Here is a 56,475-nt window from a genome sequence, read left to right as displayed (position 1 = left end):
AGTCCCGGTGCAGGTAAAACGACGCTGCTAGTCCGCGGGGTGTCTGAGCTCAAGCGTAGCCGGCCGGTCGGGGTCATCGAAGGCGACCAGCAAACCTCGAACGATGCCGAACGCATTCGGGCCGCCGGCGTGCCAGCCATTCAAGTCAACACCGGCAAGGGTTGCCATCTCGACGCTGCGATGATTGGCGAGGCTTATCGTCGCTTGCCGCTGCTCACGGGGGGTATTCTCTTCATCGAGAACGTCGGTAATCTGATCTGTCCCGCAGCCTTCGACCTTGGCGAGGCTTGCAAGATTGTAGTGCTGTCGATTACCGAAGGTGAAGACAAGCCGCTCAAATATCCTGATGTGTTTGCCGCTTCTTCGCTCATGGTGATTAACAAGATTGATCTGGCCCCGCTGCTTGATTTCGATTTGGGAAAGGCGATCGAATACGCGAGACGAGTCAATCCCAAGATCGACGTGCTTGTAGTGTCGGCGCGTACGGGCGAGGGTTTTGGCGCGCTGTACGCCTGGATCGATAGACAGGCGGGGCAGCAGAGGCGCGCCCTAGAGGACACGAGGCGATGAGAGCCCTAACCACCTGCGACCGAACGCGGCTGCGCGTGCGCGTGAGTGGGGCCGTGCAAGGGGTTGGCTTTCGTCCTTACGTCTATGGACTCGCCACGCGCTACGGATTGGCGGGGTTCGTCATCAATGGCCCCGAGGGCGTTACGATCGAAGTCGAGGGCCACCGCACGTCGGAGTTTGTCGTCACGTTGCCGCTCGAGGCGCCTCCATTGGCACGCATCGACCACATCTGCGTTCGGGAAACTGCGGGGCTCGGGGCGAAAGGCTTTTTGATCGGCACGAGCGAAGGCGGCAAATTGTCAACGCAGATCGTTGCTGATGCTGCTGTCTGCCGGCAATGCCTCAGCGAGCTGTTCGATCCACAAAATCGGCACTACCATTACCCCTTCATCAGTTGCTGCCATTGCGGCCCACGCTACACCATCGCCGAACGGCTTCCGTACGACCGCCGCAACACCGTGATGGGGGCTTTTAAGCTGTGCGCCGCCTGCGCGGCCGAATATGCCGATCCGGCGAGCCGCAGGTTTCATGCGGAGGCGATCGCGTGTCCGACATGCGGGCCTCGGCTCAGCCATGGGATCAGCGCCATTGTCGCGGCTATCGCGGGGGGCCAAATAGTGGCGATAAAGGGGCTGGGGGGATACCAGCTTCTTTGCGATGCGCGTAACCAGGACGCCGTGCAGCGTTTGCGCAGGAGAAAGCAGCGCCTTCAGAAGCCGTTCGCGGTTATGGTAGATTCCATAGAGCGCGTCAGCGCGATCGCGGAGGCTAACGCGCCCGAGCTTGCGCTGCTCGAATCCGTAGCACGTCCCATCGTCCTTCTTCCTTCGCGCAACAATTTGGCGCCCGCCATAGCTCCTGGCTTATCGCGAGTGGGTGTCATGCTGCCTGTAGCGCCGCTGCATCACCTCATCCTTCATGCGCTTCGCTCGGCAGAAGCATATGCGGGCACCGGCCCGGTCATCGTCGCCACCAGTGCCAATCTTTGCGGCGAACCGCTCCTGATCGACAACGCGCAGGCGCTGCGGCGGCTCGAGAGGATCTCCGATCTTATCGTGACCCATGATCGCGATATAGTGACGCATGCTGATGATTCCGTGGTGTCGGTGGTGGCTGGCCGGCCGCAATTCATTCGTCGTGCCCGCGGCTATGTTCCCGAACCGATCAGGCTTGCGAAGTCGGTGCCGTCCGTGCTCGCCGTCGGCGGCGCACTGAAATCGACCGTCACCATCACGCGGGACAACGAAGCGTTCGTCTCCCAGCATATTGGCGATCTGGATACGGCCGAAGGCATCCGCGCGTTCGAGGAGACGATCCGACACCTTACATCGAGCCTTGATGTAGAGCCTGTCGCCATCGCCCATGATCTGCATCCTGATATGGCTTCTACCCGGTTTGCGGAAGCAAATGGCCGCGCGCTGGTCGCTGTCCAGCATCACCACGCACACGCCGCCGCAGTGATTGCCGAGCATGGCCATGCGGGACCTGCGCTTGCCCTGGTGCTCGATGGCCATGGCCTTGGCTCCGGGGGAGGAAACTGGGGTGGCGAGCTATTGTTGTGCGAAGGGACGGGGTGCCGACGCATCGGGCACTTAGCGCCCCTGCAAATGCCTGGTGGAGATCGTGCAGCCCGCGAGCCGTGGCGCATGGCCAGCGCAGTATTACACGCGCTCGGCCGGGGTAACGAAATCGGGCCGCGCTTTGCGTCGCAACGGCAGGCTGGATGTGTGTCGGCCTTGCTCGAACAGCCGGGCGGGGCCACCACGACCAGTGCGGGCCGGTTGTTCGACGCCGCAGCGGCGCTGCTGGGGATTGCGAGTTTGCAGAGCTATGAGGGCGAAGCGGCGATGAAGCTCGAGGCGCTTGTGCGGCGGACTGCGATTCTCGAAGCCGGCTGGACGATCGATGGCGGCGTGCTGTCGCTTCGTCCGCTGTTTGCGCGGTTGATTGCAGATGACATTGACCCGGTGGGCGGAGCCGGGCTGTTTCATGGCACCTTCGCCGCTGCCTGCGTTGACTGGGTCACGCGGTCTTCGCGGACAACGGGCGTTAATACCGTCGTTCTGAGCGGCGGCTGCTTTCTGAACGCGGCGCTGGCGGATGAAATCCCGCGCGGTTGCAGCGCGGCCGGCCTTACCCCGCTCGTGCCACGGCGGGTGCCGCCCAATGATGGCGGTTTGAGCCTTGGCCAGGCCTGGATTGCTGCTCTGCAGATATCTCAACAGTCGTCCGTCAGGGGAGTATCAGCCTGAGATGTGTCTTTCGGTTCCGGCAAAGATTGCGAAGATTCTTCCCAACGACATGGCCATAGTGTCCATCGATGGCATCAGCCTGGAGATATCGATTGCTCTCGTCGACGAGCTCGAGGTCGGCGATTGCGTCCTTGTCCATGTTGGCTATGCGCTGGCCAAGATCGATCCGACGGAAGCCGAGCGCACGCTGGAGCTGCTGCAGGAGCTAGGCAGCGCAGGGGAACGCCGATCATGAAATATGCCGACGAATTTCGCGACAAGGCCATCGCGCAGGGAATTGCGCGTGCGATTGGCGCCGAGGTTAGTTCGCAAAGAGCCTATCGGTTCATGGAATTCTGCGGCGGGCACACTCATGCGATCTCCCGATATGGCCTGGAGGATCTGCTGCCCGCGAACGTCCGCATGATCCACGGGCCCGGTTGTCCGGTCTGCGTTCTGCCCGCCAGTCGAATCGATATGGCGATCCGGCTTGTCGACCGACCAGAGGTCACTCTGTGCGTCTACGGCGACCTGATGCGCGCGCCTGGGTCGCAAGGACAGTCCCTGTTGCGAGCTAAAGCGCTCGGCGCCGACATTCGGATGGTCTACTCGACGCTCGACGCTATCCGGCTCGCCGAACAGGCACCGAGCCGCGAGGTGGTCTTCTTTGCCATCGGATTTGAGACCACGACGCCCCCGACGGCGGTGATGATCCGAATTGCCGAGAAGAAGCGGCTGAAGGGCCTCAGCGTGTTCTGCAACCACGTGCTTACACCCTCTGCGATGCACAGCATTCTCGAGAACCCCAAAATCCGCGACACCGGCGGGGTTCCAATTGACGGCTTCATCGGGCCTGCACATGTCAGCACCATTATCGGTACGCAGCCTTACGAGCCCCTGGCGGAACAATTTGGCAAGCCGATCGTGATCGCGGGATTTGAACCGCTCGATGTGATGCAGGCGATTCTGATGCTGGTGCGGCAGGTGAACGAAGATCGCTACCAGGTGGAGAACCAATACAGTCGTGCGGTGACACGTGAAGGAAATCGGCGCGCCAAGGACGAGGTATCGCAGATATTCGAACTGCGCGAGCAGTTTGAATGGCGTGGGCTCGGACTCGTACCCAACAGCGGAATGAAGCTGAAACCGGCTTACGCGCAATTCGACGCGGAGGCGCGTTTTGCGATCCACGACCTGCGTGTCGCAGACAATCCGGCGTGCGAGTGCTGCGCGATCCTGCGTGGCGCCAAGCGGCCGGTCGAGTGTAAGCTGTTTGGAACCGTCTGCACGCCGGAAACTCCCATAGGGTCCTGCATGGTATCATCGGAAGGCGCTTGTGCGGCGTATTGGACCTATGGCCGAGTTCGCGATGAACAGTTGAGGCGGACGTCATGAGCGTAAAGAGCTATCAACGCAAGCTCGACCTCGAGAACGGACGAGTTGATCTTTCCCACGGATCCGGGGGCCGGGCCATGGCACAGCTGATCTCCGGCCTTTTCCACCAAGCCTTTGGTAATGAATGGCTCGCCCGCTGCAATGATCAGTCGGCGTTTGACGTTGCGGCAGGCAGGATGGTGATGACGACCGACGGCTATGTGGTCTCGCCGCTGTTCTTTCCGGGCGGCAATATCGGGTCACTGGCTGTGCACGGCACGATCAATGATGTCGCGATGTCCGGCGCTCGTCCCCTCTATCTGTCGGCCAGTTTTATCATCGAGGAGGGCCTCCCGTTTTCTGATCTGAAGGCGATCGCGGATTCCATGGGCGCGGCAGCGCGCAGTGCCGGCGTTTACATCATTGCCGGAGACACCAAGGTCGTCGAGCGCGGCAAGGCGGATGGTCTGTTCATCTCTACGACCGGGATCGGGATTGTGGCCGATGGGCTCGATCTCTCCGCCGACAAGGCAATGGTCGGGGACCGTGTGCTGGTCTCCGGTAGCCTCGGCGATCATGGAGTGGCGGTCATGTCAAAACGCCAGAATGTCGCTTTTCAAACCGAGGTCGTCTCGGATTCCGCAGCGTTGCATAAGCTCGTAGCGGTCATGGTTGCCGCCGGCGGTAGCGGCATCCGGGTAATGCGCGACCCCACGCGCGGTGGGCTTGCCGCAACCCTCAACGAGATTGCGCATCAATCCGAACTCGGGTTCCGTCTGCAGGAAGCATCCATTCCGGTGAAGCCGGCGGTTGCGGCTACCTGCGAACTCCTTGGACTCGATCCCATCCATGTCGCCAACGAAGGCAAGCTCGTTGCGATCGTCGCGCCTGATTTCGCCGATGCCGTGCTTGCAGCCATGAAGGCGCACCCGCTCGGGTCCGACGCAGCTGATATTGGCGAAGCGGTGGCTGACAATCGTAAATTCGTGCAGATGGCGACCAGCTTCGGCGGTCGACGAATCGTCGACTGGTTGTGGGGCGAACAATTGCCCCGGATCTGTTAACACGCCGCGCATCGTCCAGCTTTTGCAAACCAAGTTTATGATCAATGGTCGTGAGCCATCACCCATCACCTCCCATTACTCATTAGCTTTGAAACGATCTCTTAGATGGGCAATCTGTCCAACCGGCAGACTGCGACTTCGCTCTTTAGGCGTGCTGAATATCGGTTGTTAGCTTTTCCACGAGCCGAGAACGCAATTCGAAACGATTTATCGCCATCGCGCAGTTTCGATGGCTAAGCTCAGCGAGCATGGTCACACGATCCGCTCGGTACCCGTGGGTTTGAAATCCCGCGAATCTTGTCAAATATCGTTGAATTTCTGCGCCGTTTTGACGGCTGCGTCGCAATATCGCTGCGTGCTTCCGATTAGAAAGGCCCTCTAGGCAGGGAGTTTTCAAATGAAGGTCGGAGTCCCCAAGGAAATCAAGGCGCACGAATATCGCGTGGGCCTTACCCCGGGAGCTGTCCGCGAATACGTGGCAGCAGGCCACCGCGTGATGATCGAGACCAATGCCGGCGCTGGCATTGGTGCAACCGATGACGATTATCGCATTGTTGGCGGAACGATTCTACCTTCCGCGGCTGAGGTATTCGCATCGAGCGAGATGATCGTAAAGGTTAAGGAACCTCAGCCGTCCGAGTGGTGTCAGCTGCGGGAAAATCAGATTCTGTTCACTTATCTGCATCTGGCCCCCGACCCGGATCAGGCCAAGGGCCTCCTGAAATCTGGATGCACTGCGATCGCCTACGAAACCGTAACTGATCCGCATGGTGGTCTTCCGCTGCTGGCGCCCATGAGCGAGGTCGCGGGTAGGCTTGCGATCGAAGCGGCGGGCAGCGCCCTGAAGCGGAGTGCAGGAGGACGAGGGCTGTTGATCGGTGGGGTGCCCGGTGTTCAGCCTGCCCGAATCGTGGTGATCGGAGGTGGCGTCGTTGGTACACACGCGGCACGCATGGCGGTTGGTCTAGGCGCAGAGGTGACCATCATCGACCGTTCGATACTCCGGCTCCGCGAGTTGGACGAGCTATTCGAAGGACGCGCTCGCACCAGATTTTCGACTATCGACTCTGTGGAGGAAGAGGTATTTGCGGCGGATGTGGTGATTGGTGCGGTGCTCGTTCCAGGTGCGAGCGCGCCGAAGCTGGTCCGCCGGAGCATGCTGAGCTCGATGCGCAAGAGGGCGGTGCTCGTGGACGTCGCTATCGATCAGGGCGGCTGCTTTGAGACATCGCACCCAACCACGCACGCTGATCCTACTTACGATGTGGATGGCATCATTCATTATTGCGTGGCCAATATGCCCGGGGCCGTGCCGCTGACCTCGAGCCAGGCCTTGAACAACGCGACGCTGCCGTTTGGTTTGGCTCTGGCCAACAAGGGCTTTTCCGCCGTCCTCGAAAATCCGCATTTGCGCGCAGGCCTCAACGTCCATCGGGGCCGGCTAACTTACGAAGCGGTGGCCGAAAGCCTCGGGCTCCCCTTCTCACCGATCGATCAGGCTGCAGCCTGATCCCAGAGGCCCTATGGGCGTTTCCTCCCTGACTTAGGCCACCCTTCGGGGTGGCTTTTTTTCGGCTCCATCGATCTGCTGACCGGCGCCGGCATGCGTTTCGAACTTGTAGCGAAGCGGAGGATCACCAGACGGACGCCTGGCTTCGTCCCCGCACGACGACAGGCAATGTACTTTCGGTCCATACAGCGCATATGAATGCAGGTTTTGCCAGGTAATCCAAGGCAATTGAGAATGCGTCCTGCGGTCCGCTGCGGGGCCCGCGATCACCGAACCGACTTTGTCTGGCCCGATCGCCGCGTTTCTGATTGTCTGGGGAGAGGCCAACTGGGCCGGTGATGACTGCACAGGTGACCGTGGTGCTGTCGCCAAGCCGCCGCTGCCCGGTGAGTGAAACCATCAAGATGCGGCTCGGGGTCGACCTGACACGCCGGCGGAGAACTTTTTGAAGTCGCGCGGCGCATCCATCATCGCCGCGGCACAGGGGCCTTAGAAAGGATCGCAGATCGTTCCCGAGGCTGGCGAACGCGGTTCACCTGATCGCTGACTGCCGTGAGAGCGACCCTGCGCCAACCACGGATCGAGCTCAAGCTACTGTCATGCGCGGTGTAGGATTTGCGACACCGTGTCGAGACGGCGACTTGCGTTCTCGAAGATAGCCCAGACAAAATCAAGTTCAACTGTCTGGCACAAGACTTGAACGCCAGAGACCGTCCCGCAACTTTGGCTCATGGAATCGCAGTGATGGCCTACAAGATAATCGCATCCCAGTGCACCGTCTGCGGTGCATGTGAGTTCGAATGTCCCAATGCCGCGATCAACCTGAAGAACGACATATATGTGATCAATCCGACCCAGTGTACTCAATGTGAGGGGCACTTTGACGCGCCGCAATGCGCCGTCGTTTGCCCGGTGCCCGATACGTGCGTGCCGGCATAGGTGGAGTAGCCGATGAGAGAAGCTCGGGCGCGAAACATGATGAAAACGCGATCGACAGCCGCCTTTTGGATCCGTCTTCTGTTTCTCTCACGCGCTGCCCCCGAGTCGGCGGCAACTTGCGCGATCGGGTCAGATAGATTGCGGCGGAATCCTCGCCAGCGGGAGTTGTCGTTGCGCGAGTGGAGTGGGCAATGATAGCCGTACAAGAGACGGTCGATCGCGTGAAACGCATCAACGTCGACCAGTATCGTTATGGGTTTGAGACCCTGATCGACTCCGAGAAGGCCCCGAAGGGGCTGTCGGAAGAGATCGTTAAATTCATCTCGCAGAAGAAGGACGAACCCGCCTGGATGCTCCAGTGGCGGCTTGAGGCCTATCGGCGTTGGCTGACCATGACCGAGCCGACATGGGCCCGCGTTGACTATCCCAAGATCGACTTCCAGGACCTCTATTACTACGCGGCGCCGAAGCCGAAGAAGACGGTCTCGTTCCTGGACGAGATCGACCCGGAGATCCTGAAGACCTACGAGAAGCTCGGCATTCCCTTGCGGGAAGTCGCCATGCTCGAAGGCGTCGAGCCGATGCCAGGCGAGGTGGATCCGGCCCGCCGCAAGATCGCGGTCGATGCCGTGTTCGATTCGGTCTCGGTTGCGACCACGTTCAAGGCCGAGCTGAAGAAAGCCGGCGTGATCTTCATGCCGATCTCGGAGGCGATCCGCGAGCACCCTGAGCTGGTGCAGAAATATCTAGGCTCGGTGGTTCCGACCTCGGACAATTTCTATGCGACGCTGAACTCGGCGGTGTTCTCCGACGGCTCGTTCGTCTACGTGCCGCCGGGCGTGCGCTGCCCGATGGAGCTGTCGACCTATTTCCGCATCAACGAGCGCAACACCGGCCAGTTCGAGCGCACGCTGATCATCGCCGACAAGGGCTCCTACGTCTCCTATCTCGAAGGCTGCACCGCGCCGCAGCGCGACGAGAACCAGCTGCACGCCGCCGTGGTCGAGCTCGTCGCGCTCGACGATGCCGAGATCAAGTACTCGACAGTGCAGAACTGGTACCCCGGCAATTCGGAAGGCAAGGGCGGCATCTACAATTTCGTCACCAAGCGTGGCGACTGCCGTGGCGCCAACTCCAAGATCTCCTGGACCCAGGTCGAGACCGGTTCGGCGATCACCTGGAAATATCCGAGCTGCATCCTCCGCGGCGACAATTCGCGTGGCGAGTTCTACTCGATCGCGATCTCGAACGGCTTCCAGCAGGTCGATAGCGGCACCAAGATGATCCATCTCGGCAAGAACACGTCGAGCCGCATCATCTCCAAGGGCATCGCCGCCGGAAAGTCGCAGAACACCTATCGCGGTCTCGTCACCGCGCACCGGAAAGCGACCGGCGCGCGCAACTTCACGGCCTGCGACTCGCTGCTGATCGGCGACAAATGCGGCGCGCACACCGTGCCGTACATCGAGGCCAAGAACTCCTCGGCGACGTTCGAGCACGAAGCGACGACCTCGAAGATCTCCGAGGACGTGCTGTTCTACTGCATCCAGCGCGGCCTCAGCCAGGAAGAGGCTGTCGGCCTGGTCGTCAACGGCTTCGTCAAGCAAGTTCTGCAAAAACTGCCGATGGAGTTCGCAGTGGAGGCCCAGAAGCTAATCTCGATCTCGCTCGACGGATCTGTCGGATAACCAAACCTCCCGCGAGCCGCCCTCGAAGGCGGCTCGCCAGACGACATTTCAGGGATCAGACCAGAATGGCGCTACTCGAAATCCGAGATTTGCATGTTGGTGTCGAAGACCGCGAAGTTATTCGCGGCCTCGATCTTAACGTCAATTTGGGTGAGGTGCACGCGATCATGGGGCCGAACGGCTCCGGCAAGTCGACGCTCTCGCATGTTATCGCCGGCAAGCCCGGTTATGAGATCACCGGTGGACAAATCCTGTTCAGGGGCGAGAACCTGTTGCGGATGGAGCCAAATGAACGCGCCGCCAAGGGCGTGTTCCTGGCATTCCAGTATCCGGTCGAGATCCCTGGCGTGACCACCATGAACTTCCTGCGGGCGGCACTGAACGCCCAGCGCAAGGCGCGGGATCAACAGGAATTCTCCACCCCCGAATTTCTGAAAAGAACCCGCGAGGTGGCCGGTTCGCTCAACATTCCCCAGGACATGCTCAGGCGCGGCGTCAATGTCGGCTTCTCCGGCGGCGAGAAGAAGCGTAACGAAATTTTGCAGATGGCGTTGTTCGAGCCGGGTCTGTGCATCCTTGATGAGATCGATTCCGGCCTCGACATCGACGCGCTGCGTATCGTCGCCAGCGGCATCAACACCTTGCGTTCGCCGGAACGAGCGATGATCGTGATCACGCACTATCGGCGGCTTCTCGACCATATCATGCCGGACGTTGTGCACGTGATGTCGAAAGGGCGGATCATGAAGAGCGCCGGCAAGGAACTCGCGCTGGAGCTCGAGGCTTCTGGCTACGCCCAATTCGAAGACGCGGCCTGACGGCTCTAGGGACTCCGATGAAGCAGGTTTTGCCCAAAGCCGACCCCGAACGCGCAATTGGCAATGTTTTCGCTGCGGCGCGCGGACGGCTGCCTGGTGGAGGCCTTGTCCCCCAAATCCGGGCGAGCGCATTTGAGGTCTACGAGCGTACCGGCCTTCCGCATCGGGGCATGGAGGACTGGAAATACACAGATCTGCGCGCCCTGATCGGCGGGGTGCTGCCACTCGCTCCGCGACCGGATGCGGAGGCGCTGGTGCGCGCAAAGGTGTCGGCCGAGCGAGTATCTGTCGATCAGGCGGTCAAACTGGTTTTGGTGGATGGTATATTCGCGCCGGAGCTATCCGATCTCGGCAGGCTGAAAAATCAAGTTGTTGTGCGGTCGCTGCGAGAGGTTCTGGAGAATTCGGCCCCTGGCGACATGGCAGGTCTGCTGCTGTCGACGACGAGCGATTCCGCTATCTCGCTAAACGCCGCAATGGCGACAGATGGCCTGGTGATTACGGTCGTCGACGGCAACGCGGTGAAGCGTCCAATTCAAATCGTTCACGTCGCAACCGGAGTGTCGGTGTCCACCTTTACACGCTCGTATCTACAGCTTGGTAAAGGAGCGCATGCGGCCATCGTGGAAAGTTTCGTCTCGGCTGAACGCGCGAGCGGCTATCAAGCCAACGATGCGATAATCGCCCTGGTTGGTAACGAGGCGAGCCTTTCGCATATCCGCGTCGCAGCCGCTGCCTCTGACGCCGTGAATATCTCGTCTGCGATCATCGCAGTCGGCGCCGGGGCTAAGCTCGACCTCTTCAGCATGACCTGCGGCGGCTCCATCAGCCGCTATCAGGGATTCATCAAGCTGGCTGGCGAGGGAACCAAGGTCTCGGCGAATGGCGTTAATCTCATCAGGGACGAGCTTCACGCCGACACAACGATGGTGGTAGACCACGCCGTGCCACATTGCATCAGTCGGGAGAAGTTCCGCGCGGTCATCGACGATTGCGGCCGCTCGGTATTTCAGGGCCGAATTGTCGTTCGTCCCGCCGCCCAGAAGACAGATGCCAACCTGACGACGCGGGCGTTGCTCCTATCCGACCAGGCCGAGGCCGACAGCAAGCCGGAACTTGAAATCTTGGCTGACGACGTGACCTGCGGCCACGGAGCGACATCGGGTGCGCTGGACAACAGTCTTGTATTCTATCTGCGCGCTCGGGGGCTATCCGAGAAGGATGCGAAGATGTTGCTGATTAAAGCCTTCGTTGGCGAGTCGATTGAGGAGATCACTTCTGAGAATCTGCGCGATTTTGTGACAGCTCAAGCTGAACACTGGCTGCAGGCGGGGCGATGAGCGCACATCCCGCCGTGAGCAATGGCGGTTACGACGTCAACCGTCTACGTACGGACTTTCCTGCGCTCGCCATGACGGTGTACGGCAAGCCGCTTGTTTACCTTGATAACGCTGCATCCGCGCAAAAGCCCAACGCGGTGCTTGACCGTATGATGCAAGTGTACTCCAGCGAATACGCCAACGTTCATCGCGGCTTGCACTACCTCGCTAACGCGGCGACCGAGGCGTATGAAGGCGCCCGTACCAAGGTGGCGCAGTTTGTGAACGCGCGTTCAAACGAAGAGATCATCTTCACTCGGAGCGCCACGGAAGCAATCAATCTGGTCGCCCAAACTTTTGGGCGTGAACGCATTACCCCGGGTGATGAGATCGTTCTCTCGATTATGGAACACCACTCCAACATTGTGCCATGGCACCTTCTCAGGGAACGACTCGGTGCAGTGATCAAATGGGCGCCAGTGGATGATGAGGGCAACTTCTTGCTCGATGATTTTGAGCGGCTGCTGACCCCGCGCACCAAGATGGTTGCAATCACACAAATGTCGAACGTGCTCGGCACGGTATTGCCGGTGAAAGAGGTGGTGAGGATCGCGCATGCTCGTGGTATCCCGGTGCTGGTCGACGGCTCGCAAGCTTGCGTCCACCTGAGCGCCGACGTCTGCGACATGGATTGCGATTTCTACGTCATGACGGGCCACAAACTCTATGGTCCGACGGGGATCGGTGTGCTTTACGGCAAGTCTGAGCATTTGGCATCGATGCCCCCTTTCAATGGCGGCGGGGAGATGATCCGCGAGGTCTCGCGTTCCGGCGTCATTTATGGTGATCCACCACACCGGTTCGAAGCGGGTACGCCGCCGATCGTCGAAGCCATCGGTTTAGGGGCGGCTATCGATTACATCAATTCAATAGGCAAGGTGCAGATCCGCAGGCACGAGAGCGTACTGCTCGCGTACACCCAGGAGAGGCTGGCGGAGATCAATTTCATGCGCATGATCGGGACCCCGGCCGACAAGGGACCGATCATTTCCTTTGATATGAAGGGAGCGCATGCGCATGATGTTGCCACCATCATCGACCGCGCCGGTGTAGCGGTGCGGGCCGGAACCCATTGTGCGATGCCGCTGCTTGAGCGCTTCGGCGTGCTGGCAACGTGCCGTACGTCCCTCGGACTTTACAATACACGCGAAGAGATCGATGTGCTCGTGCGTGCGCTAATCAAGGCGCGGCAGCTGTTCTCGTGATTCGGCGAGCCAACGCTGGATGAGGTCATGCACCTCATCGCATCGCAGCAGGTAAGCACCTGTCGGTCGCGGCAAGCATAGATAGCATTGGCAGGCCTGTTTGGGCCAACCGCTCTTGCGGCCGGTCTTCCTGTGCAGGGCCTTCGGCGAGCGCGATCGCAGAGTACTGCGATCGCGGACACGCTCGAGAATTGGGCGGGGCAGGCGATTTCACGCATAGGCAGCCTTGTTTCATTTCGAACAGGGCCAAACCGAGAGTTTTCTCTGCCCAAAGCTAATGTCGGATTCGCAACAACACCCCCCGTCACCGCAGGAGGCTCGCTAAGCGATTTTGTTTGCTATGTTTTTTGGTGCTCAAGAGACGCTGGCATGCTCGTTGCTAAAGTCTTGCTCAAGAAGTCGCCCTCGCAACAGCTAACCTTTGAAGGACATCAGATGAGTCTCGCCACGACCCAGAGCATCGCAGAAATCAGGGCTCGCAACAAAGAGCTGATCGAGGAGGTGCTGAAGGTCTATCCGGAGAAAACCGCGAAACGGCGTGCCAAGCACCTCAACGTTCACCAAGCCGGCAAGTCAGATTGCGGGGTGAAGTCCAACATCAAATCCATACCTGGCGTGATGACGATCAGAGGCTGCGCCTATGCAGGGTCAAAGGGAGTGGTCTGGGGACCGATCAAGGACATGGTCCATATCAGCCACGGCCCGGTCGGCTGCGGTCAGTATTCGTGGGGCTCGCGACGCAATTATTACGTTGGCACGACGGGCATCGATAGCTTCGTGACCCTGCAGTTCACCTCGGACTTCCAGGAAAAGGATATCGTGTTCGGTGGCGACAAAAAGCTGGTCAAAATTCTTGATGAAATCCAGGAGCTGTTTCCGCTCAACAACGGCATCACGATCCAATCGGAATGCCCGATCGGATTGATCGGTGACGACATCGAGGCCGTGTCGAGAGCAAAATCCAAGGAATATGGCGGCAAGACCATCGTGCCGGTCCGTTGTGAGGGCTTTCGGGGCGTGTCGCAGTCACTAGGCCACCACATTGCCAACGACGCGGTGCGCGATTGGATTTTCGACAAGCTCGAGTCCGATGGCAAACCAACGTTTGAGCCGACGCCGTACGATGTTGCGATCATCGGAGACTACAATATCGGCGGCGACGCCTGGTCATCGCGAATTCTACTAGAGGAGATGGGCCTGCGGGTGATCGCGCAGTGGTCTGGCGACGGTTCGCTAGCTGAGCTCGAGGCAACGCCGAAGGCAAAGCTCAACATTCTGCATTGCTACCGTTCCATGAACTACATCTCACGCCACATGGAAGAGAAGTTCGGCATCCCCTGGTGCGAATACAACTTCTTCGGACCTTCAAAGATCGCAGAGTCGCTGCGCAAGATTGCGGGCTATTTCGACGACAAGATCAAGGAAGGCGCCGAGCGGGTGATTGAAAAGTACCAACCGCTGGTGAACGCCGTGATCGCAAAATATCGCCCGCGCCTGGAGGGCAAGACGGTGATGCTGTACGTCGGCGGGCTCCGTCCGCGTCATGTGATTGGCGCATACGAGGACCTCGGGATGGAAGTCATTGGTACCGGATACGAGTTCGGTCACAACGATGACTATCAGCGCACAGCTCAGCACTACGTAAAGGACAGCACGCTCATCTACGATGACGTCAATGGTTACGAGTTCGAGCACTTCGTCGAAAAGCTCCAGCCTGACCTCGTCGGCTCGGGCATCAAGGAAAAATACGTTTTTCAAAAGATGGGTGTGCCGTTCCGGCAGATGCACTCCTGGGACTATTCGGGCCCATATCACGGCTATGACGGTTTTGCCATCTTTGCGCGCGACATGGACATGGCCATCAACTCGCCGGTCTGGAAGAAAACGAAGGCCCCCTGGAAGGAAGCTTCGAGAGCCAAGCTCCTGGCTGCAGAATAAACCAACTCATCGCGCTCTGTGGGAAGCCGGGGCGACACGAATCTCGATAGTGAAGGACTTCAACAATGGCGCAGAGTGCCGAACACGTGCTCGATCATCTCGAGCTGTTCCGCGGTCCAGAATACCAGCAGATGCTGGTCAAGAAGAAGATATTCGAGAATCCTCGCGATCCCGCCGAGGTCGAACGCATCAAGGAATGGACGAAGACGGCCGAATATCGCGAAAAGAACTTTGCGCGGGAGGCGCTAGCGGTAAATCCGGCCAAGGCATGCCAGCCGCTTGGCGCCGTATTCGCCTCTGTTGGCTTTGAGGGCACGCTGCCCTTCGTCCACGGCTCGCAAGGCTGCGTGGCCTATTACCGCAGCCATCTGTCGCGGCACTTCAAGGAGCCTTCTTCCTGCGTCTCCTCGTCGATGACGGAAGACGCTGCCGTATTCGGCGGCCTGAACAACATGATCGACGGGCTCTCCAACAGCTACAACATGTACAAACCCAAGATGATTGCGGTCTCGACGACCTGCATGGCCGAGGTGATTGGCGATGACCTAAACGCCTTCATCAAGACGTCGAAAGAAAAAGGCTCGGTGCCGGCAGACTTCGACGTGCCATTCGCCCATACGCCGGCGTTCGTCGGCAGCCACGTCACCGGTTATGACAATGCGCTCAAGGGCATTCTGGAGCATTTTTGGGACGGTAAGGCCGGAACAGCGCCGAAGCTGGAGCGCAAGCAGAACGGGGCGATCAACATCATTGGTGGGTTCGATGGCTATACCGTCGGGAACCTTCGCGAGATCAAGCGCATCTTGGCGTTGATGGGCATCCAGCACACGATTCTCGCGGATAATTCCGAAGTCTTCGATACTCCGACAGACGGCGAATTCCGGATGTATGACGGAGGCACGACGCTGGAAGATGCGGCCAACGCGGTTCACGCCAAGGCGACGATTTCCATGCAGCAGTGGTGCACCGAAAAAACACTGCCATTCGTGGCTGAGCATGGCCAGGACGTCGTATCCTTCAACTACCCGGTGGGCTTATCCGCAACGGATGACTTTATCGTGGCGCTGTCACGCATCAGCGGCAAGGAGATTCCCGAGCAACTCGCGCGAGAACGTGGCCGCCTGGTCGACGCCATCGCTGACTCCAGCGCGCATATCCATGGCAAGAAGTTCGCGATTTATGGCGATCCGGATCTTTGCTATGGGTTGGCTGCGTTTCTGCTCGAACTCGGCGCCGAACCGACCCATGTGCTGTCCACGAATGGCAGCAAGGCATGGCACGAAAAAATGCAGGTGCTGCTTGCAAGCTCGCCATTTGGGCAGGGCTGCCAAGCCTATCCGGGCCGAGACCTCTGGCACATGCGCTCACTCCTGTTCACTGAGCCAGTCGATTTTCTGATTGGCAACACCTACGGCAAGTATCTGGAGCGCGATACTGGAACGCCACTGATCCGCATCGGCTTTCCGGTTTTTGATCGGCATCACCATCACCGCTCCCCCCTATGGGGCTATCAGGGCGGCCTGAATGTGCTGGTGAAGATCCTGGACAAGATCTTCGATGAGATGGACAAGAAGACAAACGTTCTTGGCAAAACTGACTACAGCTTCGACATCATTCGTTGATGAGCGACCGTGGCGCGTGCCATCGCCCAATAACTCGGCGATGGCACAAGCACACGACCGTTGACCATGCAATTAGTTTGCGCTGAGAGGAAAAGGGATGACTTCACTGGCGGCCACGGTCCAGAAGATTTTTGACGAGCCGGGCTGCGCCAAAAACGGCAGTAAGTCGGAGGCTGAACGCAAGAACGGCTGCACCAAACAACTGCTGCCGGGTAGCGCTGCTGGTGGCTGTGCTTTCGATGGCGCCAAGGTTGCGCTGCAGCCGTTCACCGATGTCGCTCACTTGGTGCATGGTCCGATCGCGTGCGAAGGGAATTCCTGGGACAATCGCGGCGCGGCGTCGTCAGGCTCGAATCTGTGGCGCACCTCGTTCACAACAGATTTGAGCGAAACCGATATTGTATTCGGAGGCGAGAAGCGGCTCTGTAAAGCGATCAAGGAGATCATCGACAAGTGCGACCCGCCCGCCATCTTCGTCTATCAAACCTGCATCCCGGCGATGATCGGCGACGACATCAACGCAGTTTGTAAGGCAGCATCTCAAAGGTTCGCAAAGCCGGTGATCCCGATCAATTCCCCGGGCTTCGTCGGCTCGAAGAACCTCGGTAACAAGCTCGCCGGCGAAGCATTGCTCGACCATGTGATCGGGACGCAAGAGCCGGACTACACCACCCCGTGCGATATCAACCTGATCGGGGAATACAACCTTTCGGGAGAGCTCTGGCAAGTGAAGCCATTGCTAGACGAACTTGGGATACGGATTCTCTCCTGCATCTCCGGCGATGGCAAGTATCGCGAAGTCGCTTCATCCCATCGCGCGCGGGCGGCGATGTTGGTGTGCTCAAAGTCCATGATCAACGTCGCACGCAAGATGGAGCAACGCTACGGGATTCCTTTCTTCGAGGGGTCGTTCTACGGTATTCAAGATTCGAGCGAATCGCTGCGTCAGCTTGCGCGCTTATTGGTTGAGCGCGGCGCGCCTGCAGATCTGCTCGGGCGAACTGAGGCGGTGATCGCGCGCGAGGAAGCGTGGGTCCGGGCTGCGATAGGGCCGTACAAGCCACGATTTGAAGGCAAGAGGGCGTTGTTGATTACCGGCGGCGTCAAGTCATGGTCGATCGTTGCGGCACTCCAGGAAGCTGGGCTTGAGTTAGTCGGGACCAGCGTCAAGAAATCAACCAGGAATGACAAGGAGCGCATCAAGGAGCTCATGGGGCGGGATGCCTACATGATTGAGGACATGACTCCGCGCGAAATGTATAAGATGTTGAAGGACGCAAAAGCGGACATCATGCTGTCGGGCGGCAAGTCGCAGTTCGTCGCGCTGAAAGCGGCGATGCCCTGGCTCGATATCAACCAGGAGCGTTGCCACGCCTATATGGGCTATGTCGGAATGGTCAAGCTGGTGGAGGAGATCGATAAGTCGCTCTCCAGTCCGATGTGGGAGCAGCTACGTCGACCGGCCCCATGGGAGGCATTGGCCAAGGCGATGGAGCAGATGCCATCGCCGGTGGCCGCGATCGCGTGCGATCCGGCGCTCGCCGAAACCGCGCGCCGCGCGAGGAAGATCTGCGTGTGCAACGCGGTCGATTTAGGCACGATTGAGGATGCAATCTACGCGCACGGCCTGAGCAGCGTCGCAGCGGTGAGAGAGCATACCAATGCGGTCGGAGGCTGCTGCCGGAGACGCATCGAAGGTATCTTGGTGTCCGACCCATCTGTCATGCGACAGGCCGCAGAATAGGGAGGCGTCATGGCCATCGTCACGGCGCCGACGAAAGCCTGCGCTGTCAACCCGCTGAAGATGAGTCAGCCGATCGGCGGCGCATTCGCCTTCATGGGGCTGCGCGGGGCGATGCCGCTTCTGCACGGTTCCCAGGGATGCACATCCTTCGGGCTCACGCTTTTCGTCCGGCATTTCAAAGAGGCAGTACCGCTGCAGACCACCGCGATGAGCGAGGTCGCGACCGTACTCGGCGGTTATGAGAATCTCGAGCAGGCGATACTGAACATCTACAACCGTACCAAGCCAAAAATCATCGGAATCTGCTCGACCGGTGTCACCGAGACCAACGGCGACGATGTGGATGCCTACCTCAAGCTAATCCGTTGCAAGCATCCCCAACTCGCAAAGTTGCCACTGGTGTATGTCTCGACGCCTGATTTCAAGGGCGCGTTCCAGGACGGCTGGGGGAAGGCTGTGGCACGCATTGTAGAGGTGCTGGTGGAAGGGCCCGGCGCCAATGGACTGCCTGACCCATTGAAAGTGAATGTTCTGCCGGGATGTCACCTCACGCCCGGCGATATTGATGAACTCCGTGTCATACTGGAAGATTTCGGGTTGTGCCCGTCCTTCCTCCCTGACGTAGCAGGATCGCTCGATGGACATATCCCCGATGAGTTTACGCCAACGACCATCGGCGGCATCGGCGTCGACGAAATTGAGAGCATGGGCCGCGCCGGATGGACGATTGCAATCGGGGCGCAGATGCAGCGTGCGGCAGAGGTCATGCAGGTCAAGACCGGCGTGCCTTTTCGTATCTTCGAGCGGCTGTGTGGTCTCTGTCCAAACGACGAATTCATGACGTTCTTGAGCGAGATCAGCGGCCGCCCCATACCCTTGAAATATCGGCGGCAGCGCGGTCAGCTCGCCGATGCAATGCTGGACGCGCACTTCCATATTGGCGGTCGCAAAGTTGCTATCGGCGCTGAGCCAGACCTTCTGTTCGATGTGTCCGGTATGCTGCACGACATGGGCGCGCAGGTGACAGCGGCCGTGACGACCACTCAGTCGGAGGTGATCGAGCGGATCAAGGCCAAGGAGGTACTCATTGGCGATCTCGAGGATCTGGAAGGGCTTGCCAAAACACACAATTGCGACCTGCTGATCACGCATTCGCATGGCAGACAAGCGGCGGCTCGGCTGAAATTGCCGTTCTATCGCACGGGTTTTCCGATGTTCGATCGACTTGGGGCGGGACACCAACTATCCGTGGGCTATCGTGGTACCCGCAATCTGATCTTTGAAATCGCCAACCTCGTGATCGCGCACCGCGAGGAAAACGATCAGCCTACACCCGATAGATGGCGGACTGCGGCCGGTCTGCCACGATGCTCGGGGTATCGCAGCTCCACCGGCGCGGCTGGGAGGTCGGTTGCATGAAGGTCGCGTTTGCCACTCAGGACATGAGTCGGGTCGATGCCCATTTTGGTTGGGCAAAGAATATCGCAATCTACGACGTCGCGCCTGGCGGGCACGTGTTTCTCAAAGCGATTGAGTTTGAGGGCGACCTTAAGGAAGACGGCAACGACGATAAGTTGGCGCCAAAGATCGAGGCGATCAAGGATTGCGCGATTCTTTACGTCGCCGCCATCGGCGGTGCCGGGGCTGCGCGCGTGGTGGCCAACAAGATTCATCCTATCAAGGTGAACAAACCAGAAAGCATTCTGGTGTTGCTCGAAAAGCTCGAGCGCGTATTGAACGGCACGCCACCCCCCTGGCTACGCAAGGCCATGGCAAAGGACCGACCGCGTACGTTCAAGTTCGACGAATGAGGTGATATGACCGCTAAAATAGAGCAGCAGGGCAGCGCCGTCGACGCGCCATTCCTCAAGGAGTTGATCAAGATTTGGCGTGCTCAGGATACCAACGGAGCCTGGGAGGCAAAGAGTGATCTTGACCTGCTCGAACCCTATATCTTGGACAAGCAGAAAAGGCGCGCATTGCCGATTATCGGTGATCCCGATCCCGATACACTGTGGCGGCTTAAGCTGTTCTTCGATGCGGTCGCGCTCTCGATCGAGAGGGAGACCGGCGGGATGATCCAGCCGATTCTGGATCTGCATCATGAAGGCTTCGGCCGCATGGTGCTTATCTCAGGCCGGCTGATCGCCGTGAACAAGCAGCTGCGCGATGTGCATCGCTTTGGATTTGATAGTTTCGTAAAGCTCGCGCAGGAGGGCGACAAATATGTCAGCGACGGAATCGACCTAATTCGGAAATTTCCGCAGGTGGCGAACTATTGGGGATACTCATGAGCGATCGTGAAACACTAAAGGCCGAACTAAGGAAAGTATCCGCCAAGGCAATACAGGCGAAGATGGATCTGCACGACCTTTCCGAAGAATTACCCATCAACTGGACTTCGATCATGTTGGTGGCGCAGAAGGCGTACGATGCCTATGCCGAACTTGAGCGCAAGGGCCTCGACTTGAAGGCGCTTGAAAAGACTTAAAGGGGCAATGCATGTCGTTTCAAACACGAGACGGACGCGACTGGACGCCACAATACCTGATCTCGATCGATCCAAAGAAGTGCATCGGCTGTGGCCGCTGTTTCAAGGTGTGCGGTCGAGATGTCATGACGTTGAAAGGAAGCAGCCAGGAGGGCGAACTTGTCGAGCTCGATGACGACGAGGACGATGAGATCGAAAAGAAGATTATGTTTCTGAATGATCAAGGCGCCTGCATTGGCTGCGGTGCATGCGCCAGGGTTTGCCCGGCCAACTGCCAGACTCACACTTCAGCCGTACCTGAAGCGGCGTGAGCGAACACACTCGTCGTGTTGCGGCAGGCGAGATATAGGTGAGGAAAGGTGGAATTTTGATCAGGTGAACTCGTGATGAGGACGGCGCGCCAGAAGGATCTCGATTAAACATCGAATAGCAAGATCGAGCGAGCATTGCCTGGTGATGGTTGTGCGCGGCTATGGTATGCCGGTACGGTAGCCGTTGCTCACAAATCACTCGTCTCCAAGGTCCGCCCTTTCGTTAGAAGGCGAGCCGCGCCTCCCGCAGCGCTAAGTAGATCGAAGTGCCTGTCATGATGGAGTCCGAAGAGCATAGTGCAAGGCAGGTAGCCACTGCGTCGGCCGATTTGGTCCGAGGGAATGCTGTGCATGTCTGCTTGCGATTAGCAGAAGCTTACTTGTCCGCCGCGCCGCCGATCGTGGACAATGATGCTGCCTAGATGGCGATTCTATTTAGAACGTGGTGTGCCGGGAACACAGTAGTTGGTCGTTTTGCGCACGCCCGGTGGCGAACGACATTTCGCTGCCCAGTACGCAGGCGTTGCAATAGAGCACGCAGACATCGGGAGCACATCGCAAATCAACACCGATCACTTCGCACGCAGGTCTCTAATTGTCGTTGCGCGGGTACCTCGTCGGGCCGGGTACCCATCTGCTGATAGGAACCTGCCAGTCATTATCATTAGTCGTCGGTCTCTTTGACGGCGTCTTGCAATGAATGGGTGATAAATGAAGCCAAATCCCATCTACGCGATCTGCAACTTTAAGGACATTCCGAGCCGCCAGGCCATGGGATTCCACCTTATGATCGTCGATGATGACGGCAATCACCAGCCGTGGTCCATCATTGTTGTGCGCTGGGGCAAAAAGGTGCTTGGCTACGCTAACAAATGCCCGCACAGCGGCGTCAATTTGGACTGGGAGCGGAACGAATTCCTCGATCCATACGGCATCCGGCTGATGTGCGGCAAGCATGGTTCGACCTTCGAACTCGGCACCGGCCGGTGCGTCGAAGGTCCATGTCTAGGCGGAGCCCTCACGCCGATCGCGTTGGCAGTTCTGGATGATGATATCTGCGTCGTTGGTGTGCATCTTGTCGAAGACGATGCATCGGCCAACAACTGAAGACCGCGCTCAGACCGGCCGGTTCTCGTTGCGGTTTTTCACGGGCTCCATCCTCTTTAGTCCGTCCTCGTACGAGATCTCCTCATAAGACAGGTCGAGATCCTTTGCGGCATCGAGGAGGTAATCAAGCTTGCCGCCCGGATCGAGCTTCTTGATTTCGTCCTTGTTGAGCCCGACCAGGTCCATCATCTCCTTCCAAACCGTGGATTCATCGCACGGTAGGACGTGGAAGCTAATGTCACCGAACCTCACTCGGTACTTCGCCAGTAAATCAATGTTGTTGCAGAAAATGAAGTAGCTGCCGGTTGGGCTCAAGGCGCCATCAAGGACGGTCGTGACGTCAGCGAGATACGCGAAGGAATGCAGGTAGCCGGCCAGCACCGGAATAGTGCATTCGCCGTCCTGCGCGATCGTCAACACCTGCTCAATCGAATAGTCGGGCGGCCGTTTTTCGTCCGCGACCTGAGTCTGGAATTTTAGCGCCACGTCGCCGCGAAAGCCGAACCGGCCCGGCTTGGTAGTCCCGCCTTTGAGTACGGCATTGAGCAAGCGGCCCTCCTTCTCAAGTCTGCCGAGTGCGGTGTTCTCGATTGCAGTCATTAAACTCTTCCTCGATCTAAGCTCTTCACCGACGGCTTGGCCGGTGCTAGATGCGATGCAAATTGCTTGCCGTTGCATGAGTAGGGGCCTTCGCCGTAGCTTAGAACGAAAACGCGTCAGTGGCTGCGCTCGCATCAAGGAGCCTTGTCGGGAACGCGACATCCGTTCCAAAGCCAACAGGCGCGATCCGAAAAAGGGAGCATCATCAAGCGTCTGCGCGCTGGCACGTGACTTGCCCTTAGCAGCGAGATCCAAGCTGATGAGGGAAAGCCGTGATTAACCTGACGGATAGCGCAGTGAATGCAATCAAGAGCGCGATTTCATCGTCGACGCACCCGACCGGCGGTCTGCGCGTCATGATCGAAGCAGGCGGCTGCAATGGATTCAAATATAAGATGGGTCTGGTCGAAGAACCGAAACCTGGCGACACCGTGATCGAGTGCGACGGGCTGAAGGTGTTCGTCGATAACAAGAGCTGTGAGCATCTGATCGGCACGACCATTGATTTCGTGATGGCAATGGAGAGTTCTGGCTTTACTTTTCACAACCCGAATGCCACCGCGAACTGCTCATGCGGAAAATCGTTCAGCTGATGAAACAAATCGTCCAGCTGCTGAGGAGAAAACATCGAAGCATACCGGCCGAACCGGGAAAACTAAGGCAATCGTCGTCCACTGCGACAAATCGAGAGCGTCGCCTTCGCGGCGCAGTCGAAGAGATCCGCCCCAATCTGCAACGCGTCGGTGGCGACTGTCACCTGATCGGGATCGATGGCAGCAGAGCCATGGTCAGGCTGACCGGTGCCTGCACGTTGTGTAAGCTTTCGAGCCTGACGCTGAAAAGCGTTCGCGCGCGGCTGGTGAGTAAACTCGGCGAATTAGTTCGCCTGATCCCCGTCGCTGCTGCAGGCGAGGTGGTGGATTGAGCGAAAATCGAGTGCCGATTTACCTCGATAACAATGCAACGACGCGGACCGACCCATCGGTCTTGCAAGCCATGTTGCCGTTCTTCACCGAGCAATTCGGCAATGCCTCGTCCACGCATGCCTTTGGCAGCGAGGTCGCAGTCGCTGTGAGGCAGGCCCGGCTGAGCTTGCGGGGCCTGCTAGGGAACGCATACGATCGTGAAATCGTTTTTACCTCGGGAGGGACCGAGGCCAATAATGCCGCGATCCTCTCTGCGCTTGCGACACAGGAAGACCGCGACGAGATCGTCACCACCTCAGTTGAGCACTCCGCTGTTCTTGCGCTAACCGAGCACTTGACGACAAGAGGAGTCAAGACACACATCGTACCCGTAGATGCGCGCGGCCGGCTCGATATTGAGGCGTTTCGCGGCGCACTCGGGCCACGCACAGCGATTGCCTCGGTTATGTGGGCCAACAACGAGACCGGAACGATGTTTCCCGTGCGGTTTCTTGCCGGGTTGACCCGTGAGGCGGGCGCGCTGTTTCACACTGATGCGGTCCAGGCCATCGGTAAGGTGCGCGTGAACCTAAAGGACAGTGCCATCGACATGCTCTCGCTATCCGGGCACAAACTGCACGGTCCCAAGGGGATCGGCGCGCTATATTTGCGCACAGGGACAAAATTCCGGCCGCTGATCTGCGGCGGATCACAGGAACGAGGGCGTCGCGGCGGGACTGAGAATATTCCCGGCATTGTCGGCCTGGGAAAGGCCGCCGAGCTTGCGGCGGAGCGGCTCGAATCGGAGCGCGTGCGCATTTGCGCGTTGCGCGACCGCCTTGAGCATGGAATTTTGCAAATTGGCGAGTGCGTTGCGCTCGGCGATCTCAGCAATCGATTAGGGAACACGGCCAATATTGCTTTCGATCGTCTCGAAGGCGAAGCCATCGTCCACCATCTCAATAGGGTGGGCATTGCCGTGTCGCTCGGATCAGCCTGCAACGCCGGCTCAATGCAGCCATCGCATGTTCTGCGTGCCATGCAGGTGCCGGCGTGGCGGATGCGTGGCGCGGTGCGCTTTTCTCTGTCGCGTGAAACCTCCGTCGCAGAGGTCGATGAGGTCGTGTGCGCAGTGTCCGACATCGTGGCTCGCCTGCGCGCCACCTCCGCCGTCGCAGTCAAGGAGTAGACTCGTGAAAATCATGATCCGCCGGTCTCCGGACGCGGGCCTGTCGATCTACGTGCCAAAAAAGGATCTCGAAGAGCCAATCGTTGAATCCGAGTACGAGACGCTATGGGGCGGCTGGATCAAAGTAGCTAATGGCTGGGTGCTCGATTTACCTGAGATGCCGAGCGGCACACGGTTACCGATCACAATCAACGCTAAAAAACGGGGCGAGAACGGGGACAATCCGTGAAGGCAACCCCCACAGATCGACTTTGTCGATGCTGCCGATGCAAAGGCGACGCTCGTGGACATCGCTGCCGGCCTGAGGGCCGCGAGCGTCATTCCCTATCTCGGTCCTGGCATCGCCGAAATTGTGCAGATCCGATATGCTGACCACGCCAGAGGCGTTGGCCAGCTTCTTCGCGAGCAAGGTTGCGCTGCCGCGGCGAGCAGGGCAATGCGTGGGCCTCGGCGCAGCATATCGAGATCAGCAAACACCGGTCCGCCGTGACGGCATTGGTGACGCAGGCCTTCGCTGAGCCAGTCGAGCCGACGCGGTTGCGCCATCATCTTGCGTCCCTATCCCTGCCCGTCATAGTCGACGCGTGGTATGATGCCGCCATGCGCGAGGCGGTGGGTAATCGCGATGGGGCGAAGTTCAGGTATCACCCGCATCGGCATTGGCGAGGATCGTGGTATCGTTTTTACGAGTCACTTGGCCAAGAGGTCGACAGTGCCGTCGCCGGCAGCTGGGTGACGGTGTTGTACCAGCCGCACGGCAGCGTGCAGCCGGCCAACAACTTCCTTATCTCCGACGCTGGCTATGTCGAGGCGTCGACCGAAATCGACATTCAGGCACCAAATTCCGGACATCGTCAAGGAAAGGCGAACCGGACAGACCTTTCTCTTCATCTGCTGTCGCTTCAACGACCAGCTCTTGCGTGGCTATGCCCGGAAGACCATCAAGCGAAGTCGGCCGACACCCACTATGCGATCGTTGATGCGGACGCGCTCTCTCGCAACGAGCTCCGCTTTCTACTCGAGCAGGGCCTTACACCGCTTGCGATTGGGCTCCCTTGCGCGGTTGAGATACTGATCACCCATTAGCGTCCTTGTGAAGCCCGAATCCCCCAGCTCGTATCGACTTATTTGCGAGAGCCGCAACGCGAAAAGACACGTTCAGATGGAGCCGGGTTAGGGCGAGCTCAGCGCGAGAATGAATGCGCAGGCCACGGCGCGCTGTGTGAGAATGACGACGTATCTGTCGCACTGACAACAAGTGCATCATTGCATGTTCTTACATGCGCCAGCGCCCATAGTTTCCGCTAACTCGTTGGCGTATGGCTGCAATTCCATCGTCGCCGCCATGGCATGCAAGTTGCTCCCCAGTTTCTTGAGGCTCGCTCACGGACGGTCCTGGGAGGCCGATGATGCCTGCAGGGAAAATGAAAATGAATGCGGTCGTCGGACGCGGAAAATATGTCAAAGCGGCAGTGGATGGCGGCAAGATGAAGCCCGCCGCGGAGTATAAGGGCTGCCGCGCTTCGGCCAACACCGGGCAGGCGAGCTGCGGATCGCAGGCGGGGCCAGGCGATCTACCGATCGAAATCTGGGAAAAGGTCAAGAACCATCCCTGCTATAGCGAAGAAGCGCATCATCATTACGCCCGCATGCATGTCGCGGTCGCGCCTGCCTGCAACATCCAGTGCAACTACTGCAACCGAAAATACGACTGCGCCAATGAATCGCGTCCGGGTGTGGTGAGCGAGAAGCTCACGCCCGAGCAGGCGTTAAGAAAAGTGCTCGCGGTCGCGACCACTATTCCGCAGATGACGGTCCTTGGCATCGCTGGTCCCGGCGACCCTCTGGCCAATCCAGCAAAGACGTTCAAGACCTTCGAGCTGGTCGCCAAGGCGGCTCCGGATATCAAGCTGTGTTTGTCAACCAACGGACTGGCTCTGCCGGATCATATTGATACCATCGCCGGGTCCAAAATTGACCACGTCACCATCACCATCAACATGGTCGATCCCGAAATCGGCGCCAAGATCTATCCGTGGATCTTCTTCAACCACAAGCGCTACACCGGCATCGACGCGGCAAGGATACTCACCGATCGCCAGCTGCAAGGCCTCGAGATGCTGAGCGAACGGGGTATCCTGTGCAAGGTCAACTCGGTGATGATTCCAAACATCAACGACGACCACTTGGTCGAGGTCAACAAGGCGGTGAAGTCGCGCGGTGCCTTCCTTCATAATATCATGCCACTGATCTCAGCGCCTGAACACGGCACGGTATTTGGCCTCAACGGTCAGCGCGGACCAACTGCGTGGGAATTGAAGGCGCTGCAAGATGCTTGTGAAGGGGAGATAAAAATGATGCGGCATTGCCGCCAGTGCCGCGCCGATGCGGTCGGTCTACTCGGGGAGGACCGCAGCGCAGAGTTCACCACCGATCAGCTCATGAAAATGGACGTCCAATATGACTTAGAGATGCGCAAGGGTTATCAGGACGGGGTAGAGGATGAGCGCGCCGCCAAAGTCGCGGCCGCCCAAAAGGAGCTTACGGAATTTGCCGGAGAGATGAGCGCGATCACTCTTCTAGTGGCCGTCGCAACCAAGGGCTCAGGGTTGATCAACGAGCACTTTGGGCATGCAAAGGAATTCCAGGTTTACGAACTTTCTACATCCGGCGCGAAATTCGTCGGCCACCGCCGCGTGGATGTTTACTGCCAAGGCGGTTATGGTGAGGAGGACAGGCTTTACGCCATCATGGGTGGCATCCATGACTGCCATGCGGTCTTCGTGTCAAAGATCGGCGGCTGCCCGAAAAGCAATCTGATCAAGGCGGGGATCGAGCCGGTCGATCAATACGCCCATGAGTTCATTGAGAAGTCGGCGATCGCCTGGTTCAAATCCTATCTGGACAAGGTGAAACGCGGGGAGATCCAGCACGAGCAGCGCGGCGACGCCGCGATCCGGCAGGGATCTCGGATCTCTGCAGCGTAAAGGGGGAATATGTGCCATTCAAGATCATCGCCTCGCAGTGTACGAGCTGCTCAGCCTGCGAACCCCTATGTCCGAACGATGCCATCTCGGAGAAGAGGGGGAGCTTTGTCATTGAAGCGGCGAAATGCACTGAATGTGTTGGCCATTTCGACGAGCCGCAATGTGTCGCCGCCTGTCCGGTCGACAATACCTGCGTGGTTGACACATCCCTGCCTCGCTACCAGGCGCCAGCCTAAAGCGTGAGGCCCATGAGTGGCATGCCAGCAGCTGGTTATGAAAGCGTCATAAGCTTCGTGCTGCGCTCTGGCGGCGGCGCAGTCGCCGACGTTCGGTCCTCCATGACGGACGAGGACTGCGCCGGATTGCCCTGCGATCGTGCTGTATCTGGTCGGCAGCACGGGCTTGGCGGGCATTTCATTCCGCGCGGTGGTCCAAAGGCGCTTCGCGATGCCGAGAGTGGCCTTCTCGGCAGCGCTGCTATCGTCGATGTGACTGACGATGCCGCGCGAGGATGAAGTGAATGCAGAATCTCGCCTGCGGGGGCCGAAGCGGCTCCGCGCACCCCTAAAGGAGCGATGCATGAGAGGCGATACATGAACAGCATCGTTCGCGACAGCGACGTCGTCGAGCTCAATCAGCCGCCTGTCTACAGCTTTGGCCAAAAAGTGCGAGCCAATCGCACCATCCGCAATGATGGCACCTATCGCGGCAAGGAGATTGGCGACGTTTTAGTCAAGAAGGGAGAGGTGGGTTACGTCGTATCGATCGGCACGTTCCTGCAGCAATTCTACATCTACGGCGTCGAGTATCTGGAAAGCGGCTACCGCGTTGGCATGAAGCGCAAGGAACTGGAGTCGGTGGACGCCTGCGAGGAGATCGATGATCTGCCATTGCCGGAGGAGTTATGACGCCAGCCGGCTTTCCGAAATATCGACGTGGCCAGCGGGTCAAGACCGCAGTCGACCTCATCAATGACCACTCATTTCCCGATAGGGAGCCCGAAGGAGTCTTGCTTGCCGCCGGAGCGACCGGTGAGATCATCAACGTCGCGATCCATACCGAAGCGAACGTGCCGATCTACATTGTCGATTTTGGTGAGCAGCTGCTCATCGGCTGCCTTGAAGAAGAAATCACAGTGCTTTGAATGGAGGCTTTCGCCATGAATGCTGCGCTGATGAGAAAGGTAAAGGCCGGGCTGGTGCCTCACCCCAACGAGCTCGATCGTAAACGGATCGAGCGCGGCTTGAGCTCGCGCAAGCGCTATCTCTACGTCTCGCCGAACGTGACGCCGGTGAGGGGCGGTTACCTCGTCGAGAGCCCCTGTTGCTCGCGCAACATCGACGAGGATGGCGCACTCATCGATGTCGCGCTGATTCATTATGATGCCGTGAGCGGGATCTGGAAGCTGTTTCGCAAGAACCACGCGCGCGGAATCTGGGAATTTTACAGCCTTTACCATCGGTTGACTTCTGCAATCGACGAATTGAATGCGGATCCGGAGCGTCTGTTTTGGCAATGATGCCCCGCCTTTCACGAGCCACAGAGGAGCCACGATGGCGCTCACCGCGGAGGAATTGATCGAAATCGAGCGGCTGCTTGCAGCCGATGGCGCCGAGAAGGGTTCGTTTGTCGAGCTGCAGCGCCGCTTTCCGCAGCTTGCTTGGGTGCGCTGTGATGCGTCGGATGTGGCGGACCAGCCGTTCCGGCAGTTTCCGCGTTTCGACCTTCATCTGATCGATGGATCGGATCACTGCGTGCAGATTACGGCCGATCCGACGCGGGCGACCGGCATAGTGTTGGCCAAAAGGAATGTTGGGCGGTGAGCACTGAACTGGCAGAGTATCGGCTTGATGGCGCGCACACTGTGGAGGAGAATGTATCATTCATTCCACTGTCCGATCCCGATATCACCTTTGCCGAGCTCTCTGCCGTGGAAACGCTGCTGTGTTCGCCGCAGATCTCCAACGGGCAGATTACTGCGGCGTTTGAGCACGCTTTCGCCGCCTATCTTGGTCGCAAATATGCTGTTGCGGTCTCGAGTGGTACCATAGGGCTCCTCCTTGCGCTGAGGGCGTTCGGCATTGGTCCCGGGCACGAGGTTATCGCCTCGCCCTACTCCTTTCGTGAGACCGCGCATGCCATCAGTCTCGCAGGCGCACGAGCGGTATTTGCAGAAATTGACTATTGGTCGGGAGCATTAGTCCCAGCGAGGGCCGAAGAGCGCATCACGGCCAATACGCGGGCGATTGTCGCCGGCAATCCCAACGGTCATCCAGCGCCATGGTCGGAGCTGCGCGCGGTCGCCCAGCGCCATCAGCTGCTGCTTTTGGAGGATTCCACCGAGGCGATCGGATCGAGCTACAAGGGTGAGCTCGTCGGCCGGTTTGGCGACATCGCGGTGTTCGACTTTGCTCAGCCGCTGGCCCTAACCTGTGGTGAAGGCGGAATGGTTGTGACCGACGATATCGACATCGCGCTCGGCTTGCGTCGGCATCGCGCCCATCGCCTGGACGAGCGCTCTTCCGTTGTTGTCGGTAGCACGGCGCCTTATCAGGCCGGCATGAGCGATCTCACGGCTACCTTGGGCCTAGCGCAGCTCAAGCGTCTCGATGAAATCCTGGAGCGGCGTCGGTTCGTCGAGCAGCTTTATAACGCGCATATGCAATCATTTGAGGGCATCAAGCCGCCTTATGTTGGCCCCGATGTGGTCGAGGTAAACTGGTTGCTTTATCTCGTTCATCTGGGGACGCGCTTCACGCGATCGGGGCGCGACGCCATTATCGATGATCTGCGCGGCGCGCAGGTTGAATCCACCGCCTATAGCCAACCGCTACACTTGCAACAACACTACTTTGACTTCGGCTATCGGCGTGGCGATTTCTTGGTTGCGGAAAGAATCGCAGATCGCGCTCTTGCCCTTCCGTTCCACACACATCTCACGAACAAGCAGATCGAGTTTATCGTGGAGACCATGAAAGATGCGTCGATAAACGTGGGAGCGGGTGCCGCGATTTACTAAGATGATCGTCATCCACGACACGGAAGAACGAGGGTTGAATGGCGGTGAGCGTGGTATTTCTCATCGCGAGAGATGAGCAACGGACCGAGGATACGTCCTTTGTGGCAGCGTTGTCGGATAGCATGGCGGGAGCGCGCCGGATGCCGCTGGAGGTATGCACTTGTCTTAGAGCAGCAAGAGAAATGCTCCAAGCGAGCGCGAAAAGCCCTTCTCGATAGCAGAGAAGGCGGCGCGTCCAAGGCTGGCGTGAGAGCCTACGCGCCAAGGTGCCCAAAACTAAGCAAATCACAGTCGAGATTCTCGGTGTCCGTTCAGGATCTTTAGAGTTATCAAAACAGGTTATCGGTATGAACTCGCAACAAGTCATCATTCACGTCCGCTTCGCTCCGAACGGAAGGGTGATCCAAATCAGCGAGCGTCCGGCGAAGCTCACGCCGAACCAGTGGTTTGACGTCCTCAACGCCCGTGCCAGCTCGACTTATCGGGCGCTCGCTCGTGGCCGTGGGATTTTTCAGCTGAGCCGGACTGCGATCGAAGCCTTCAAGCAGGAAACTGCGAGGCCGGGATGAGCGAACCTGTAATCGGCAACCTGATGAGCGGTCACATCGAGGTTTTTGTCGTCTGTCCGGCCGATGCCATCGAGCGGAGTGGGGCCATGAGCTTTAGCCTGTCGCGGATTGACGATAAGGGCGAGAGCCGGCCGTTTCCGATTATTGTGGTGCGCACCTTCGGCAATGACTATTTTGGTTACGTGAATCGTTGTCCGCATGAGAACGTCTGGCTGAATATCGGCTCCGGTACGTTTTTCTCGGCAGACCGCTCCTTTCTTAGATGCGGCCGGCACGGTGCAAGATTCGAGGTCGACACAGGGATGTGCATCGACGGCCCCTGCGATGGCCAATCGCTTGAGCCGGTAGCGCTCGCCGTAATCGAAGGTGACGTCTGCCTGTGCGGCGTCAAGCTGCTCGAGGACGACCGGTTTGGCGACCCCTTCGGGGACAGCGACGAATCCATGGATGTCACTATCCATCCGGACTAACGGGCCTATCGCTTTATTGTGCTCAAGCTGCCTTAGGGCGCTTTGCCCTCGCCGTTGTACGCGTGAGCGTTGGTAGATGCGTGTCACAGCTTTTGATGACGAGCACCTCGTCGGATTGCGGCCTTGCACTCCACGACCTGCGCAGCACCAGCAAGCTGCTCTTGCGCTGGCTCGTCAAATCGAGCCGGCAGCGGGACATGCCTCCTACCGCCGTGGATATGTTTGAGGGGAAATGCCCCCGGCGGCTGGAAGTTCGCCGAGGGCATCGTCTGGGCGTGGAGAATGGCGGGACCCAGACTGACAGGATCGTTTGGGGATGAGGAATGACGATCCTGTGTCAGAAGGCCGGTCGGTGCAGCTGGCGTTATTGCCGCCGTTGCAACTGCCATGCCAAACTTCGGCTTGTGCGACGCTCTTAGCGAATGGCGCCACCATCGTCAGTAAGGGCCGGTTAGAGCGTGCTCGTTGTTCCGCATTTCCGGCTGCAAGCGCGCGTCTTGACGCGTATCGTGTGAAGTGTGATCCCAATTTTGGACCGCTGTATTGCGTTTTAACGTTGCTGCCGATGGGGATGCGACCGGCTTGGTCTGCAGCCTCAAAGGTGGCTCGGCGTTCATCCCTGCCTCTTTGGGCTCTCGCGACGGGCGCGATCTGTTGAGCAAACGATGGATGGGCAGCGGCGGAGCGCAGCGTCCAGCTTCAGGGCGAAAAAGATGCTGTAGGCTCGCGCCGGTCAATGCGGCCAGCCGCTCACTCATGGCAGAACACGGCGCTCGATCCGCCGCACGATCTTCGAGCTCCTCGCTAGGCGGCTCGAGGGTCATGAAGATCGCTGCTCATTCCAAGATACGATAGCGCAAGAGCTGGGCCAAATAACCGAGCGTCTCGGTTGTTCTGCGTACGAACTGCAGAAGGTTGAACGGGAGGTCAAACGCTAAGCGAGGTTTGTCGTGGCCGAAACAGAGGCGAACAACATTGTCGTAACCTTCGCAACAATCGTGGGTCGCGCAAAGCAAGGGATCGTTGCGGAGGCGAACGTTACGCATCTGGTGTGCAACTTGCTTTGGAGAAGTTGGATGGGAGCAAGCGGGAGCAGAAAGATCGTGATGATGGCTGAAGAGGTTGGAGTTGATCAAGGAGGCTGCTCTGGACGCCGAGATATCTATCGCTGATCGTCGGCGACGACCATCACTATGGCGCCCGCTCATTTTGCCTGCTTTGGCGAGCGCGTGTGGGAATCATTAGCATTAATTGGTCGATGCGGCGTTTAGTCGTAAGAGATTGTTGGGGGCGATGTGCTCGCATCTCGTCTCTTCTCAGATGAAGCCCATTGATCACAGGATAGGCGCATGAACTCAGAAACCGAATTCGAGCTTCCTCAACTTTATAGACATCATGTCTTTGCCTGCAACACGCAGCGTCCGCCAACTCATCCGCACGGCAGCTGTGGCGCCTCCGGCGCACAACCCCTATGGGATCGAATGGCCAAGGCGATCGAAGCGCAAGGCCTCAACGATATTGGCTTCACGATGGCGGGCTGCCTTGGCTTTTGTAACTCTGGTCCCTTGATGGTCGTCTATCCCGATGGAGTGTGGTATCGCGCGTCCACGCCTGAGGATGTCGACGAAATCGTAAACTCCCACCTCGCGCAAGGCAAACGTGTCGACCGCCTTGTCATGGTGTTAAAGCGAACCTAACGGCTCGATTAGCGGCCACTTGCCAAGGCTAGCAAGCATCGACTGCTAGCGCGGCGATGAGCTGGCCGCTCGGAGGTCAGATCGTCTGAGATAGAGCGTAGCCATCACGCCGCGGATTTGAGAACAGCAAGTCATTGACGTTTTCGCGGCGTGCCGCCTTTCTTCTCCGGCCCAAGCGGCAAATGGCGGCCTTTGCAACGCGCGTGCTGGGTCGATTTGTTTGTGTACCGTCACCGCTTGCCGCGCGACCCGGAGTTCACAGCGAGAGCAGTGCTGGGCTCCCCGCGTCTCGCGAGATAACGCGTACTTGACGCGTCATCTCGCTCTGTTTGCACCGCGGCGAGGTTAGGGACGCGCTCGATGAGCTCGCCGCGTCCGGTTTGATCAAACGGATCCCCTGAAATGGACCCCGATTTGGGACCAGAGGCTTAGTTGGAAAAAGGCCGCTCCGTCTGATAGACGGAGTGAGCAATAACGAAGAAGACGAGACGCAAGATCGACGCGGCACTGAAGGCAAAGATCGCGCTGGAGGCGGTGCGGGAGCAGGCGATGGTGGCCGATTTGGCCCAGCGCTACGAGGTTCACCCGAACCAGATCTATGCCTGGAAGAAGCAAGTGCTGGAAAAGGCGGCCCGGGCCTTTGACGCGGGTGTGGGGCGGGAGCGCGAGGACGCTCGCGAACGTGAGATCGAGAAGCTGCACGCCAAGATAAGACAACTGGCAGTCGAGCGCGATTTTTTTAGTGCGGAGGTCCGGAAGATGAGCACGCCGGACCGTCGAGCAATGCTCGATCGCGCCGATAAGGCGCTGTCGATCCGCCGGCAATGCATGTTGCTTGGCATCGCGCGCTCTGGCGTCTACCGGCCGCCGCGGCCGGCCAACGACAACGACCTTGCTCTGATGCGGCGGATCGACGAGCTGTTGACCGCCTGGCCGTTCCTGGGGGCGCGGCGAATGACCGCGATGCTGAAGACTGAGGGGCTTCAGGACAATCGCAAGCGCGTGCAGCGCTTGATGCGCAAGATGGGCATCGCGGCGCTGGGACCGAAGCCCGAACACGACGAAGCCGGCGCCGGGCCACAAGATCTATCCCTATCTGCTGCGCAACATGACGATCGACCGGCCGAACCAGGTGTGGGCGGCCGACATCGCGTATTTGCCCATCGGCCGTGGCTTTCTTTATCTCGTTGAAGGGCTATGCCGACGGTCGCGAGGCCAAGGCAGGAATCGCAAACTGGATCGCCTTCTACAACGGTCGTCGCCTTCATCAGGCACTCGGCTATCGCGCGCCGATGGCGGTCTGGCGCGAACGGATGCAGGCTGCGAAGGCTGTGGACATGATGGACAACGCTGACGCGTTGGCCACATGCCCACAGCAACAGCAGCAGACAGGGTTTCTCGCAGCGTGATAGAAACGGATCAGGAGCGGTCAGTTTCCAACTAACAAACCTGTTCAAGCGGTCCCGCTCCGCGGATCCATTTCACCCCTTTCTGATCCTATTCACCCCTTTCTGATCCTGTTCTAGCGTCAGAACTTGTAAGTGACGCCGCCGCTGACGAGCCACGGGTCGATGTTGGCGCGACCGGTGACGGCAATCGCATTGTTTACGGTCGCGGAGTACTCCGGCCGCAGCCATAGCTTCTTCACGTCAAAGTTGAGGCCCCAGTGCCGATCAAGCATGTAATCGAAGCCGAATTGGACCGCCGCGCCGAATTGGTTGCTGATGCGCAAATCCGTAACGGCAAGGCCAGCGAGCGACGTATTGGCAGCCGATTGGTTGAAGAATGCGGTGTAGTTGATGCCCGCGCCGATATAGGGCTTGAGCGCGCCGAAATCGGTGAAGTGATATTGCAGGGTCAGTGTTGGCGGCAACAGCCAGGCTTTGCCGATATCGAGGCCAGTGAGCGCGCCATTGCCGCTGATGTGATGGCTAGTTACGCCGAGAATGAGTTCGGCGGCAACGTTTCTCGTGAAGAAATAGGTGATGTCGAGCTCGGGTATGACTTGATCGCTGATCGAAAGCCCAGAACTTGGTGAGGACAGCGAGGGCACCCCGGCGACGCTGACTGAGCTGCCTTCGGTGTCCGGCAAAATGCCAAGTACGCGCAGGCGGATCATCCATGGATTGAAGGGTTCGATCGGGGGCGCTTTATAGTAGATCGGCGCTTGGCCCAGATCTGCAGCCTGTACCGGGATGCTGACCAACGAGGTTGCTAGCGCGAGGAGTGACGCCCTCGTCAGAACTGTCCTTGTTGTCATCGAATTCTCCATTCCAAAATCCGCGCGAAGAGCCGCGCGATATCTCTGTCACACACCGGGAAGGGCGGAGGATTTGATGCCGATCAAAAATGGAAGCGAGCAGAGCGCAATTAGGCCGCTAAGTTGCATAATGATCACTGCCGCGCAGGGTCGAGATCTGTTCTGATCCTTATTCAATTCAAGAGAGTCGGGTCTGTTCAAGAAGCCGCATCTCGGATTGTTGCTCTGATCCAATCCAGGCCGCGGACATCATGCGCGACAAAGGCTGCACCTGTCACCGCCTCTCACAAGAGCGAGAAGCGCGGCGATCGAGCGCAATATAGACGATGCCCCTTACGGGCAGCCACTCGCGCGGGCCGTCTCAGCGAAGGTCCCGTCGCTTATTGCCCGTGAAGGAAGCCGGAGTGGGAAACGTCATCCTTACTTTATTGATCGACTGGGGGCCGCTCCTTCGTTTCCTCAGGCCTGCGCACAACGCCTGGGGTTTGCTTCGTGCAAACACCCCTCGAGATCATCTTGCGTCTTGCGGCCAAGCAGCGACAGCACGGGCTCATGATCGAGCCCGGCACATCGTGCCCCGTCTACGTCGATCAGCGGTCGTCGTATCAGGAGCGGATCGCCCACCATCAATGCGAGTGCGCTTGCCGCGCCGATAGTATCGGGATTGATTTCGCCTGACTTGATACGTGCCGCAGCTCGGTTGAACCAGGAGCCGACGGGCATATTGCCGAAGAAGCTACGTAATTCCTCCGCATCCCATGGCTCCTTCAAGATGTCTTGAGCGATCACGTCGTGGCCGGCGGACTTCAGCGCTTGAATCTGACGCGCGTTAGTGGCGCAGCCGGGTTTCTGATAGAGGATGATTGTCGCCACGATATACCTCTGTAGGCGCGCTGAGCTGAACGATTGGCACGGCGCGGCTGCTTCGGGAGCCTCTTCAATTTCTTGCCGATCACCTCCAAAGTCCGCGCACCAAGCGCCGTACCATGTATGCAACCTCGCCGCTGGTGCGCCAGATTGCGGGCCAACCGGCATATTCACTGTCGTCGAATCGGAGCAAGTTCCGTTCCACACGTGAGGGCATCGGAACAGGTCGCGCAAATCGGCCTTTCGCGTTGATCGTTGTGGTCGTTGTTAGTTTTCTGACAGCCGCGCAAATCCTGTTAGATCTAAAACAGCCAGGGCCTTACTCACCGGCTAGTTGGTTTTCAGAAACGTAATCAGAAGCTTAAGGAGCGCGGTCAAGCGTTGGCACGGCGGTTGCTAATAGGCGGCAGCAACACTGACTGAGGGCTGAGTGCACGCCGACGCGTAAGACGAGCGATGCGCTCCTTCCCTTGAACCCGTGTGCCCCCGTTTCTGAGAGAGAAACAAGCTCGCGCGCAAGAAGCGCAACTTTTGGCAAATCGGTTGATGGAGAACAACATGTCTTCACTGAGACAAATCGCGTTCTACGGGAAGGGCGGCATCGGCAAGTCGACCACTTCGCAGAACACGCTGGCGGCGCTGGCCGAGATGGGTCAAAAAATCCTGATTGTAGGGTGCGACCCGAAAGCGGACTCGACCCGCCTGATTCTGCACGCTAAGGCGCAAGACACGATTTTGAGCCTTGCAGCGAACGCCGGCAGCGTGGAGGACCTCGAGCTCGAGGACGTAATGAAGGTCGGCTACAGGGACATTCGCTGCGTGGAGTCCGGTGGTCCTGAGCCGGGTGTCGGCTGCGCCGGCCGCGGCGTCATTACCTCGATCAATTTCCTGGAGGAGAACGGCGCCTACGAAAACATTGACTATGTCTCATACGACGTGCTCGGCGACGTCGTTTGCGGTGGTTTTGCGATGCCGATCCGCGAGAACAAGGCGCAGGAAATCTATATCGTGATGTCCGGTGAAATGATGGCGATGTATGCCGCGAACAACATTTCCAAGGGAATCCTGAAATACGCAAACTCTGGCGGCGTGCGGCTGGGCGGTCTGATCTGCAATGAGCGGCAGACGGACAAGGAGTTGGAACTGGCGGAAGCGTTGGCCAAGAAGCTAGGTACTCAGCTGATCTACTTCGTGCCGCGCGACAACGTGGTGCAGCATGCCGAGTTACGCCGCATGACGGTGCTCGAATATGCACCCGAGTCCAAGCAGGCCGATCACTATCGCAATCTTGCGACCAAGGTTCACAAAAATGGCGGCAAAGGCATCATCCCGACTCCAATCTCCATGGACGAGCTCGAGGACATGCTGATGGAGCATGGCATTATGAAGCCCGTGGACGAATCCATCATCGGCAAGACCGCCGCCGAACTCGCGGCCTCGTAAAGGCCGCGAGTCGCGGCCTTGCGAAGGCGCGCGACGAATGCCGGTCTCCCTCACCGACGCATCCCGGGAGGCCGGCATTCTGACGATCGATCTTGACCAAAACCAGGATGCGGCAGGGAAAACCTGACTGCTGTGGAACCCTCAAAATATGTTCGAAGCGCAATACCTTCCGTTCATGGCTGCTTGTGCAGTTGATGCCAACAGCCAGATACACATGGGAATTGCAACCTACCGTCTGCTCACCGGTGTGCCTCCTGCAGATGCCGATATTGCCATTGACAGCAATTTCGATCGCCATGTCCTGGCGTCTATCTTGGCGGCTGCCACAATGGATGGTGGCTCCCTTCCCGAGAAGGCCGGCCTGTCCGGCCTTGAACTGGCGGCCTTGCTGGAGCAGTGCTTTCCCTCGCTTGAGATCAAGCTGGCGGAGCAGCTCTCGGTTTTTAAGTGCGAAGGGGACGAAGAGATCGCAATGCTGCGCGATCTCTTGCTCAAGCAACGCTCGACGGAACGGGATATCGGCCACTGGCTGGCTGCGATGATAGCGCGGCGCGCCATTGAGCCAGGCCATCTTTGGGAAGCTCTCGGCTTGCGCAATCGCGGCGAACTCTCCCGGCTGCTGAGCCGCCATTTCGCGCCGCTCGCCGCGCGCAATGTCAACAATATGCGCTGGAAGCGCTTCTTCTACCGCATGCTTTGTGAAAATGAAGGCCTCGCGATGTGCACGACACCCGTGTGCAACCAATGTGACGACTTCAACATCTGCTTCGCCGAAGAAAGCGGTGAGAGCCGGATGGCTGAGCGCCGGCGCGATTGTCTGTTGCAGGCGGCTCGGCCGGTCGTTGCCGGCGGCTGGCCTTCTGAACCGCCACAAGGGTCCGCGATCGCACCATCATCGGGGAAAGCCTCGCAGGATTCGGTAAGCCGCGCGGAAGGTTGAGGGCGCGGCTGACGCCGTTTCGAGCGAGTGACCATGTGTCCAAGGCGGCGGCGGGCTCAAGTGCTCCGCAACAATTCTCACATCCTGGCAGGCCGCAACTGCATTAAAGTTCGAACTCGGCGGGGCAGTAGGCAAGGCGTCCGCTTCATAGGCCTGTCGCATTTACGACAATCCATTTGCTGAAGCTTAGGTAGGTCAAACAATGAGGAGCTCTCGCGTGATTGCCGCTAGCACCGCCGCAAAATCGTCTTGGTCCGACCAGGTGCGCGCCAAGCCCACCGTGCTCAACGACACGACATTACGCGACGGTGAGCAGGCACCTGGCGTTGCGTTCACCACAGAGGAAAAGCTAGCGATCGCGCAGGCGCTGGCGCGGGCCGGAGTCACGGAGATCGAGGCCGGCACGCCGGCGATGGGCAACGAGGAGATCGCCGCCATTCGCGCCATTGTCGAAGCAGATCTTCCGCTGACCACCATAGGCTGGTGCCGGATGCGAGAATCGGATGTCGACGCGGCGATCGAAGCAAAGGTGTCCATGATCAATATGTCGATCCCGACCTCCGATGTCCAGATCGCGGCCAAGCTAGGTGGTCATCGCGACCTGGCGCTGGAACGGATGAAACGATTGGTAGGCTATGCCTGTGCGCGCGGACTTGAGGTCGCCGTCGGTGGTGAGGACTCCTCCCGCGCCGACATCGATTTTCTCATCAGACTGATGGCAACTGCAAAAGCCGCGGGCGCGCGTCGCTTTCGTATTGCAGATACGCTCAGTGTGCTCGATCCCGACGCAACCTACGTGCTGGTCAGGAATTTGCGTGCGACCACCGATCTCGAACTCGAATTTCACGGTCACGATGATCTCGGACTCGCAACCGCCAACACGCTCTCCGCTATCAAGGCCGGCGTGAGCCACGCCTCAGTGACCGTCATCGGGTTGGGCGAGCGGGCCGGAAATGCCCCGCTCGAGGAAATCGCGGTCGCACTCAAGCAGCTCTACGGGCGCGAGACTGGCATCATACTTCCGGAGCTCGGGAACGTCGCCGCGGTGGTAGCAGGCGCGGCCGCACGTGCGATTCCTGTGAACAAGGCCATCGTCGGAGAGCATGTATTTACGCACGAATCCGGCATTCATGTCGATGGCCTTTTGAAGGATCAACGCACCTATCAATCGCTTGATCCTGTTTTGTTTGGTCGCAGCAACCGCTTTGTGATCGGCAAGCATTCCGGACTTGGGGCGATCACCGCGTTACTCGATGAACTGCAGCTCGTCGCCAGCGCCGATGAAGCCACACAGATTCTGTCGCAAGTCCGCAAATATGCCATTGAGTACAAGCGGCCGGTCGAACGCGAAACCGTGGCGGCGATCTGGCGCGACGTGTGCGGATGCCTGGCAACCCACCCCGCGTGAAAAGCCGTGTCCAGCAGCGTTTGCGTAAACAGACGCGCCGCAAGGATGGCGTCCGATATCGCTGATGGGCCCGAACGGCGTCCTGCTTTCGCACGTCAGATCCCCTGGCGCGATCTCACCTCCAGATCTTACTTCCCGTTCCGCCATACATGCTGCGATCTCCTACCCAATGGCGAGCCGCCCCGCACTGCCAATCGGCGTGTTCTCGCGCTGAGTTCCGGTCCGGCGACCGTCCTGACTAGCGACAGCCTCGATCGTGGTCTGGCCATTGATCCCGCCAGCAGTCAACAGGCGCCACCCCCTCAAATCCGAAGGAGAATTTTCCATGATCAACTCATCCCCGGCAATCGGTATCCTCGATCGGCTCAGCAAGGCCTCATCGGCGGAGGATTTTTTTTCGCTACTTGGCGTCGATTACGATCCTAAGATCGTGAATGTCGCGCGCCTTCACATCTTAAAGCGCATGGGACAATACTTTGCAAAAGAGCAATTTGCAGGTGCCGCAGAGCCGGAAATCAGAGCTCGGTGCAAGGCGATGCTGGAGCGGGCCTATGCCGATTTCGTGGCATCGTCACCGATCGACCAGCGAGTGTTCAAGGTTTTGAAGGAGGCGGCCGCAGACCCTAAGAAGGCGGCGGCCTTTGTCCCATTGAGCGAGCTGAAGTGATCTAGCGTTCCACTGCAAGGTGTGCCCGACGGGGCACCGTGGCAACCCGATGTGCGGCCTTCGTCTTTATCCGGGTCAACTCTCTGCAGCTATCACCCGAGCGGCGGCTGTCGTATTCCCGACCCATGTCTGGACTGGTCGTGTCCACGGTACCAGCGGATATTTCAAGTGTCTGCCAAACCATTACTTTCGACTGACTTTCACTGTTTTTTGCAACTGGTACGACACTTGCTGTTGTCCTGCCTATCCGATCATCGATGCCGACAGATGGTAGTCGTCCGAGATGAGATTGAAGGAAGACTTATGATGCTGCTTTTAGTGCCTGCCGAGCCCTGCGCCATCATCTCGTGGCCTACGATCGCGCCAGGTCCGTTCGAAACGGTCTTTGACACAATCAAAGCTCCGTATGGACGGTGAGATGGTGGTCAATGGATAAGTCGCCCGTTCGCGCTACACTCGGAGAGGGTATGCCCAGCGTCGTCCGGATCAAGTCGGCCCCGGATTCCGCTCAGATTTGTATCCATCTCATGGCGGATAGCAACATGCGTCAGGAAGAGGGCCAACGTGGGCCCATACGGGCTGTCGGCGCTGGAGGCTCGGCATGGATCGCGTGACAGGTGCGTTGCCAGGATCGCGCTCGTCGTCACAGTCAATGTGGAGCTGGTGGGCCGAAAGTGAGGCGCAGGTATTGCGCAGCGAACGGACTCGCCAACTCAGGCATGGAAGCGACCGGTCACAACCACCGCGGCGCCCTGGCCGCTGCGGTGGCGCTCGTCGAACCTGGCGCGCAAGCGTCCAGTGTGGAAGACCGCTCCAAATCCGGCCGGACCGATACGTCTATCGCGACGACGCCTCTTGTTGTGCGGCCGGTCGGATCAAGCAGGGGCAGAGCAGCCGGCCCTTCGCTGACCGAAAGTGATCTTCAGTTATCGAAGCCAAAAAGCAAACCTGTGGCGCGGGCGCGCCTATCTTTGAGGGGAATTTAGATTATGAGCAATGTCACCAGAACGGCCATGCCGGCGGCGGCCGGTCGCGCAGGGGCCAAAAAAGAACTGCCGGAGCACTTTAAGGCCTACAAGCACGTCTGGGTCTTCGTTGAGCTGGAGCGCGGCCGGGTGCATCCGGTCTCCTGGGAGCTCATGGGGGCGGGCCGCAGGCTGGCCGACAGGCTAAAGGTGAATCTTGCTGCTGTCGTTATCGGTCCGGAGGGGCAGCACACACGTAACGCCGCGCTTGACGCATTTTGCTATGGCGCCGATATGGCCTATCTCGTAAGCGACAATGTTTTGTCGGATTACCGCAACGAATCCTACACCAAAGCGCTAACCGAACTCGTCAACACCTACAAGCCCGAGATCCTACTGTTGGGGGCGACGACGCTCGGTCGCGATCTCGCAGGTTCCGTGGCGACGACTCTGTCGACGGGGCTCACAGCCGACTGCACCGCGCTGGACGTCGACGCCGATGGTTCGCTGGCGGCGACGCGTCCGACCTTTGGCGGCTCGCTGCTCTGCACGATCTATACCTTGAATTATCGTCCGCAGATGGCAACCGTCCGCCCGCGGGTCATGCCGATGCCTGAGCGCGTCGTACGCGATGCCGCTCGTATCATCGTCCATCCGCTCGGTCTTGTGGAAGATGACATTGTCACGAAGGTACTGTCGTTCCTACCCGACCGCGATGCAGAGACCTCCAATCTGGCCTATGCCGATGTCGTGGTTGCGGGCGGCCTGGGACTGGGATCGCCTGAGAACTTTCGGTTGGTGCGCGAGCTCGCAACTCTGCTTGGCGCTGAATATGGCTGCTCGCGTCCTCTCGTGCAAAAAGGGTGGGTTACGTCTGACCGGCAAATCGGCCAGACGGGCAAAACCATCCGGCCGAAGCTCTATATTGCCGCCGGCATTTCCGGCGCGATCCAGCACCGGGTTGGCGTGGAGGGTGCGGATCTGATCGTCGCCGTCAATACTGATAAGAACGCTCCGATCTTTGACTTCGCCCATCTCGCGATCGTCAGTGACGCCATTCAATTGCTACCGGCGCTGACGGCCGCATTTCGCGCTCGGCTTTTGCCGAATTCGCGCGCCCGGATCGCTGTCTAGAAGGAGATGATAATGATTGAAGAGAGATTCGATGCGATCGTGGTCGGAGCCGGTATGGCCGGCAACGCGGCGGCATTGACCATGGCCAAACGCGGCATGAAGGTGCTGCAGCTCGAGCGCGGCGAATATCCCGGATCGAAGAATGTGCAGGGCGCCATCCTCTATGCCGACATGATGGAAAAGCTGGTCCCCGAGTTTCGAGAGGAGGCGCCGCTCGAACGTCACCTGATTGAGCAGCGGTTCTGGATGATGGACGATCGCTCCCATGTTGGCATGCATTACCGTTCAGACGACTTCAACGAGGAACGGCCGAACCGGTACACGATTATACGCGCCCAGTTTGACAAATGGTTCTCTTCCAAGGTGCGGGAGGCTGGCGTGACCTTGCTGTGCGAGACGACCGTCACCGAGCTCGTACGGGGCGAGCGTGAAAGGATCGTCGGTGTTCGTACAGATCGTCGAGACGGCGAAATACATGCCGATGTCGTCGTGCTGGCCGAGGGGGTCAATGGCCTACTCGGGACGCGCGCGGGCCTACGCGCGCGACCGAGACCCGACAACGTTGCGCTCGCGGTGAAAGAGATGCACTTCTTGCCCCGCGAGACTATCGAGGCGCGCTTCAATCTTAGGGGCGATGAAGGCGTCGTGATCGAGGCGGCCGGTACCATTTCCCGCGGCATGACCGGAATGGGTTTCATCTATGCCAACAAAGAGTGCATTTCGCTCGGCATCGGTTGTCTCGTCGCCGACTTCCAGCGCACGAGCCAGACGCCCTACGGCCTGCTCGATCAATTCAAGCGTCACCCCTCCGTGGCGCCCCTGATAGCAGGGTCCGAAGTCAAGGAGTATTCGGCCCACCTCATCCCTGAAGGCGGGTACAAGTCGATCCCGCAGCTTTATGGGGAAGGCTGGGTCGTAGTGGGCGATGCGGCCCAACTCAACAATGCCGTTCATCGTGAGGGTTCCAATCTCGCGATGACTTCCGGCCGCATCGCCGCCGAAGCGATAGGTCTCGTGAAATCGCGCGGCGAGCCGATGAGTGCAGCAAATCTATCGATCTACAAGAAGATGCTAGACGATTCCTTCGTCATCAAAGATCTGAAGAAGTACAAGGATTTACCGCCCCTAATGCATACCCAGTCACAAAACTTCTTTCTCACCTATCCGCAGCTAATCTCCAAGGCGATGCAAAACTTTGTGCGCGTCGATGGTACGCCCAAGGCTGAGAAGGAGAAGGCGACCCTGAAATCCTTTGTCAGGGCGCGGTCGTGGACAGGTCTGTTCGGTGATGCTTGTCGTTTTGCCCGGGCCTGGCGCTGACCGCGACAGTGTGAGCCCAACGATGGAAGGTCAAAGCATGAATGTCGAATCTCTAGTGCGCGTCGAAGACAAGCTGTATTACAACCGCTATCTTGTCGACATCGGTCACCCTCACGTCAAGGTCCGTGCGCACACGACACCATCGCCGCAGCTACTTGCACTTTTGAAAGCCTGCCCCGCGCGATGCTACGAGCTCAACGACGATGGCCAAGTCGAGATAACAGTTGACGGCTGCATCGAGTGCGGTACCTGCCGCGTCATCGCCGAGCCCACCGGCGACATCGAATGGAGCCATCCGCGCGGCGGATACGGGGTACAATTCAAGTTTGGGTGATGGTGAAACAGAGCCGTGGTGCGAGTTAGGCAGGGTCTCACCGCATCAGTGGCGCATTCCGCGTCACTTGCGCGGCGGCTGGAATTCGAGCAAGACGCTCTTCGTGGGGACGCTGCACAAACCATGGCGTGCAGATGTGTCGCTTGTGCGGGAGCCGCGAAGGACTGGTTGTGGCGTTACTGAGTGGCGCCACAATGCAGTCGATCGGATGGCAGAGGAAGGATCAGCCCCTCGCATGAGAGGGTCAGCCGCTCGCCTGAGAGGGGTTGGGCCCAGCGGCCTCGATTGCGATCGCCACTGACTGCATGATCGCGGCAAAGCGCACGGCGGTCTGGATCGCGTCGGAATTGACGCCCGCGGCTCTCAGTGTCCTTTCATGGGCATCGATGCAGGCACCGCAGCCGTTTATGGCGGAGACCGCAAGCGACCACAGCTCGAAATCGGACTTGTCCACGCCGGGATTGCCGATCACGTTCATACGCAGTCGTGGCGGCATCGCTTTGTATTCGGGGTTGGAAACAAGGTGAGCGAAGCGGTAATAAACGTTGTTCATCGCCATCAAGCTGGCTGCGGCTTTCGCCGCGGCGATCGCCACAGATGTCATCACAGTGGACGCAGCCGATTCCATCGCGGCAATCAGGGCTGCATTGCGGGTGGCAATTGCGCTCGCCAGCAGCAGCCCGTATTTTCGTTGCGGCGAAAGCGTCTCATCGGCCACCAAGGAGGTCAAGTTAAGCCTGACATCCTTCGCGAAATCGGGAATCGTGTCGCTTAGTTGTTCGATCGACGACATGCTGCCTCAAGCAACTTTCAAGGTTTCGCCGCCGATTTCGCGGTTGCAAGGACAGAGCTCGTCGGTTTGCAGCGCGTCCAGAACGCGGAGAGTGTCCTTAGGACTGCGGCCGACACTGAGATTGGTCGCATAGACGTGCTGGATCGTATTTTGGGGGTCAACAACAAAGGTGTAACGATAGGCAACCCCTTCGGGTGAACGCACGCCAAGAGCATCGACGAGCGTTCCCTTTGTGTCGGCAAACTGCCAGATTGGCAGTTTGTGCAGATCGACATGTGAGCGGCGCCAAGCGAGCTTGCAGAACTCATTGTCAGTCGAACCACCCAGTACAACCGCGTCGCGGTCGGCGAATTCCTTGGAAAGGCGGGCAAACTCAGCGATCTCTGTCGGGCAGACGAAGGTAAAATCCTTGGGATAGAAGAAGATGATCTTCCATTTTTCTGGAAAGCTCGCTTCGGTCAGCGTCTCGAATGCACTCTGTCCTCCTTCTTCGTGCGCTTGAAAACCGGGCTTCACGCCTGTGATTTCGAATGGCGGCAACTGACTTCCAATTCCGAGCATGCTGTCCTCACAAGTTTGCTTTTTGTAGAAGCTGAGTTCACTGTTGAAGCAAGCTATATGCCATCCGTTCTCAGCAGCGGATTCTTGCGGCGTTGATGCAGGCAAGCTCGGGTGCTTGGAGCGTCGATCGGCGAAAATCTGTAGCCAAGCGCTTCCTTGCCAAAGCTCGTGAAAACAGTCTTGCTTTGCGCAATCGCCTGAGATGTTCGCCTGCAAGCGTCTGGTCAAAGCCCGTTCTGCGTCCCTCGAGAGCACTACCTCATCTCGCCATCAGTGTGCCAAGTGGCTGTCGGCCTGCCGAGATCTAATGCAAATATTGAATCTGACGAAGCGCGAGGTTCGTAGCATCTGACGTAAACAAGAGCGGCTGTATCGCGGCGTGAACAGCTGCGCGCGGCGATCACTCTGAAGCTTCATGATCACAAGGAGAGACCTCAAGGTCTCAAGATCTTAGGTGCATTGGGTATGTGGCTGTGCAGGACCGCCCCGGTTTGTCGCGGATGTGAGGACATTCGCGTGAAGAATGAATGCGAATCAGAACTGTCAGTTGCAGGCATCAAATCCCGCTAGGTCTTCCAACGGCAATGGATCAGCCCAATTTCGATTCCAACGTGCCGTGTGCGACCTTGCCCGGGAGTAGTACGCGAACGCCATTGCTCTTCCGATGAGGCAAGTTGGCTTTCGTTTCTCTTGGACTGTTTTCTGTGTTGATCGAGGCCACTCAGGAGCGGGTGCTCTGCTGCAGCAGGCAAGATTGGTCAGGTGTGAGAAATGCACGAGCTCGGAGCGGCGTGCGATGGGGGTCTCTTTTGTTCAGGCATCGATCTGATCGGCCGTTCTTGAGCTGGAGTCTCTGTGGTCGGTGCACCGGAGTGTGAGCTCTGGGGCGGCGGCTACGAAGAATTATGTCATCTAGGGAGAGTGGTATGGAACCGGGTTATAACGATCCGAACTATTGGATGCGTTGGTACGCCGGGCAACAGCTGCAGCGTGCGCGGCAAGGGGCCGATGCCGAGCCTGCAGATCAAGATGGCGTCGAGCAGCAGTTGGGTGAGCTGCAACTCCGCTCTGCTGAGGAGAGTTCGCCTCCGGCGAGTTCCCCCGAGGCTCCAGCCGCCCGGTCGCGTGAAAATATCCAGCGTACGGACATTGGTGGTTCGATGCGGATGCCGCCCAGGTCCAACCTGCGCGACAATTCCTCCAGTAGTACGCGTTACAGCGTCGATGTTGCGCACGCTTATCTCGGCTCGGGCGCAAGCGATTACCAATCTGACTTGCGGGGCAGGCCATTCAGGAGCATGCGCTACACAGCGCCGTCGGAGGCACAACCGGAGGCGCGGGCCAGGGAGAGCAAGTCCCGTGGACTGTTCTCGCGGGTCAAATCAGGCTCGGCAAGGCCTTTGGAGGAAGTCGCCGGGAGAAGTCGTCGGGCGGCGACGCCGTCTATTCAGAGCTCCGCATGGATTTCGCAAAGCGCAGTCGACCGTCCGAAGAGGACCTGGAGCTGATTGCAAGAGTTCAAGACAGCATTGGGGAGCGCGCACCGTAAGACCAAGACCATTGAGAACTACGTGACGGCACTTCGAATGTTCAGCGAGTTCCTCCGACCCAAAGGCATCACGCTAAAGGACCTGCTTGGCAACGCTGATCGGCTGGCCGCCTATAAAGATGAATTTATGAAGGTGGCGAGCGCCAATAGCAGGAACTCTGTGGGGGGAGCATTGGCAACACTCCGGAATTTCCAGGCTGGAAATCCCATTCCGCCCCCAGCTTTTGTGAATACGCGAGAGCAACCGATGCATCCCCAGATGAGCGGATGATCCGCCAGTTCACGGAAAGTCAAAGACTACAGAATTTCTCCCGATGGTACCAGAGGCCGCGGGACTGGAAAGGTCCCGGCTGCTACGATCAAGTCCAACGTGCAGGCGCTCAACACGTTTGCTCGTTGGCTCCGAGCACAGAATAAAGGGCCATTGGCTCTTCGGGCGTTCAATGAACCAAGGTCGCTCGCCGCCGACATCGACGAGTACGTTGAAGCTGGCGGCGATGATCGAGACCGCCTCAGTGCGGCGCTGTCTCATCTGCGCAGGATCGGGGCTGACGGGCTCCAAGCTGTCGGTGCCGGGGGCCCGCCTGATGGGACGCGAAACATTGTCGGCTCATCCGGAGGACATCTCCACGATCGATGACGTTTTGACCGACGCTCTGTCCAACCTTGGATCTGACGCGACCAAGAAGGAGAAAGCCGCCGTTTCGACGATGGTTTACCGCCTACGCTCTTTCAGTGACTGTCTTCAAAGGGAGGGCAGGCGGAGCATCATGGACCGAATCGGCGGCAATCCTGCGCAGCAATCGTCATTGAACGCAGATTATGCGGCGTTCAGTAAAGCCACAAAGCGGACGGCCCCACTCGATCCATTTAGAGAATACCTAGGTCTCGAGCCCCAACAAGGATTTCGCCCTTACGACGACGACGCCCGCCTCATTTGAGGGCCTCGCCGACGAAGAGCTAAGCAAGCTCGACCCGGGTTCCAGCACAGGAGAAAAACCATTCAGGATACTGCCTCGGCGCAGCGCAAGTTCAGTGACTGGCTCCGCGCAGAGGGTAGGGAGAGCATCGCGAGCCGAATCAACGGCAACAATGAGCAGCAACGCTCGCTGGATGCAGACTACAGGGCTTACGTCGAAGCCAAAGGGAAATCTGGCGTGACTCTCAAGAAGCTCAGGCAGTATGCGCAAGTCGTCGAGGCAAACAGAGCGCTGGGTGTACCCTCTCCTCAGCAAAGAGCAGGCTCGGACTCAACCTCCATCCCGACCTGGATGCGAGATTTGCCGACGCCGCCGTCCGAAAGTGAGTGGCCGCCGATGGTAGGCCCGTTTGGGCAGGCCAGCAGGCAGGAGCCGGCTGGGTCGAGCTCAACTTAGTCCCCACAAGTGCCGACCTATTTCGACTTTCCAACGCCGAAGGGTGAGCCAGCTCGGTCCTCAGGCATCTATCGGGGTCTCGGTTCTTTGGTTGACCTGTCCGTCCACACCGCAGGACATGCGTGACGATGCCCAGTCAGGGCCGGTGCAGAGCCCTGCCGGGAGACCTCCGTTCTTCATCGGGCCATCAGGCGTACCCCAAGAGCTGGAGGATATCGGACATCTCGTCGGCGAGGATTGGCAGCATGGCTCACAGCCGGTGCCGGATTTCCTGCTCGATGTACTGGACAATAAAATGCTGTTGCCGAGTTCGCGAATGGCTCCCCAGCCGGTCTCCATCAACGGGGAGACCTATTCTATCACGTTGGGTCCGCGAGGACGCCGGGACGCTCAGCTGATCCATCATGCTGGCCCATCCTCGGCCCCTAAGGCCAGGGTCGGCGGTTCGGCTGCGAGTGCCTCTGCCGGCGACCGCAGCGGGCGGATGCTCGGAGCCAGGGACTGGCTGGGCGACGAGCATATCCAGGGGGACTACGAACTCCTGGCGCAGGAGTTGTGGGCGAGCAATCCAAATCTTGCCGCTCGGACCCGGTTTGTAGATCCTCTCATGGCCTTTCGGGTGGGCCAGGGTACCAACGCCGACGCGCTATCCGCATTCCATCAGATTGTCGATGATCCCAATGGTAACGACACAGCCGACTTTCTGTTCGTGCCGGTGAATGACGCCAGCACCATGGACCTCGATGACCGCGGGTCCCATTGATCGTTGCTGCTGGTGGACCGCCGCGATCGCAATAATCCGTTCGCCGACCACTACGACTCCGCCCGGGGACGCAATGACAGACCCGCAGCAATGCTCGCAGCGCGGGTGGGAGCCTGAGACAACCTGCAAAACGCTCTCATACGCCAGCAGAGGAACGGCTACGATTGCGGTGTCTTTGTGCTCGACGGTACGCGGGCGCTGGCCAGGCGGTTAGCGGGAAGACGTCAGCCAGACCTGAACCTAAGCAATCTCGTCGTCGACTAGCAGGCACTGCAGAACCGACTGAGGGGTTGATATCGGCGGAACAAGCAGCTGGTTGAACTCTCGCCATAGGAGGTCCGCAATCTGCAGTTCGCAAAGCATCGCGGTGGCGCAGAGCGTGAGAGCGGACGCAAGAGCTAGGGCTGTTTTCGGAGGCGGCGAAAGAGCCCGATGGGCGATTTTGGAGACGACGTGGTCGACAGTCTCACTGTCGTCATCAAGCGATCCGGTATCATCGTCCCCAAATAACCGCAGCTGGGGCTGAGGGCCCCGCTGCGCCCCCGGCGCGTTGAGATCTCGCACCACCACTGCTCCAAGGATTCACGATCACAAGGCAGCAGCGTGCCAACCCCCGCGGTGAAGGTTCGCCAGTCGGCAAGGCATTTTTTTGGAACGGCTGTCAGGACTGGTACGCCTCGGGTGATCGCGTCAACGAATTCGGCGCGCAGGCCCCGGCCAGCGGCTTCTTGTCTGGCGAATTTGTTGACCACGAGAAGGTCGATCTTGTTGCGAAGTGCCTTGGAAACGACGGCTGCGGCCTCGGCGAGCCCATTTGTATCGAGATTACAGGACGTAGCTCCGCTGCCGAGTGGCTGGGAAATCGAGATCTCTTGTCCTGTCGCGACGTCGATTGCGAGCATGACGTGCGTGCCATTTGCGGACCTCGCGTGTCGCTGCACGATGCCGCCGATGCGTACACCTTGCTGCACGATATCCTGCGCAAAATCAGCGAGTAGCCTATCCACATCGTCTTTTGGACGGTAGAGAATAGCGCCCACACTATTCGGATCTATCTCATCCAGTTTATCGATCACGGCCGGGTTCCTGTTGATGTGTTTCTCGTATCGGGGCATATCTGTCGAACGCTCTCATGCGGATCGTGGCAGGCGTTGCAAGCACCGCTCGGCAGCCGCGAGCGGAACGGCGCGCGCGACCTCCGCAAAAACGTTCGCTCCATTGCTGAGCCGTAGCGCATCAAAGGAGCGGCGCGTAATGCGCGCCAAAAGCGGCACGCCAGAACGGCCAGTTTCAAGAGCCAGGACCAAGGTGACCTCCGCCTCATCGAACGGCAGAGAGGCTTTGATGCGTGCCGGAAATACATTGAGGATAGAGCTTGCCCGTGGGGGCTCGCACGCGATGCTGACATCGCCGGCTGCGATGCGCAGCCGCAGCTGCGCGCCCGGTCTAAGCGGCACTCCAGGTATCAGAAGGCGCGCCCTGTTGAGGCGGAGCATGATCAGCCCATAGCGTCCGTCATAGCCGCCGACCAAGGTATCAAGACAGACTGCCGCTTCGCCGCGCCCAGCTAGCGCCGGATCGCTCTGAACGACATTGAGCGGCCCGGCCGCAGTCACGACGCCATCTTTCATCATGACAAGATGATCGGCAAAACGCTCGATATCAGCGATATCATGGGTGATGTAGATCATCGGCAATGGGAGCTTTTCCCGCATGCGCTCGAGAAATGGCAGGATCTCGCATTTGGCGGAGCGGTCGAGCACAATGAGTGGATCGTCCAGCAAAAGTAGCTGAGGCTGGCCCAACAGCGCGCTGCCAAGGGCAAGGCGCTGTCGCTCGGCCGCGGAAAGATGTGATGGCGAACGCTCGAGCAGCGGCGACAAGGCGAGCAATTCGACCACTCCATCAAAATCGATTAGTGTTGGTGTCGATTTTGACGCCTTGTATAGGAGGGTACGCCGTACAGACCAATGCGAAAGAGGAATTGGTGGTCGGAATACATATGCGAGGGGACGCAGATGAGGCGGTCGAAACGTCGTCTCGTTCTGCCAAATCTCTCCATCGACCGCACAAAATCCGTTGGGCAGGCGCTGCACACCAGCGATGCAGCGCGCGAGTGTGGTCTTGCCGCACCCGGGCGGACCAAAAATCGCTGTGACGCCTTTGGCTGGTAGGCTGAATTGCGCATCAAGCGGAATGTTTCCGAGAGAGTCGTTGAAGGCAACCTCAATATAGCCCGTTTTTGCTTCTCGCATGAACCTACGCCTGTGCTGTATCTTCCTGTGCAGGTCACGAGCACAATCGCTGCAGATAATTCAGCCTGTGCCGCTCACGGCATCTCTGCTCGCCTGAGGGCACAAGCTGCGGCGGCGGACTGCAGATCTGTGTTAAGATCAGACGCTTCTTGAGCATCTCCGCGCCGTGAGGATCGTGACAGTCGGACGCTTCCCAGTGCGCTTGCCAATGAGAGGCGAAGCGCCTGTCCCTTAGCGCGGAGTATTCAGCCTGCTTCGCCTGCCCGGCGCCTTCTGTTGAAGGTCCAAATCGCGACGCTTGAGAGGTTTGGCGGTAAAGATGTCGGCTCAGGCCAGAGCTGAATACTGGCTCGGAGCCGAAAGTCCGCATCAAGGATCCCACGGCTTTGCTAGACGATTTGACGTTTGCGCCGGAAGCCACAGTCATGGCTTCTGCATTCTCGGGTGCGAGCAGCATCAAAGCCAGATCGATCAGGATGAATCGGATAAATCTCATTGAAACTCCGGCTCCCCGCGCCCCTCCCTTGGCGGGGGATGGTTGATCCATACCCAGCAATCCGCGTGCCGTTTCAAAGAATATCTGCGCGTCTTGCGGCAAGGGAGGTTTTGTATCCGTCTCCACCCGACATCTTAAATCGCAACCTCTTATTGTAGGACTGTGGACGCTCGCGTCACCATGCGTACAATGTAGGAGCTACCACATGGAAGCTGAGGATGATCCATCGCCTTTTGGATTGGGGATGGTGCTTTGGCGAACATGCGGCCGTAAAACTCGTCAATGAAGGACAAGTGCATGCCATCCGATCTGGCGCCGTTCCGATCTGTGCGGAGGAGAAGTCGGCGGCCGGCCGCTTGGAGAAAGGGCTGATGTGAGATGATATGCGGTGCCCGCGAGCTACGGCAGAACGTCTTCCTAGCAGCACGGGTTGCCGACGTATTTCAGGGCGCGCGGGCCTTCGTTGCCTCGCGAGTCGACGCAGGATTGAGCTGCCCAAGACGGATGACTTAACCGGTCCCTAAGGAACTCTGGCGTCGGCGACGGGTTCGGGCTTGAGGCCCGCAACTTGAGCCTATTGAATGCTCCGGCTTGGACCGCCTAGGGTGTCGCTATCGTGAAGACCTATTTGTCTAAGGAGGGCTTTGGCGTTGCAATGGTGCGCGTGGGCAGTATCGGGTACTCGATCTTCGGCAGCTGCCCGGTGAGCGAATTCAGAAAGGCGACAATCTCGTCAGTTTCTTCATCGCTGAGCTTTGCTCCAAGCTGAACCTCACTCATGACGCCGACCGCTTGCTTAAGACTCCAAACCTGACCAGAATGAAAGTAGGGGGGGCGCAATGCGACGTTGCGCAACGGCGCCGAGCGGAAAACATACTCGTCGCCGAGATCCTTAGTGACGGCAAAACGACCCTTGTCCTCCTTTGGAAGCAGGCCTTCGGCTGGCCTCTTAACGACGCCGAAGCGAAAATAATCCTGTCCACCGACGTTAATTCCGTTGTGGCAAGAGGAACATCCCTTTTCGATGAATAGCTTTAGCCCGGTTTTCTGCTGATCGCTGAGAGCATATTCATCGCCCTCGAGGTACTGATCGAAGGGGGCGGCGGGAGTAATCAAGGTTGCCTCGAAAGCCTCGATGGCCTTGGCGAAATTTTCAAACGTAACGGGCGCCACTTCGTTTGGAAAAGCCTTACTGAACATAACGACATAATCGGTCATTGAATTCAATGTTTTGAGCACGTGATCGGGCGTCGCATTCATTTCGACGCTGGCCTGGACAGGGCCTGCGGCTTGCGCCTTAAGATCCGCCGCTCGCCCATCCCAGAACTGCGCCACGTTGAAGACTGCGTTATAGACTGTTGGCGCACGACGTGACCCCAGCTGCCAACGATGACCAATCGACCTCGGGCCGGCATCTACCCCGCCCGTCCCAAGGTTATGACACGTATTGCAGCTAATAACGCCGCTCGCCGATAGCCTCGAATCGAAAAACAAGGATTTGCCAAGTGTGACCTTTTCATGGGTGATAGGATTGTCCCTCACCGCTGGAGCGGCTGAGGGAATTGGCTCGAAAATCCGCTTGGCGACGCGCATCAAATCCTCATTGGCGCCTGCGGCGGAGGAAACCAGAATGGCTGAGGCCACAACACTTAACCTACCGGCCCTGGAAAGCTCGCGTACCGCTATTTTCCTCATGTGATGTCTCGCTTTTCTCCTAGATCGTGGAATCGCAAACATAGCGCTCCGTCCGCGTCCGCCCGCAGAACGACGCGCAGCAGTCAACGAATGGTGTCTTCCGTATGCTGGGCTAGGCTGCACCCAGGCCGACGCTCCGCCGGTGCTAAAGCAACCGGTGTGCCAGGGGCTCAAGGTCGAAGCCTGCTGAGCTGGTTCCAAGCAATTGCGCACTGTGAATTGCAGCGAGCGGCTCGAGGATGTCGAATCGACGGTAAGGTGCGACGAATCATCATCCAGCCACAGAAATCCTGGCCTGTCGGTCCGAGCCTCCGTGCTTCTCGGAAACTCACCCGTACGGCACTCTTTGACTCTGCAGGTCAGCTGGCTGAGACCGCGAACAAAGCGAGCTGCGCCGGCGCAGCTTCTCGCTGCTCGCCTCGATGCGTGCGCTTTGAGCCTTCAACCCCCACACTAAGCTGATCGCCACCAACATCAGTGACGTTCCTAGCCGCGGGGCAGTCGGTCAGGCGTGTAGTTGTCAGAAGTTCGGTAAGCGGCAAAGAGATCCCGTCTGGCGGAGTGGGGAGCGATCGGCTATCGGCTGCTGAGTCTGTGAGCCGATGTGAGCTTCTATGTCTGCGCCTAGTTCTGAAACTAGAACCTTCCATATGATCGAAGCGGTCGCCGAGCGTCTTGAGGGGGCTCCGCGACAACTTCGCCGACGCTGGTCGGATGAGTTCAAGGCACAAGTGGTGGCAGAGGCGCTGGAGCCCGGCGCGAGTGTATCGGGGATCGCCCATCGGATCGGCATTCACCCGTCGCAGCTCTTCGCGTGGCGTCGCGATGCTCGGGCCGAACGAACTTGCCCCTCGCAGTCTTCGAGTCGCGAAGCCGCGATGGCGTGCATGTCAGTGATCGAGATTGCCATTGGCGAGGTGGTCGTGCGCGCCGGCGTGGATGTCGACGAGGCGCATTTGCAGCGGGTGATCCGGGCGGTCCGTTCGGCATGATCCCCTCTGGTGTGAAGGTGTACCTGGCCAGCCATCCAGTCGACTTCCGCAAGGGTATCGATGGCCTTGTTGCGCTGGTACGCGATGCCGGCTCAGATCCGTTCGATGGTTCGCTTTATGTGTTCCGCGCCAAAAGAGCCGACCGAATAAAGATCGTATGGTGGGATGGCTCTGGCGTGTGCCTCTATTTAAAACGGCTTGAGAAGGCGAGGTTCTGCTGGCCGCGGATCGGACATCATCGGGTGCAGCTGAATGGTGCGCAGTTGATGGCCCTGGTCGATGGGATGGACTGGAAGCGGGTCCGGACCGCGGCGGTCAAGCCGCCGGAGATTGTTGGGTAAAAAGCACTGCGGCGAAGTGAATCAGTGAGCTGAAAGGGCAAGAGAAGCGAAGCAAAATGTGCTCTGGTCGGGTCAATGACGCCGCCCGATCTCAGCCTCCCGAATGACGTAGAGACGCTGAAGGCCATGGTTCTTGCCATGGCCGAGAAAGCGGCCCGTGCCGCTGCTCTGGAGAACGAAGTCGCCGATCTCAAGGCCCGCAATGCCGATGCCGATACGCGCATCGAGCGGCTGACGCAGATCCTGAAGGCCTTCGACCGCGCCTGGTTCGGCCGACGATCGGAAAAGCTCGGCTCGGCGAACGGCGGCGATGAACAGCAGGCCTTCGTCTTCGAGGAGATCGAGATCGGCATCGCTGCGATCAAGGCCCAGGTCAGCAAGGGCCGTGCGCAGGCGGATGGCAAGCGTGCACCGCGTCGGCGCAAGGGCTTTGCGCCCCATCTGGAACGGATCGTAACCGTCGTTGAGCCGGAAGAGCTGGCTGAGCATGCCGGCAAGCAGAGGGTACTGATCGGCGAGGACGTGTCGGAGCGCCTGGATGTGGTGCCGGCGAAGTTCCGTGTGATCGTTACGCGCCGTCCCAAGTATGCCTTCAAGGACGCGGACGGCGTCATCCAGGCGCCGGCCCCGGCCCATATCATTGAAGGAGGCATTCCGACGGAAGCGCTTCTGGCCCAGATCGCGGTCGCCAAATATGCCGATGGCCTGCCGCTCTACCGGCAGGAGGCTATCTACGCCCGCGACAAGGTCGAGCTCGACCGCCAGCTGATGGCGCAATGGATGGGCAAGCTCGGCTTCGAGCTCGAGATCATGGCCGACTACATCTTCAGCGAGGTCAAGAAGGCCGAACGGGTCTTTGCCGACGAAACCACCTTGCCGACGCTCGCTC

The 56,475-nt window shown here is 58.8% G+C and carries 60 protein-coding genes and 1 pseudogene (1 of these 61 only partly in view); 52 read left to right on the top strand and 9 right to left on the bottom strand.

Annotation, left to right across the window (positions count from 1 at the left end):
- From hypB to CVM73_RS19905, 20 genes are all read left to right on the top strand, one after another.
- A protein-coding gene (gene hypB, locus CVM73_RS20000; RefSeq protein ID WP_167406932.1) for a hydrogenase nickel incorporation protein HypB crosses the window boundary here: on the top strand, positions 1-570 show its 3' portion. 387 nt of this gene lie to the left of the window's left edge; 570 of the gene's 957 nt are visible here — the last part of the coding sequence; the start codon falls outside the window, past its left edge; the stop codon is at positions 568-570.
- Complete coding sequence (gene hypF / locus CVM73_RS19995; protein ID WP_100233589.1) at positions 567-2,822, top strand: carbamoyltransferase HypF; 2,256 nt, start codon at positions 567-569, stop codon at positions 2,820-2,822. Before hypB ends, hypF begins: the two co-directional genes overlap by 4 nt.
- A gap of 49 nt (positions 2,823-2,871) precedes the next feature.
- Positions 2,872-3,057, top strand: coding sequence for a HypC/HybG/HupF family hydrogenase formation chaperone (locus CVM73_RS19990; protein WP_347338465.1), 186 nt, complete (start codon positions 2,872-2,874; stop codon positions 3,055-3,057).
- Entirely contained in the window at positions 3,054-4,196 is a 1,143-nt protein-coding gene (gene hypD / locus CVM73_RS19985; RefSeq protein ID WP_100233587.1) for a hydrogenase formation protein HypD, read from the top strand. Before CVM73_RS19990 ends, hypD begins: the two co-directional genes overlap by 4 nt.
- Positions 4,193-5,239, top strand: a complete 1,047-nt coding sequence (gene hypE, locus CVM73_RS19980) for a hydrogenase expression/formation protein HypE (protein WP_100233586.1) — start codon at positions 4,193-4,195, stop codon at positions 5,237-5,239. The genes hypD and hypE overlap by 4 nt, the downstream gene beginning before the upstream one ends.
- A gap of 397 nt (positions 5,240-5,636) precedes the next feature.
- A complete protein-coding gene (gene ald, locus CVM73_RS19975; RefSeq protein WP_100233585.1) occupies positions 5,637-6,749 on the top strand; it encodes an alanine dehydrogenase in 1,113 nt (370 codons plus the stop codon).
- Positions 6,750-7,493: 744 nt separating this feature from the next.
- Positions 7,494-7,688 carry a 4Fe-4S binding protein gene (locus CVM73_RS19970; RefSeq protein WP_091956552.1) on the top strand — a complete coding sequence of 65 codons (195 nt, stop codon included), beginning with the start codon at positions 7,494-7,496 and terminating at the stop codon, positions 7,686-7,688.
- A 191-nt stretch (positions 7,689-7,879) separates the two neighbouring features.
- Complete coding sequence (gene sufB, locus CVM73_RS19965; RefSeq protein ID WP_100233584.1) at positions 7,880-9,376, top strand: Fe-S cluster assembly protein SufB; 1,497 nt, start codon at positions 7,880-7,882, stop codon at positions 9,374-9,376.
- A gap of 65 nt (positions 9,377-9,441) precedes the next feature.
- Positions 9,442-10,194 (top strand): Fe-S cluster assembly ATPase SufC, encoded by a 753-nt coding sequence (sufC, locus tag CVM73_RS19960; protein WP_100233583.1) that lies wholly within the window; start codon positions 9,442-9,444, stop codon positions 10,192-10,194.
- 17 nt (positions 10,195-10,211) lie between these two features.
- Positions 10,212-11,534: a Fe-S cluster assembly protein SufD gene (gene sufD / locus CVM73_RS19955; RefSeq protein WP_100233582.1), complete on the top strand. Its 1,323-nt coding sequence runs from the start codon at positions 10,212-10,214 to the stop codon at positions 11,532-11,534.
- On the top strand, positions 11,531-12,778 hold the full coding sequence (locus CVM73_RS19950) for a cysteine desulfurase (protein ID WP_100233581.1): 1,248 nt from the start codon (positions 11,531-11,533) through the stop codon (positions 12,776-12,778). Before sufD ends, CVM73_RS19950 begins: the two co-directional genes overlap by 4 nt.
- 435 nt (positions 12,779-13,213) lie before the next feature.
- Positions 13,214-14,716, top strand: a complete 1,503-nt coding sequence (gene nifD, locus CVM73_RS19945; RefSeq protein ID WP_100233580.1) for a nitrogenase molybdenum-iron protein alpha chain — start codon at positions 13,214-13,216, stop codon at positions 14,714-14,716.
- A 65-nt stretch (positions 14,717-14,781) separates the two neighbouring features.
- Positions 14,782-16,338 carry a nitrogenase molybdenum-iron protein subunit beta gene (nifK, locus tag CVM73_RS19940; protein ID WP_100233579.1) on the top strand — a complete coding sequence of 519 codons (1,557 nt, stop codon included), beginning with the start codon at positions 14,782-14,784 and terminating at the stop codon, positions 16,336-16,338.
- A gap of 97 nt (positions 16,339-16,435) precedes the next feature.
- A complete protein-coding gene (nifE, locus tag CVM73_RS19935; RefSeq protein ID WP_100233578.1) occupies positions 16,436-18,082 on the top strand; it encodes a nitrogenase iron-molybdenum cofactor biosynthesis protein NifE in 1,647 nt (548 codons plus the stop codon).
- 9 nt (positions 18,083-18,091) lie between these two features.
- On the top strand, positions 18,092-19,501 hold the full coding sequence (gene nifN / locus CVM73_RS19930) for a nitrogenase iron-molybdenum cofactor biosynthesis protein NifN (protein ID WP_100233577.1): 1,410 nt from the start codon (positions 18,092-18,094) through the stop codon (positions 19,499-19,501).
- On the top strand, positions 19,498-19,893 hold the full coding sequence (gene nifX, locus CVM73_RS19925) for a nitrogen fixation protein NifX (protein ID WP_100233576.1): 396 nt from the start codon (positions 19,498-19,500) through the stop codon (positions 19,891-19,893). The genes nifN and nifX overlap by 4 nt, the downstream gene beginning before the upstream one ends.
- A gap of 6 nt (positions 19,894-19,899) precedes the next feature.
- A complete protein-coding gene (locus CVM73_RS19920; RefSeq protein ID WP_100233575.1) occupies positions 19,900-20,376 on the top strand; it encodes a NifX-associated nitrogen fixation protein in 477 nt (158 codons plus the stop codon).
- On the top strand, positions 20,373-20,573 hold the full coding sequence (locus CVM73_RS19915) for a CCE_0567 family metalloprotein (RefSeq protein WP_092218307.1): 201 nt from the start codon (positions 20,373-20,375) through the stop codon (positions 20,571-20,573). Before CVM73_RS19920 ends, CVM73_RS19915 begins: the two co-directional genes overlap by 4 nt.
- An 11-nt stretch (positions 20,574-20,584) precedes the next feature.
- Positions 20,585-20,884, top strand: coding sequence for a ferredoxin III, nif-specific (gene fdxB, locus CVM73_RS19910; protein WP_100233574.1), 300 nt, complete (start codon positions 20,585-20,587; stop codon positions 20,882-20,884).
- 711 nt (positions 20,885-21,595) lie between these two features.
- On the top strand, positions 21,596-21,991 hold the full coding sequence (locus tag CVM73_RS19905; RefSeq protein ID WP_100233573.1) for a Rieske (2Fe-2S) protein: 396 nt from the start codon (positions 21,596-21,598) through the stop codon (positions 21,989-21,991).
- Between the two features lie 9 nt (positions 21,992-22,000).
- On the opposite strand, the gene CVM73_RS19900 is transcribed toward CVM73_RS19905, so the two are convergent.
- Positions 22,001-22,591 carry a hypothetical protein gene (locus CVM73_RS19900; protein WP_100233572.1) on the bottom strand — a complete coding sequence of 197 codons (591 nt, stop codon included), beginning with the start codon at positions 22,589-22,591 and terminating at the stop codon, positions 22,001-22,003.
- 272 nt (positions 22,592-22,863) lie between these two features.
- On the opposite strand from CVM73_RS19900, the gene CVM73_RS19895 reads away from it, so the two are divergent.
- From CVM73_RS19895 to CVM73_RS19815, 17 genes and pseudogenes are all read left to right on the top strand, one after another.
- Entirely contained in the window at positions 22,864-23,184 is a 321-nt protein-coding gene (locus CVM73_RS19895; protein ID WP_100233571.1) for a HesB/IscA family protein, read from the top strand.
- Complete coding sequence (locus CVM73_RS19890; protein ID WP_245452377.1) at positions 23,163-23,516, top strand: NifU family protein; 354 nt, start codon at positions 23,163-23,165, stop codon at positions 23,514-23,516. The genes CVM73_RS19895 and CVM73_RS19890 overlap by 22 nt, the downstream gene beginning before the upstream one ends.
- Positions 23,513-24,685 carry a cysteine desulfurase NifS gene (gene nifS, locus CVM73_RS19885; RefSeq protein WP_100233570.1) on the top strand — a complete coding sequence of 391 codons (1,173 nt, stop codon included), beginning with the start codon at positions 23,513-23,515 and terminating at the stop codon, positions 24,683-24,685. Before CVM73_RS19890 ends, nifS begins: the two co-directional genes overlap by 4 nt.
- 4 nt (positions 24,686-24,689) lie before the next feature.
- A complete protein-coding gene (nifT, locus tag CVM73_RS19880) occupies positions 24,690-24,914 on the top strand; it encodes a putative nitrogen fixation protein NifT (protein ID WP_100233569.1) in 225 nt (74 codons plus the stop codon).
- 15 nt (positions 24,915-24,929) lie between these two features.
- Positions 24,930-25,771, top strand: a pseudogene (locus tag CVM73_RS19875) (SIR2 family protein).
- A 401-nt stretch (positions 25,772-26,172) separates the two neighbouring features.
- A complete protein-coding gene (gene nifB, locus CVM73_RS19870) occupies positions 26,173-27,672 on the top strand; it encodes a nitrogenase cofactor biosynthesis protein NifB (protein ID WP_100233661.1) in 1,500 nt (499 codons plus the stop codon).
- An 11-nt stretch (positions 27,673-27,683) separates the two neighbouring features.
- On the top strand, positions 27,684-27,908 hold the full coding sequence (locus CVM73_RS19865) for a 4Fe-4S binding protein (protein ID WP_100233567.1): 225 nt from the start codon (positions 27,684-27,686) through the stop codon (positions 27,906-27,908).
- Positions 27,909-28,265: 357 nt separating this feature from the next.
- Positions 28,266-28,580, top strand: coding sequence for a nitrogen fixation protein NifZ (locus tag CVM73_RS19860; RefSeq protein WP_100233566.1), 315 nt, complete (start codon positions 28,266-28,268; stop codon positions 28,578-28,580).
- A complete protein-coding gene (locus CVM73_RS19855; protein ID WP_100233565.1) occupies positions 28,577-28,816 on the top strand; it encodes a nitrogen fixation protein NifZ in 240 nt (79 codons plus the stop codon). The genes CVM73_RS19860 and CVM73_RS19855 overlap by 4 nt, the downstream gene beginning before the upstream one ends.
- A gap of 15 nt (positions 28,817-28,831) precedes the next feature.
- Complete coding sequence (locus CVM73_RS19850) at positions 28,832-29,191, top strand: DUF3024 domain-containing protein (protein WP_100233660.1); 360 nt, start codon at positions 28,832-28,834, stop codon at positions 29,189-29,191.
- A 34-nt stretch (positions 29,192-29,225) separates the two neighbouring features.
- Positions 29,226-29,495 (top strand): DUF6129 family protein, encoded by a 270-nt coding sequence (locus tag CVM73_RS19845; RefSeq protein ID WP_100233564.1) that lies wholly within the window; start codon positions 29,226-29,228, stop codon positions 29,493-29,495.
- 41 nt (positions 29,496-29,536) lie between these two features.
- Positions 29,537-30,691 (top strand): DegT/DnrJ/EryC1/StrS family aminotransferase, encoded by a 1,155-nt coding sequence (locus CVM73_RS19840; RefSeq protein ID WP_100233659.1) that lies wholly within the window; start codon positions 29,537-29,539, stop codon positions 30,689-30,691.
- A 266-nt stretch (positions 30,692-30,957) separates the two neighbouring features.
- The gene (locus tag CVM73_RS19835; RefSeq protein ID WP_347338464.1) at positions 30,958-31,260 is read left to right on the top strand and encodes a hypothetical protein; all 303 of its coding nucleotides are present in this window, start codon (positions 30,958-30,960) and stop codon (positions 31,258-31,260) included.
- Positions 31,257-31,730, top strand: a complete 474-nt coding sequence (locus CVM73_RS19830) for a Rieske (2Fe-2S) protein (RefSeq protein ID WP_100233562.1) — start codon at positions 31,257-31,259, stop codon at positions 31,728-31,730. The genes CVM73_RS19835 and CVM73_RS19830 overlap by 4 nt, the downstream gene beginning before the upstream one ends.
- 1,349 nt (positions 31,731-33,079) lie before the next feature.
- Complete coding sequence (locus CVM73_RS19825; protein WP_100233561.1) at positions 33,080-33,427, top strand: (2Fe-2S) ferredoxin domain-containing protein; 348 nt, start codon at positions 33,080-33,082, stop codon at positions 33,425-33,427.
- Positions 33,428-33,898: 471 nt separating this feature from the next.
- Positions 33,899-34,618 (top strand): IS3 family transposase, encoded by a 720-nt coding sequence (locus CVM73_RS19820; RefSeq protein WP_283809932.1) that lies wholly within the window; start codon positions 33,899-33,901, stop codon positions 34,616-34,618.
- Positions 34,597-34,836: an integrase core domain-containing protein gene (locus tag CVM73_RS19815; protein ID WP_158237592.1), complete on the top strand. Its 240-nt coding sequence runs from the start codon at positions 34,597-34,599 to the stop codon at positions 34,834-34,836. The genes CVM73_RS19820 and CVM73_RS19815 overlap by 22 nt, the downstream gene beginning before the upstream one ends.
- A gap of 119 nt (positions 34,837-34,955) precedes the next feature.
- Here the strand turns inward: CVM73_RS19815 and CVM73_RS19810 are convergent, their stop codons facing one another.
- Both CVM73_RS19810 and CVM73_RS19805 read right to left on the bottom strand, forming a co-directional pair.
- Positions 34,956-35,687: an OmpW/AlkL family protein gene (locus CVM73_RS19810; RefSeq protein ID WP_167406929.1), complete on the bottom strand. Its 732-nt coding sequence runs from the start codon at positions 35,685-35,687 to the stop codon at positions 34,956-34,958.
- Positions 35,688-36,146: 459 nt separating this feature from the next.
- Positions 36,147-36,560, bottom strand: coding sequence for an ArsC/Spx/MgsR family protein (locus CVM73_RS19805; RefSeq protein WP_100233557.1), 414 nt, complete (start codon positions 36,558-36,560; stop codon positions 36,147-36,149).
- A gap of 552 nt (positions 36,561-37,112) precedes the next feature.
- Between CVM73_RS19805 and nifH the strand changes: the two genes are divergently transcribed.
- From nifH to CVM73_RS19770, 7 genes are all read left to right on the top strand, one after another.
- On the top strand, positions 37,113-37,997 hold the full coding sequence (gene nifH / locus CVM73_RS19800) for a nitrogenase iron protein (protein WP_100233658.1): 885 nt from the start codon (positions 37,113-37,115) through the stop codon (positions 37,995-37,997).
- Positions 37,998-38,145: 148 nt separating this feature from the next.
- Positions 38,146-38,937: a nitrogen fixation protein NifQ gene (locus tag CVM73_RS19795; RefSeq protein ID WP_100233556.1), complete on the top strand. Its 792-nt coding sequence runs from the start codon at positions 38,146-38,148 to the stop codon at positions 38,935-38,937.
- A 217-nt stretch (positions 38,938-39,154) separates the two neighbouring features.
- Positions 39,155-40,345 carry a homocitrate synthase gene (gene nifV, locus CVM73_RS19790; RefSeq protein WP_430641313.1) on the top strand — a complete coding sequence of 397 codons (1,191 nt, stop codon included), beginning with the start codon at positions 39,155-39,157 and terminating at the stop codon, positions 40,343-40,345.
- Between the two features lie 325 nt (positions 40,346-40,670).
- The gene (gene nifW / locus CVM73_RS19785; protein ID WP_100233555.1) at positions 40,671-41,012 is read left to right on the top strand and encodes a nitrogenase stabilizing/protective protein NifW; all 342 of its coding nucleotides are present in this window, start codon (positions 40,671-40,673) and stop codon (positions 41,010-41,012) included.
- Positions 41,013-42,001: 989 nt separating this feature from the next.
- On the top strand, positions 42,002-43,111 hold the full coding sequence (locus CVM73_RS19780) for an electron transfer flavoprotein subunit alpha/FixB family protein (protein ID WP_100233554.1): 1,110 nt from the start codon (positions 42,002-42,004) through the stop codon (positions 43,109-43,111).
- Positions 43,112-43,123: 12 nt separating this feature from the next.
- Positions 43,124-44,431 carry an FAD-dependent oxidoreductase gene (locus tag CVM73_RS19775; protein ID WP_100233656.1) on the top strand — a complete coding sequence of 436 codons (1,308 nt, stop codon included), beginning with the start codon at positions 43,124-43,126 and terminating at the stop codon, positions 44,429-44,431.
- A 37-nt stretch (positions 44,432-44,468) separates the two neighbouring features.
- Complete coding sequence (locus CVM73_RS19770; RefSeq protein WP_100233553.1) at positions 44,469-44,765, top strand: ferredoxin family protein; 297 nt, start codon at positions 44,469-44,471, stop codon at positions 44,763-44,765.
- Between the two features lie 244 nt (positions 44,766-45,009).
- On the opposite strand, the gene ahpD is transcribed toward CVM73_RS19770, so the two are convergent.
- Both ahpD and CVM73_RS19760 read right to left on the bottom strand, forming a co-directional pair.
- The gene (gene ahpD, locus CVM73_RS19765; protein WP_100233552.1) at positions 45,010-45,558 is read right to left on the bottom strand and encodes an alkylhydroperoxidase, AhpD family; all 549 of its coding nucleotides are present in this window, start codon (positions 45,556-45,558) and stop codon (positions 45,010-45,012) included.
- Between the two features lie 6 nt (positions 45,559-45,564).
- On the bottom strand, positions 45,565-46,119 hold the full coding sequence (locus CVM73_RS19760; protein WP_100233551.1) for a peroxiredoxin: 555 nt from the start codon (positions 46,117-46,119) through the stop codon (positions 45,565-45,567).
- A 926-nt stretch (positions 46,120-47,045) separates the two neighbouring features.
- Here CVM73_RS19760 and CVM73_RS39290 point away from each other — a divergent pair.
- The 4 genes from CVM73_RS39290 (at position 47,046) to CVM73_RS19745 (ending at position 49,807) form a co-directional block, all read left to right on the top strand.
- Complete coding sequence (locus CVM73_RS39290; protein WP_146006635.1) at positions 47,046-47,627, top strand: hypothetical protein; 582 nt, start codon at positions 47,046-47,048, stop codon at positions 47,625-47,627.
- Positions 47,628-47,939, top strand: a complete 312-nt coding sequence (locus CVM73_RS19755) for a site-specific integrase (RefSeq protein WP_146006634.1) — start codon at positions 47,628-47,630, stop codon at positions 47,937-47,939.
- A 172-nt stretch (positions 47,940-48,111) separates the two neighbouring features.
- Entirely contained in the window at positions 48,112-48,609 is a 498-nt protein-coding gene (locus CVM73_RS19750; RefSeq protein ID WP_100233549.1) for a hypothetical protein, read from the top strand.
- 553 nt (positions 48,610-49,162) lie between these two features.
- Entirely contained in the window at positions 49,163-49,807 is a 645-nt protein-coding gene (locus CVM73_RS19745) for a hypothetical protein (RefSeq protein WP_100233548.1), read from the top strand.
- Between the two features lie 398 nt (positions 49,808-50,205).
- Here the strand turns inward: CVM73_RS19745 and CVM73_RS19740 are convergent, their stop codons facing one another.
- From CVM73_RS19740 to CVM73_RS40710, 3 genes are read right to left on the bottom strand one after another with little or no spacing between them, the layout of a single operon-like run.
- Positions 50,206-50,883, bottom strand: coding sequence for a DUF2478 domain-containing protein (locus CVM73_RS19740; protein WP_347338463.1), 678 nt, complete (start codon positions 50,881-50,883; stop codon positions 50,206-50,208).
- A gap of 54 nt (positions 50,884-50,937) precedes the next feature.
- Positions 50,938-52,062, bottom strand: a complete 1,125-nt coding sequence (gene modC / locus CVM73_RS19735; protein ID WP_100233546.1) for a molybdenum ABC transporter ATP-binding protein — start codon at positions 52,060-52,062, stop codon at positions 50,938-50,940.
- 34 nt (positions 52,063-52,096) lie between these two features.
- Positions 52,097-52,558, bottom strand: a complete 462-nt coding sequence (locus tag CVM73_RS40710) for a hypothetical protein (protein ID WP_146006633.1) — start codon at positions 52,556-52,558, stop codon at positions 52,097-52,099.
- Positions 52,559-52,776: 218 nt separating this feature from the next.
- Between CVM73_RS40710 and CVM73_RS39760 the strand changes: the two genes are divergently transcribed.
- Positions 52,777-52,935 carry a hypothetical protein gene (locus tag CVM73_RS39760; RefSeq protein WP_158237591.1) on the top strand — a complete coding sequence of 53 codons (159 nt, stop codon included), beginning with the start codon at positions 52,777-52,779 and terminating at the stop codon, positions 52,933-52,935.
- A gap of 247 nt (positions 52,936-53,182) precedes the next feature.
- Here CVM73_RS39760 and CVM73_RS19730 read toward each other — a convergent pair whose 3' ends face one another.
- Positions 53,183-54,253, bottom strand: coding sequence for a cytochrome-c peroxidase (locus CVM73_RS19730; protein ID WP_100233545.1), 1,071 nt, complete (start codon positions 54,251-54,253; stop codon positions 53,183-53,185).
- A gap of 650 nt (positions 54,254-54,903) precedes the next feature.
- Here CVM73_RS19730 and CVM73_RS19725 point away from each other — a divergent pair.
- From CVM73_RS19725 to CVM73_RS19715, 3 genes are all read left to right on the top strand, one after another.
- Positions 54,904-55,245 carry a transposase gene (locus tag CVM73_RS19725; RefSeq protein ID WP_245452376.1) on the top strand — a complete coding sequence of 114 codons (342 nt, stop codon included), beginning with the start codon at positions 54,904-54,906 and terminating at the stop codon, positions 55,243-55,245.
- Positions 55,242-55,586: an IS66 family insertion sequence element accessory protein TnpB gene (gene tnpB / locus CVM73_RS19720; RefSeq protein ID WP_100233543.1), complete on the top strand. Its 345-nt coding sequence runs from the start codon at positions 55,242-55,244 to the stop codon at positions 55,584-55,586. The genes CVM73_RS19725 and tnpB overlap by 4 nt, the downstream gene beginning before the upstream one ends.
- A gap of 75 nt (positions 55,587-55,661) precedes the next feature.
- On the top strand, positions 55,662-56,475 hold an 814-nt coding region (locus CVM73_RS19715; protein WP_146006632.1), incomplete at its 3' end, for an IS66 family transposase.

Source organism: Bradyrhizobium forestalis, from assembly GCF_002795245.1.
GTDB lineage: Bacteria > Pseudomonadota > Alphaproteobacteria > Rhizobiales > Xanthobacteraceae > Bradyrhizobium > Bradyrhizobium forestalis.
This window is presented reverse-complemented; position numbering and strand designations above follow the sequence as displayed.

Bases quoted from the DNA above. Each gene is read 5' to 3' on its own strand.
- hypF (WP_100233589.1), top strand. From the start codon at position 567: ATGAGAGCCCTAACCACCTGCGACCGAACGCGGCTGCGCGTGCGCGTG.
- CVM73_RS19990 (WP_347338465.1), top strand. From the start codon at position 2,872: ATGGCCATAGTGTCCATCGATGGCATCAGCCTGGAGATATCGATTGCT.
- hypD (WP_100233587.1), top strand. From the start codon at position 3,054: ATGAAATATGCCGACGAATTTCGCGACAAGGCCATCGCGCAGGGAATT.
- hypE (WP_100233586.1), top strand. From the start codon at position 4,193: ATGAGCGTAAAGAGCTATCAACGCAAGCTCGACCTCGAGAACGGACGA.
- ald (WP_100233585.1), top strand. From the start codon at position 5,637: ATGAAGGTCGGAGTCCCCAAGGAAATCAAGGCGCACGAATATCGCGTG.
- CVM73_RS19970 (WP_091956552.1), top strand. From the start codon at position 7,494: ATGGCCTACAAGATAATCGCATCCCAGTGCACCGTCTGCGGTGCATGT.
- sufB (WP_100233584.1), top strand. From the start codon at position 7,880: ATGATAGCCGTACAAGAGACGGTCGATCGCGTGAAACGCATCAACGTC.
- sufC (WP_100233583.1), top strand. From the start codon at position 9,442: ATGGCGCTACTCGAAATCCGAGATTTGCATGTTGGTGTCGAAGACCGC.
- sufD (WP_100233582.1), top strand. From the start codon at position 10,212: ATGAAGCAGGTTTTGCCCAAAGCCGACCCCGAACGCGCAATTGGCAAT.
- CVM73_RS19950 (WP_100233581.1), top strand. From the start codon at position 11,531: ATGAGCGCACATCCCGCCGTGAGCAATGGCGGTTACGACGTCAACCGT.
- nifD (WP_100233580.1), top strand. From the start codon at position 13,214: ATGAGTCTCGCCACGACCCAGAGCATCGCAGAAATCAGGGCTCGCAAC.
- nifK (WP_100233579.1), top strand. From the start codon at position 14,782: ATGGCGCAGAGTGCCGAACACGTGCTCGATCATCTCGAGCTGTTCCGC.
- nifE (WP_100233578.1), top strand. From the start codon at position 16,436: ATGACTTCACTGGCGGCCACGGTCCAGAAGATTTTTGACGAGCCGGGC.
- nifN (WP_100233577.1), top strand. From the start codon at position 18,092: ATGGCCATCGTCACGGCGCCGACGAAAGCCTGCGCTGTCAACCCGCTG.
- nifX (WP_100233576.1), top strand. From the start codon at position 19,498: ATGAAGGTCGCGTTTGCCACTCAGGACATGAGTCGGGTCGATGCCCAT.
- CVM73_RS19920 (WP_100233575.1), top strand. From the start codon at position 19,900: ATGACCGCTAAAATAGAGCAGCAGGGCAGCGCCGTCGACGCGCCATTC.
- CVM73_RS19915 (WP_092218307.1), top strand. From the start codon at position 20,373: ATGAGCGATCGTGAAACACTAAAGGCCGAACTAAGGAAAGTATCCGCC.
- fdxB (WP_100233574.1), top strand. From the start codon at position 20,585: ATGTCGTTTCAAACACGAGACGGACGCGACTGGACGCCACAATACCTG.
- CVM73_RS19905 (WP_100233573.1), top strand. From the start codon at position 21,596: ATGAAGCCAAATCCCATCTACGCGATCTGCAACTTTAAGGACATTCCG.
- CVM73_RS19900 (WP_100233572.1), bottom strand. From the start codon at position 22,591: ATGACTGCAATCGAGAACACCGCACTCGGCAGACTTGAGAAGGAGGGC.
- CVM73_RS19890 (WP_245452377.1), top strand. From the start codon at position 23,163: ATGCGGAAAATCGTTCAGCTGATGAAACAAATCGTCCAGCTGCTGAGG.
- nifB (WP_100233661.1), top strand. From the start codon at position 26,173: ATGAAGCCCGCCGCGGAGTATAAGGGCTGCCGCGCTTCGGCCAACACC.
- CVM73_RS19860 (WP_100233566.1), top strand. From the start codon at position 28,266: ATGAACAGCATCGTTCGCGACAGCGACGTCGTCGAGCTCAATCAGCCG.
- CVM73_RS19855 (WP_100233565.1), top strand. From the start codon at position 28,577: ATGACGCCAGCCGGCTTTCCGAAATATCGACGTGGCCAGCGGGTCAAG.
- CVM73_RS19850 (WP_100233660.1), top strand. From the start codon at position 28,832: ATGAATGCTGCGCTGATGAGAAAGGTAAAGGCCGGGCTGGTGCCTCAC.
- CVM73_RS19845 (WP_100233564.1), top strand. From the start codon at position 29,226: ATGGCGCTCACCGCGGAGGAATTGATCGAAATCGAGCGGCTGCTTGCA.
- CVM73_RS19830 (WP_100233562.1), top strand. From the start codon at position 31,257: ATGAGCGAACCTGTAATCGGCAACCTGATGAGCGGTCACATCGAGGTT.
- CVM73_RS19825 (WP_100233561.1), top strand. From the start codon at position 33,080: ATGAACTCAGAAACCGAATTCGAGCTTCCTCAACTTTATAGACATCAT.
- CVM73_RS19810 (WP_167406929.1), bottom strand. From the start codon at position 35,687: ATGACAACAAGGACAGTTCTGACGAGGGCGTCACTCCTCGCGCTAGCA.
- nifH (WP_100233658.1), top strand. From the start codon at position 37,113: ATGTCTTCACTGAGACAAATCGCGTTCTACGGGAAGGGCGGCATCGGC.
- CVM73_RS19795 (WP_100233556.1), top strand. From the start codon at position 38,146: ATGTTCGAAGCGCAATACCTTCCGTTCATGGCTGCTTGTGCAGTTGAT.
- nifW (WP_100233555.1), top strand. From the start codon at position 40,671: ATGATCAACTCATCCCCGGCAATCGGTATCCTCGATCGGCTCAGCAAG.
- CVM73_RS19780 (WP_100233554.1), top strand. From the start codon at position 42,002: ATGAGCAATGTCACCAGAACGGCCATGCCGGCGGCGGCCGGTCGCGCA.
- CVM73_RS19775 (WP_100233656.1), top strand. From the start codon at position 43,124: ATGATTGAAGAGAGATTCGATGCGATCGTGGTCGGAGCCGGTATGGCC.
- CVM73_RS19770 (WP_100233553.1), top strand. From the start codon at position 44,469: ATGAATGTCGAATCTCTAGTGCGCGTCGAAGACAAGCTGTATTACAAC.
- ahpD (WP_100233552.1), bottom strand. From the start codon at position 45,558: ATGTCGTCGATCGAACAACTAAGCGACACGATTCCCGATTTCGCGAAG.
- CVM73_RS19760 (WP_100233551.1), bottom strand. From the start codon at position 46,119: ATGCTCGGAATTGGAAGTCAGTTGCCGCCATTCGAAATCACAGGCGTG.
- CVM73_RS39290 (WP_146006635.1), top strand. From the start codon at position 47,046: ATGGAACCGGGTTATAACGATCCGAACTATTGGATGCGTTGGTACGCC.
- CVM73_RS19750 (WP_100233549.1), top strand. From the start codon at position 48,112: ATGAACCAAGGTCGCTCGCCGCCGACATCGACGAGTACGTTGAAGCTG.
- CVM73_RS19745 (WP_100233548.1), top strand. From the start codon at position 49,163: ATGCGTGACGATGCCCAGTCAGGGCCGGTGCAGAGCCCTGCCGGGAGA.
- modC (WP_100233546.1), bottom strand. From the start codon at position 52,062: ATGCGAGAAGCAAAAACGGGCTATATTGAGGTTGCCTTCAACGACTCT.
- CVM73_RS40710 (WP_146006633.1), bottom strand. From the start codon at position 52,558: ATGAGATTTATCCGATTCATCCTGATCGATCTGGCTTTGATGCTGCTC.
- CVM73_RS39760 (WP_158237591.1), top strand. From the start codon at position 52,777: ATGATCCATCGCCTTTTGGATTGGGGATGGTGCTTTGGCGAACATGCG.
- CVM73_RS19730 (WP_100233545.1), bottom strand. From the start codon at position 54,253: ATGAGGAAAATAGCGGTACGCGAGCTTTCCAGGGCCGGTAGGTTAAGT.
- CVM73_RS19725 (WP_245452376.1), top strand. From the start codon at position 54,904: ATGATCGAAGCGGTCGCCGAGCGTCTTGAGGGGGCTCCGCGACAACTT.
- tnpB (WP_100233543.1), top strand. From the start codon at position 55,242: ATGATCCCCTCTGGTGTGAAGGTGTACCTGGCCAGCCATCCAGTCGAC.